Raw genomic sequence first — 57,671 nt, 5'->3', positions numbered from 1 at the left:
TACTGCTTGACAATAAAACCTGGGCATAATCACCTTCTTCAATCCATCCTTCGACTACAATTTTAGATTCAATACTTTTTTCGCTAAAATCATCTTTAGAACAACTTACAGCAACGAGAGTAAAAAGAAATAATATATATTTTTTCATTGTTTAAAATTTAAACCTCCAGCTTATTGAAGGCAGAATGCGGTACAAGACCTTTTTTTCCTGTTTTACAATTACAGTATTTTTATCATTATTGACTTTAACATCTAAAATCACATAAATTGGATTATCAATATTGAAAGTATTGTAAATCGAGAAATTCAAGGCGCTCTCTTTTTTATTTGTTTTTACGAAGAAATAATTAACAGAAAGATCTGTCCTGATATAATTAGGCATTTGTGCATTATTATATTCTGAATATTCTTTGACGGGATTATTGTTGATAAAATACCAGGAAGTGGGCATCGTAAATCGATTTCCTGAACTGAATATCTGAGTAATACCAAAATTCCATTTTGGATTTAAATCATACATCCCAACCACTGAAAGATTATGACGTCTGTCGTATTTTGCAAAATAAGTTTTCCCATTGTTGAGTTCATCAAAGTTTCGATCAGACCAACTCAGCGTATAACTTAACCAACCTGTAAATTTTCCGTTGTTTTTGCGCAACATCATTTCTAATCCGTACGCTTTCCCTTTTCCAACTAATAGATCATTCTTTAAAGTTGTGATTTCGTTAAACTGCGTTATTCCATACGGATATTCAAGTAAATTTTTCATCGAACGATAAAACCCTCCTAAAGATGAAGAAATATTCTTCGAAATATTTTGATTTGAACCAATCGAAAACTCATCTGAAGATTGCGGTTTTATTCCCTCTGAACTGGCAATCCAGAAATCAGTCGGAATCCCGACGCTCGAAGTAGTTATTAAACTCAAATATTGATATTGCCTGTTGTAAGATCCGTAAAAAGAATACTTTTCGTTTGCGATATAATTTAGTAAAACACGTGGCTGAAAATGTAAATACGAATCATTAGAACCTGAAGTATAGTAATTAATCCTAAGCCCTAACTCAGCATTTAAACGATTCGTAAGTTTTGGTTTTATGGTAGTAAAAACCGCAGCTTCATCAGCATTTATTATATTATTTTGAGTTGTATTATTATCGGTCAGATTTTCAATATTTACTTTTTGAGGCTGTAAATTATGATGTACATACTGCACTCCCGATTCTACAGGAACGCTTTTTATCGAGTAACGAAAGGCATTATTAAATCCAAAATCTTTGACATACGATGAAACACCAAATTCGATTGTGGCTTGTTCCATATTCAATTCATTAGAATATTTACTAAAATAAACAGAGTTACTCATACTTATTTTAGGCGAAAATGTAGTTGCTAATGTTGGGGAAACCGTAAAATTACTCCATTTTAAATCTGTTTTCAAAGCCAGATTACTGTCCTTTATTCTTAATACGTCTCCGCTAATAAAGGCATCTACAGAAAGTAAATTATTTTTAGAAATCTGAGAAATAAAGGTCATATTCCCATCAGAAAAACCATATTTCATATCCTGAACATCTTTATTATTTGAACCCGAATTTAATAATGGCGCTACAACTTCATCGATATAAGTTTTTCTTCCGGAGATATAAAAACCCGTTTTATCATTTACAGGAATAGCAAGGGTAAGTTGCGAAGCTAAAATCCCAATATTTCCCTGAATACCCAATTCAGACGGTATTTTTTTGTTGGGAACTAAAAGTGTTGTTGAACTTAAACGTCCGCCATATTTAGCATTCGAACTTGATTTATCAAATTCTACACCTCTAATATGGTCTGTATTGTAAAAAGGAAAAATACCTAATAAATGTGACATACCATATATAGGAGTGCCGTCGTATAATATGGCATTATGTCCGGGATCTCCACCTCGTACATACAAATATCCGTTTGCATCTCCTGAATTCTGAACCCCTGGCGTGAGTTGTAAAAGTTTAATGATATCTGTGGTTCCTAAAACTGTGGGAACAGAGGACAATTCTTTTAAATTGAACGATAGTCTTCCTCCTGACAAATTAGTAAAACCGCTTTTTTTATCATTGGATATTATGACTTCTTTTAAAAGTGAAATGTCTTTTTCCAGTACAATTGAAATTAAAGTGTCTTTTACAAAATCAAGATGAATTGATTTTGTAAGATACCCAATTTGATTAATCGTTATTTTGACCTGACCTAAAGGGATGTTTTCTGAGAAGCTACCCAGAATATCAGATATTGCGTAGTAGTGTTGATTGTTCACATCTAAAGAAATACTGGCACCAAGAAGGTTTTCGTTTTCAGAAGATTGTATGTTTCCTGTTATAGTGGCTTTAGATTGCGCAAATACAGTAGAAAAACAGAATAAAAAAAAGAATAAAATTGGTTTTGACACTTGATTTTAATAAGAAAAGTGCGAAAGTAAACAATTAAAAATCAATTCTTAGAGGAAGTAAATATTTTTATTTATTGTTTAAAATTCATGCCCCGAAAACTCATTATTATTACCTGAATGCCGCATGAGGTATAGAAGGCAATGTTATTAAGTTAAGCTTTTTTTAAGGACAATTATGGCTAAAAAAATTCGCACAAAGTCGCAGAGTCGCAAAGAAAACAGATGTAAACTTGGCGGCTCTGCGACTCCGCGCGAGATCCATTCGGCAAAAGCATTATAGATTTTCCTTAACTTAATGACATTGAGCTTCGGGACTGCGGGTCATGCCCTATTCATTTTTATTTTTACTTCAGCTTATTCAAATACATATTCACCACATTATCCAAACCAAGATAAAGTGCTTCTGCAATTAATGCATGACCAATAGAAACCTCCAGCAATCCTGGAATATTTTGTTTAAAAAACTGAATATTATCTAAACTCAAATCATGTCCGGCATTAATTCCTAACTCTAATTCATTAGCCAATTCTGCAGCTTTCACATACGGATCGATTCCATTTTTATTTCCTAAATCATATTGATGTGCAAAAGCCTCCGTATACAATTCGATACGATCTGTTCCTGTTTTTTTAGCGCCTTCGATAATATCTAAAACCGGATCAACAAAAATTGAAGTTCTGATTCCGTTACGTTGAAATTCCTGAATCACTTCGGTCAGATAAGACTGATTTTTTATAGTATCCCAACCAGCAGAAGAAGTAATAGCCCCAATTGCATCCGGAACTAATGTTACTTGGGTTGGCTTGCATTCTAAAACCAAATCAATAAAATTATGTTGTGGATTTCCTTCAATATTATATTCGGTATAAACAATTGCTTTTAGATCGCGTGCATCCTGATAACGAATATGACGCTCATCCGGACGTGGATGAATTGTGATTCCTTGTCCCCCAAATTTCTGAATATCGGCCGCCACTTTTAGTAAATCCGGAACATTTCCTCCTCGTGCATTTCTAAGGGTTGCAATTTTATTGATATTTACACTTAACTTTGTCATATAAATAGATAATTAATTCTAGTAACACTATATTTGTTACGACAAAAATACAAAGTAAAACGTAGCAGTTTTTGCTATTTTTTGATTATTTTGCATCAAATATCCTTAAGAGATTTATGACAGAAATTACAAACTATATCACCAATGATTTCAGAGCGATAGATAGCCAGGAAACGATAGCATCGGTTCAGGACTTTTTTGCCGATTTGAATTTTTCGCATTTTCCGGTTTTGGAAAACGGAATTTTCATTGGAAGCATTGCTTCAGATGATGTTGAAACTTTTGACACTGACAAAAAAGTTATTGATTACAAATATACTCTCGAACGTTTTTTTGCCCGAAAATCAATGATGTGGCTAGATGTTTTAGAAGTTTTTGCTAAGAACCATACCAATGTAGTTTCGGTTCTTGACGAAAACAATGCTTACATTGGATATTATGAAATGGAAGATATCATGAAGTTTTTTCAGGAAACTCCATTTTTGAAAGAACAAGGCGGCATAATTATCGTTAAGAAAGGTCTTTTAGATTATTCGATGGGTCAGGTAACTCAGATTGTAGAAAGTAACAACGGAAAAATCCTTGGCTGTTTTGTTTCTGAAGCTGATCTTGAAAATGTTCAGATCACCATAAAGATCGGTATTGGACCAATGAATGAAATTATCCAGACTTATAGAAGATATGGTTATGAGATTATTTCAGAACATCAGGAAGATGCTTATATCAACAGCTTAAAAGAGCGTTCAGATTATTTAGACAAATACCTTAATATATAATACAATTAGAAAATATGCCAATTAGAAAATTAGATAATTTCTTAATTTTATCTAATTTACACATTTTGTAATTTTCTAATTGAAACATTGACACATTATCTAATTGACACATTATCTAATTTTAAAAAATGAAAGTAGCCATTTACGGACAATATTATCAAAATAGTACCGAGCCTATTATTAAAGATATTTTTATATTTTTCAATTCAAATAATGTTGAAATGGTTATTGAAGAGAACTTTTTAAAAATGCTTTATGAAAGGCAACTTATCACAAAGGAATACAAAACTTTTTCAGCAAGTACTTCTTTAGATGATAGTTTTGAAATGTTGATTAGTATTGGTGGTGACGGAACTATTTTAAGAGCTGCTACTTTAGTCCGAAATTCCGGAGTACCAATTTTAGGAATCAACGCTGGAAGATTAGGATTTCTGGCAACTGTACCTAAAGAAAGTATTGATAATTTTTTGCAGTTTGTAATTGATAAAAACTACACTATTTCTGAAAGAACCTTACTCAGTTTAAGTTGCGATCCTAAAAATGACGCTATCGAAGAAGATCTTAATTTTGCCATGAACGAAGTTACAGTAAGCAGAAAAGATACTACTTCGATGATTACGGTAGACACTTATTTGAATAATGAATATTTGAATTCGTACTGGGCAGATGGATTGATAATCTCTACACCAACTGGCTCAACAGGATATTCTTTAAGCTGTGGCGGACCAATATTAACCCCAAATGTAGAAAGTTTGGTTATTACGCCCATTGCACCACATAATCTAAACGCACGTCCGCTTGTTATTCCGGATAATACCGAGATAAAGCTTCGTGTTTCAGGAAGAGAAGATCAATATTTAGTTTCGCTGGATTCCAGAATTGCTTCGGTAAGAAATGAATCTGTATTAACAATTACCAAAACAAATTTTAAAATAAAGATGATAGAAATTCCAGGTGAAACTTTCTTGAAAACGTTACGAAACAAATTACTTTGGGGAGAAGATAAGAGAAATTAAGTCCTTTTATGATTCCTTACTATACGATAATACTACTTTTTCCCGTTCTGCATGTATCGAATCATCATTAAATGTCTCAAAATCATATTACAAATTGAAAAAAAAGCACATTTAACTAAAGGAACGTTGATTCGTATTGATAATTATTATATTTGCACGCAATTTTTAATTAAATGAAGAAAATTTTTAATTTATTGTTATGCTTTTTTCCCTTTATTACACTAAACGCTCAGATTAATGAGATTGGTGTTTTTTTAGGCGGAAGCAACTTTGTTGGTGACGTAGGAAATACAACTTATATTGCTCCTGAAAAACTAGCCTTTGGTATCTTGTATAAATGGAATAAAAGCCCGCGTCATTCGTATCGCTTCTCTTATACACAATCAACTCTTACAGGAAACGATCTCGATTCAGATGAATCGGGAAGAAACCAACGAGGTTATAGTTTTAAAAATACCGTAAAAGAGCTTTCTGCGGGTTTAGAGTTTAATTTCTTTGATTTTAATCTTCATGATTATCATCCAAAAATTACTCCTTATATATATTCAGGTTTGAGCTACTTTATGTACGATGAATTATATGTAACAGGAGGACAAACAAAAAAAGACAAAAGTTCAGGATCATTTGCCATACCAATGATATTGGGAATCAAATCGAATATAGCACCTAGTTGGGTTTTAGCTGCCGAAGTTGGTCTTCGCTATACTTTTACAGATAATATTGACGGAAGTAATCCGAGTAATGGCAATTATAAGCAATTGCATTTTGGAAATTTAAATAATAATGACTGGTATGTGTTTTCAGGAATCACTTTAACCTATACCTTTGGAGAAAAACCTTGCTATTGCGCAGAATAATAAAATGAATTTACTAGACTCTATAGATCAAACAAACTTACCCAAACATCTGGCCATTATTATGGACGGAAATGGACGTTGGGCAAAACAACAAGGTTTTTTAAGAGCATTTGGTCACGAGAACGGAACAAAATCTGTAAAAAAAACAATTACTACTTGTGCTAAACTTGGCATCGAGTATTTAACGCTATATGCTTTTTCTACAGAAAACTGGAATCGTCCAAAACTTGAAGTCGAAGCATTAATGAGAATTTTAATCAATTCATTAAAAAAAGAGCTTGGTACTTTACAAGAAAACAACATCAAACTTAATGCAATTGGAAACCTTGACAAATTACCAAAATCAGCTCAAAAAGAGCTGCTGGATGTAATTGACAAAACAAAAAATAACACACGTCTTACGCTAACTCTTGCTTTAAGTTACGGATCAAGAGAAGAATTGGTAAATGCCGTGAGAATCATCAGTGATAAAGTTAAAAATAATATAATTTCAATAGACAGTATTGACGATTCAATTATAAATGAGCATCTTTACACGCAAAATTTACCTGACGTAGATTTATTAATACGAACAAGTGGAGAACATAGAATAAGTAATTTTTTGCTGTGGCAAATTGCCTATGCAGAATTATATTTTACTAATGTCTTGTGGCCAGACTTTAAAGATCAAGATTTATATGAGGCTATTATTAGTTATCAAAAAAGAGAACGTAGATTTGGAAAAACCAGTGAACAAATTAAATAATATTTTAGTGTTACAAAAAAGAGTACAAATAGTCCTTACCCTACTTCTTTTGGGTAGTTTTTCACAAATAAAAGCACAAGAAAGAGTTCCTTTTGATCAGGGAAAAAAATATATTCTTGCTAAAGTTTCTGTTGTTGGTAAAATAAGCTTCAATGAACAAACCGTAGTTACCTTTTCAGGCCTTCAAAAAGGACAGGAAATAACTGTACCCGGAGAAGAAATAAGTGGTGCTATCAAAAAATTAGGTAAACTTGGCCTATTTGATGAAATATCCTTTTATGTAAATAAAATAGACAATGACAGTATCTATCTGGATCTGAATATTGTTGAACTTCCTAAACTAAATGAAGTAAAATTTGTTGGTATTAAGAAAAACAAAATCGAAGGATTAATTAAGGACAACAATTTGACCAAAAACAAAATTGTAAACGAAAACTTAGTTACGACTACCAAAAATTACATAGAAAACAAATACAAAAAAGACGGTTTTTATAACACCAAAGTTACTATTACAAATACTCCTGACACCATTAATGGGCATCATGTAAATATGCTTGTTCGGGTAGACAAAGGTGATAAAGTAAAAATTAGCAGCATCGACTTCATTGGCAACAAGCAACTTAGCAGTAACCAATTAAGATCTGCTATGAAAGATACTAAGCAAAAAAATGTACTCCGCATTTTAAAATCTTCAAAATTTATTCCTGAAAAATACAAAACTGACTTAGAGAAGGTTGTAGCTTCTTATAAAGAAAAAGGATATCGTGATGCACGTATTATTTATGATTCTGTTACTTACAACAAGAAGAAGAATATGCTTGCCATCAAAATTAAAATGGAAGAAGGAAACAAATACTACTTTGGTAATATTAAATTCTTAGGAAATACTGTTTATTCTGATCAGCTGTTAAATCGTTATTTAGGAATCAAAAAAGGGGAAACTTATAATGGTGTTTTACTTGAAAAACGTATTGCTGACAAAACAAAACCTGACGCAGAAGACATTACAAACTTATACCAAAACAATGGTTATTTGTTCTCTAACATCAATGCTGTAGAGGTAAAAACGGTAAACGATACTATCGATTTTGAAATTAGAGTTACAGAAGGTCCTATCGCTTACTTCAACAAAATATCTGTAGTAGGAAACGATAAAACTAATGACCACGTTATATACCGTGAACTTAGAACTAAACCGGGAGAAAAGTACAGTAAAGAACAATTGGTTAGAACTATTCGTGAAATTGGACAATTAGGATTCTTTGATCCTGAAGCTATTGATCCAAAATTCAAAAATGTTGATGCTGCAGCAGGAACTGTTGATATTGAATATCACGTTGTAGAAAAAGGATCAAGCCAGGTTGAACTTCAAGGAGGTTACGGTGGTGGAGGTTTCATTGGAACCTTAGGATTATCTTTCAACAACTTCTCGGCAAGAAACATATTCAACAAGGAATCTTATAAACCATTACCAATGGGAGATGGTCAAAAAGTAGCACTTCGTTTACAAGGAAGTACTTATTTCCAGACGTATAGTTTATCATTCTCAGAACCATGGTTTGGAGGAAAAAAACCAGTACAATTTAGTTCATCTATCTCGTATAGTAAGCAGTTCTTAAACAACTACGCTACAAGAACTGTAGATAAAAGCAAGAGTTTTAACATCCTGACATTACAAGTTGGTTTAGCAAAACGTCTTACTGTGCCGGATGATTATTTTGTATTATCACAATCTGTGAGTTACCAACATTATGATTTAAATAACTATAATACAGGTTTATTTACCTTTGGTAACGGAGCGTCAAGAAACTTAGCGTATACAATTGGACTTTCAAGAAGTAATAAAGGGGTTAACCCAATATTCCCGACATACGGTTCTGATTTTAGTGTTTCTGCAAAACTTACACCTCCATATTCATTATTTAATGGAGTTAAATACGGAGACTTACAAAATCAAAAAGAATACAAATCACAATATACGGGAGCTCCAACTTCAGGAGTAGATGGTAAACCACTTAACACTGGAGACTACGTTAAAACGGAAACTATCAACGGACAATCAGGTACTGTAAGTGTTGGATCTGATTATGCAAGTGCAGATACTGATCAGGGGAAAGTCGATCAAAAGAAATACAATTGGTTAGAATATTATAAAATTAAATTTAAAGCAGACTGGTATACTAAACTATATGGTAAATTAGTTCTAAGAACATTAACTGAATTTGGTTTCTTAGGTGCTTATGACCAGGCAAGAGGTGATGTACCATTTGAGCGTTTCTATTTAGGAGGAGACGGAATGGCTATGTACTCAATGGATGGTAGAGAAACTATTGGATTAAGAGGTTATGAAAATAATTCACTAACTCCTGTAAATTCAAGAAATGAGCAAATTGGAGCAACTATTTATAATAAGTTCTCTATGGAATTACGTTACCCAATTACATTAAAATCATCTGCATCTATTTATGCGTTGGCTTTCTTAGAAGCTGGATCATCATATCCAACCTTTAAAGATTATAACCCTTTTGACCTTTACCGCTCTGCTGGTGTTGGTTTACGTGTATTCATGCCTGCATTTGGATTATTAGGTATTGACTGGGGTTACGGTTTCGATCCTCAACCAGGAGAAACAAAAGCACACGGTAAAGAAATTCACTTTATCATTGGACAACAATTTTAGTAGAATTTTTAATACATTTGTTTAAAAATTTAAAATATACTAATGTTATGAGAAAGCAATTTTTATTTATGTTTTTGGCCGTGATTGTTGTAAATACAAGTAACGCTCAGACTAGAACGACAAGGATTGGTTACATTGACATGGAGTATATTTTAGAGAATGTCTCTGATTATAAAGAAGCAAAATCTCAGTTGGAGCTTAAAGCCCAAAAGTGGAAACAAGAAATAGAAGCTAAAAAACTAGACATTACAACTCTTAAAGAAGGTCTTAAAGCAGAAAGAGCTTTACTTACTAAAGAGCTTATTGATGAAAGGGAAACAGAGATTAAATTTCTTGAAGATGAAATGTTGACTTATCAGGAAAAGCAATTTGGAGCTAATGGGAATTTAATGCATCAAAAAGCTTCGTTGGCAAAACCAATACAAGATCAGGTTTTTACTGCTGTTCAGGATATTGCTGAAGCTAAAAATTATGATTTTATCTTTGACAAATCATCTGATCTGACAATGCTTTTCAGTAACAAAAGATTTGACATAAGCGATCAGGTAATACGTGTTTTAAACAGAACTGATAAGAGAGAGCAACTGACTAAAAAACAATTGAAAGATCAGGAAGCTAAAGAAAGTATCGAAAATGCCATTGATGAAAATCCGGCATTGCAGGACAGACAAAAAGCACTAGAAGAGAAAAGAACGGCCAGAGAGAAATTAATTGAGGACAGACGATTAGAACAGGAAGCCAAGAAAAAAGAATACGACGACAGAAGGAAAGCAATTGCAGCAGAAAGGGAAGCTAAAAAAAATGGCACGGTTTCTGAACCAGCCAAAACAGATGCAACTAAAACTGACGCAACAGCAAAACCTGCAGCCACATCTACTGAAACAACAACCGCTGATCCGGCAGTAAATAAAGCTGAAGAAAGACAAAAACTTTACGAACAGCGTAAAAAAGAATTAGAAGAAAGAAGAAAGAAAATTTTAGAAGAACGCGAAGCGGCTAAAAAAGCAAAAGAGGCCGAAACACAAAAAGCAAATACGACCAATAATTAATTAATATTTTAAAAATGATGAAACAAATCAAAACTTTACTAATTGCTGCAATACTAATTTTAGGAGCAAGTAACACAATGAACGCACAAGCTAAGGTAGCTCATGTTGATGTTAGCGAGATCATGTCGAAAATGCCTGCAATGCTGGATGCACAAAATCAACTACAAAAATTAAGTGGTACATACGATGCTGAATACAAAAAAATGGTTGACGAATACCAAGTAAAAATCAAAAAGTATGAAGGTGAAGCTGCAACTGTAACTGATGCTGTAAACGGAGAACGTTCTAAAGAAGTTCAGGACATGCAAAAAAGAATCGTTGATTACAGAGACAACGCTCAAAAAGAATTACAACAAAAAGAAACTGACATCGTAAAACCATTAATGGAAAAAGTGAGAGCTTCTATCTCAAAAGTTGGAAAAGCTAAAGGTTTCCAATATGTATTAGATGGTTCTACTCTTTTATTAGCTGATGGTCCAAACATTACTGCTGATGTAAAAAAAGATTTAGGATTCTAAAAAACAGTTTCCTTAAAATAAAAAAAACTGCTTAAACTTTCAAAAGTTTTAAGCAGTTTTTTTTTACATTAAATTAAAACCGAAAAACCGAAAAATTCGCACATTTCACGTAAATTGGAATATAGATTTATTTCAAAAAACACTAAATTTGCATTATGACGAATAACAATCCTATAGGCGTTTTTGATTCCGGTATTGGAGGAACTTCCATTTGGAATGCCATTCATAACTTACTTCCAAACGAAAAAACTATTTACCTTGCCGATAGTAAAAATGCTCCTTACGGTCAGAGAACCAAAGAAGAGATTGTTGCGTTAAGCAAAAAGAATGTTGATTTTTTACTGGACATGAATTGCAAACTGATTGTTATCGCCTGTAATACTGCCACAACAAATGCAATTCTGGAACTTCGTGCTGATTATGATATTCCGTTTATAGGAATTGAACCTGCAATAAAGCCTGCCGCTAATAATTCGAAAACACAAGTTATTGGCATTTTAGCCACAAAAGGAACACTGAATAGTGAGCTATTTAATAAGACAGCAGAAATGTTTCAAAACACCAAAATAATTGAACAAGTTGGCTATGGACTTGTTCAGCTTATTGAAGATGGTAATCTGAATTCGCCAGAAATGACGCAATTATTAGAATCCTATTTGCAACCCATGATCGATGCTAATATTGATTATCTTGTTTTAGGGTGCAGCCACTACCCCTACTTAATCCCTCAGATTAAAAAAATCCTGCCGGAGCATATTCATATTATAGATTCCGGAGAGGCTGTAGCAAGACAGACTCAGAATATTTTGCGTGAAAAAGTTGGTTTTACAGACCAGCAAAAAAGTGATCCTGTATTTTATGTCAATTCGAATCCTGAAGTTTTAAAATCAATCTTAGGTTATAAATATCCTGTAATCGAAAAAGACTTTTAGATATTAGGTGTCCTAGTCTATTTTTCGTTTGATGAACCAAATCCCATCCAATGATAAATTAAGTGATATTTTATGATAATTTTCTTTGATCAAATTATCTGAAACCCTTCCTTTTTGTCCGTATGAATATGAAATATGCAAAGCCGAATACGTATTATCTATTGGCAAGGTAAGTCCAACAGAAATCGCTGCGTTATTCACCCTTTTTCCGTCAACCTCAAGATAGCCGGTATCAAAATTCACACCTGTGGCATATTGAACCCTATCCCAATATTTTCGAATATTCTTTTTACTACTATATGTAAATCCAAGTGCAAATCGATCCTGGTTCACAAAATTTCCATATAATTCAGATTGATTACTATCACTCCATAAACTCTTCTCATAATCCAGTGTCATATTCAAATTGTTTTTAAAGCGCTTACTAATCCCAACACCCATTTCTAAAGGCATATAATAATCATCTGTATCAGAAGCCACATTAGACTCTACGGTTGTTACGACCTCATCAGTAATTGTTTGAACCGTTTGAACTTTAGCCGCTTTAATTTGAGTTGGAAGCTTAAATGTTGTCGCAATAGTAAATGTAGAATCAATTTTATACTGTGCTCCTAATGTCGCTCTTACACCATTATAAGTTGTCTTTTTTTGAATACTGGTAATAGAATTCATTATCAAAAAATGTCTATCATCAGTGGTATTTCCAAACAACACAGCTGCGGATGCTCCTACAGCTAATTTTTTCCCGAATCGGTATCCGTATGAAAAATCAAAATTATTTAATCCTCCTGAACCTACGGCAGTTAAATAATAAAAATCCTGACTATTTTCTATTGGTAATTTTAAATTAGAAATTTTGAATGCAGCACTTGAATATGGTCGAAGCGAAACACTAAATCCGGAATTTTTAGTAACCGGAAAAGCAAGAGCAATATGCGAGAATTGAAAGTTATTACGGCTTTCACTTTTTGAACCACTTTCGTAAGTTGTTGAAATCGCTTTTCCACCAATATCAAACATAAAGTGATTTTGGGGCAAATAGCCCAAAGATGCCGGATTTAGATTATTTATAAAAGTATCTGACGGTAAAGCCATTCCTGAGGAACCAATTGAAGGAATTACTCCAAAATCAGCATCATAGACACTACCAACTCCGTATAATGAATAAGGAGAACTTGAAATACTTTGAGAAAATGAAGTTAGCGACATCAAAATGGCGCCACCTAAATATGCTATTTTACTTTTCATTTAATAGGAGATGTAATAAATTTTAATTTGGATTTTATTGTTCTCATGTTTCTGATCTCCCAAAACAACGCGGTTTACGGATTTAGAAAGCCCCGGTAATGTTAGAATGAGAGAAGATCTGGAATCAGATTGCTTCAGCATTTCTTTCTGTAAAAAAGCACCAATTGGAATTGTATAACCAACATTCTCATTAAACTCATCACTTTTTTTATTCAGAGTACCAAAAATCGTTTTGCCCGCAGAATTTACTAATGAGGCACTAATTCTATTTAAATTATCGCCTACATAAACCTGTAGGGAATCTGCCAGAGGATATTTTTGCGAATAGGTATTATTAACGGCTCTCAGGAATATCTGAGCATCTACAATTGCTCCGTTTGCTGAAATATGTTTGAGCTGTTTAATATTGGGGAAATCAATCCTGCAGGCTACTCCTGTTCCTGACTGAATAAATCCCTGCCGGTTTGTTAATGAGCTTGACAACTTACCAGTCGAAATAGGTAAGTTTTCAAGTAAGGTTCCGGTTTTATCTGATGAAATTGAATTGAATTGCTTTCCGGCATCCAGAATCGTAAAATCTATAATAAAAGGAACTTCTTCTGCCCCTGCCTGATACTTTGAATAATACATTCGTATCTTACTTGTTGCAACATGAAAACCCGTAACGCTGGATGAATTAGATGTTGATGGCACCAAAACCAAACCCTTTAGATACTCAGTAAAAGTATCAAAGTCTGTAATTTCTTTTTTCTTTAATTTCTGAAAAAGTGCCGCACCAAACACATCACTCATTTTAATATTAATAGAGTCTTTTTCGGTTGGCCTTGGCTTGTATGAAATTGTTCCGAGGCTTTCATCACTATAACTTAAAGTCGAATTATTATAAAAACTATAATCATCAGTATTGGGTCTTACCCGTTGAGTCACTCGATGAATATCGAACGTTTGCACCTTTGTAGTATCACCATAATAATAGTTATCATATTTTAGAATCATTGCAATCGAATCAAAAACATAATTGGTCGTTTCTGTATCAGATCCACTACTTTTTAACAGATATGATTCTCCTGATAATTGAAAATAGCTGTTCGATTTTACCTTCCCATAAATTGGATCTTCATAATTCCCAATCAAAATTCGGTTTTGATTCGAAGTAACAAGAGAATCAAAATTAATCGTAGACATTTCGACTGTCAGGGTATCAATTAAAATAACTTTATTACCAACAGCCAGATAATCAGATCCAACAACAAATTCGCCGGCATCAGCATCTGTTCCGCATGAAATTGCGGTCACAGCCAAAAACATCATCAATATAAACTTGTGCATAATCAATTTTTTGAACAAATATAAAATGCACTCTTCTGCACTACACTATAACATATACAGTCACGCCTTTTTACCCTATAAACAGCAAAAAACGATCTACAATAGATAAATGCTCGCTAATAATTCATTCAACCTTAAAAAAGGCTGTTTAGTCTATCAAAAAGTGGCATACATATATCTTCTTTTTTTTAAAACCATTACCCTCCTACTTTTGAACCAATAAACAAGTAATGAAAACAAGGTTTTTAATTTGGTCGATTTTTTTGATTTCAATTTTCAACATGAAAGCTCAGGAGAGCTTTTCAGTTAACATGAATGTAAAAACAGAACCAACTGACAAAATTGATTTTAACGAAACCAATATCGGTATATCGTTTAACAAGAAAATAGGCGTAAAAAACAAGATAACAAACACACTAGAGTATTCGAATCTGAAAGTGAATTATGAAATAGACCATTATAATAATCCGTATGAGAATTTGGATCGATTTAATCAGATTAAAAACAAGGTTGAATTTTCTCATGAAATTTCAAATGCAACAAGTCTGAATTTTTCAATTACCCCGACAGTAAATTTTCAAAGCAATTTAGACATGGATGCATTTTCAGTTTTGGGAAGTTTTGAGATTAAGCAGCGTTTAAATTCAAATACAATTATCAACATTGGGGCAGCCAGAACAACTGTTTTTGGATCTCCTAAATTCATGCCTGTTTTGTCTCTAAACTATCAAATAAGCAATGCAAGTTCTTTGATGATTGGATTTCCGGATTCAAAGATTTCATATTCTAATAATATCCGAAATAAGTTCAGTCTGAGCAATAGCTTCAATGGTAATTTTTATCATTTAGATTCTCAAAGCGATCTAAATACGAACGCCACAAAAGTTAGCTTATCACAAATGACGTCAGCGCTTGAATACGAAAGAAATGTCGACAAAAACTGGTTTCTAAATTTTAAGGCTGGGTATGATTTTAATAAAAAATACAATCTGATCGATAATGACAATCATAAAGTATATGATTTTAATACCGGTAATGGTTGTGTTTTAGGAATTGGCATCAAATACAAACAATAAATAAATTTAATACACTATGAATAATTTTAAAAAAGGAATATTATTCTCGGCATTGTTTTCCGGTCTTTTTTTTATAGGCTGCAGTAACGACAATGATGATGATGATTTAATGGGGAACTGGGTAAAAAAATCAGCATTTGACGGACCTGCCAGATCTAGTGCAACCAGTTTTGTTATTGGGGATTATGCTTATGTAGCGACAGGTTACACGGGAGATGTATATTTAAAAGATTTATGGTCATATAATTCTTCTGGAGACTATTGGGAACAAAAGGCAGATTTTTCAGGAGTTGGAAGAAGTTCTGCATCTAGTTTTACGCTTAACGAGAAAGGTTATGTTGGTCTTGGATATGATGGAACAAATAGATTGAAAGATTTTTATCAATACGATCCTACCAGTAATAGCTGGACTCAAAAAACTGATTTTGCCGGAACAGGCCGCTTTGGTGCGGTAGGTTTTCAAGCGGGAGGAAAAGCTTATTTTGGAACTGGATATGATGGGAATTACCTAAAAGATTTCTATCAATACAATGACCTGACAAACTCATGGACATTGGTAAATGGATTTGGAGGAAACAAAAGACGTAATGCTACCACTTTTGTAATTGGTGATAAAGCTTATTTAGTAACAGGAAGCAACAATGCTGTTTATCAGGAAGATTTCTGGGAATTTGATCCCGCTACTGAAGTATGGACCAGAAAACGCGACATCAATAAAAATACTGATGACGACTACACTTACAATGACGATTATGCAATCGTTCGTTCGAATGCCTCTGGTTTTTCAATGAACGGATTAGGTTATGTTGTGGGTGGAGAAAGCATAAAAACAATCTGGGAATACAATCCTGCAACGGATTTATGGGTAGAAAGAACTCCTATGGAAGGTGCTACCAGAACAGATGCTGTTGGGTTTGCAATCAATAATCGTGGTTTTTATATGCTGGGCAGAGTGGGTTCTACTTACTTTGATGATACCTGGGAATTTAAACCTCTAGAAGAGCAAAATGACAATGACAATTAACATTCAAAAACAATTCTTCTGGGGTAAAATCCAGAAGAATGTATTGCTTGCGATACTTATTTTACAATTTTTAGCCTGTGCGAAAAATGAAACTTTTAAAATCGAAGCCTTCAAAACTACGTCAGGTTGGGGTTATTCGATCGCTACAAAGAACAAAATCATCATCAAGCAGGCTATTATTCCAGTCATAAACGATAACAAAAGTTTTTCGACAGAAAGTGATGCTTTAAAAGTAGGTCATTTAGTTGTAGAAAAACTCAACAACAACATATCACCAACCATAACCAAAAATGATTTAATTTTATTAAAAATTAAATTATAAATGACACTAGACATTATCAAAAATACAAGCTCAAATAAAATTCTATTCCATAGTATCATCTGGTTATTCTTTATCCTGACTTCATTAATTGAATTTTATGAAAGTCCGTTTGCGATCAACAATGATTTTTATGTACAATGGACTACTGGAATTATTTTGTTTTATCTGAACTATTTTTATTTGGTACCTGTCTTGCTTTTAGAGAAAAAATACTGGCTTTATTTTACTTTTGTTTTTGCTGTGATCCTGCTGTTTATGATTATCAGAATTAATTATTTTATTCCTGAAATTAAGTTTGCAAGGACACGAATGATGCCACCTCCGGAAGAACTTAAACTGTTTTTAAAAAACAAAAGATTCAAACCTATGTCGTTGGCAACAAGGCCGCCTTTATTCTTTAAAATTGGCCCTTCATTTTTCTATATTTTAATTATTACCATAAGTGCCGTTATTAGAACGCTTACAGAATTTTATAACAATCAGCAAAACAAGTTAATTGCCGAAACACATCGAACAAATACTGAATTGATCTATTTACGCAAACAAACTAATCCGCATTTTTTATTCAATTCATTAAATAGTATCTATTCTCTGGCACACAAAAAATCTGATTTGGTCCCTGATGCCATTGTTACATTATCAGAATTGATGCGCTATATGCTGTATGAAACTGACAATAAAACGGTGGCTTTAGAAAAAGAAGTCAATTATATCCAGAATTATATAGAATTACAAAAACTCAGACTTAACAATATCGAAGATATCTTTATCAATGTTCATGGCGATACCAGGAACAAGTTTATCGAACCCTTGTTATTGATTTCGTTTGTTGAAAATGCTTTTAAATATGGAACGGATTACAAAGGTGCCGCCCATGTAAAAATCAAAATTTTTATTCTCGAAAACACGCTTGATTTCTGGATCGAAAATACGATCGAAAATTATGTTAAAGATCCTGAAAACTCGGGAATTGGACTTGTTAATATTCAAAATCGACTGGACTTGCTTTATCCAAACGCTCACGAACTTAGCATGACACAGGACAATCAATATTACCGTGTACATCTGAATTTAAAATTAGATAAAATTCAAACTGCAATAAATTAATTAAGCTGACTATGGACAGAAAAAAATTTATCCGAAATAGTATTTTAGGAATTGCTTCGTTAGCAACAGCTTCTAAACTATTAGAATCCTGTTCTAAAAACGATCATGATGATAGCGGCTCCAGCTCTTCAGAAGACGGAAGCTGCACTGTTTCCCCATCAGAAACAAAAGGCCCATTCCCTATCAAAACCCCAAGTCAGTTGGTTCTAGAAAATATAAAATCAGACCGAATTGGAGTTGCTTTACTTATAAACTTAGTAATCGAGAATAAAAATAATAACTGTTCACCACTATCAGGTGTTTTAGTTGATGTTTGGCATTGTGATAAAGATGGATTCTGAATATGGCGGAACATCAATGCAGCCAAAAGATTATACATCGGTTCATTTTTTAAGAGGAAGACAAACCACTAATTCAAAAGGAGAAGTTTCGTTTATTTCGATTTTCCCGGGTTGGTATCAGGGCAGGGCACCTCATGTGCATATTGAAGTTCTTAGCACTAACGGCGCATCACTTTTAGTAACACAAATTGCTTTTCCTGAAACCGTTTCGAGTACTGTTTATTCGAGCGAAAACTATGTTGCACACGGTCAGGCCGACACATCAAACACAAGAGACAATGTTTTCTCAGATAGTTTATCCGATGAATTAGCGACGCTAACAGGCAATCTTACAGACGGTTACACACTCAGCAAAACCATCACGGTAAACACATAATTAAGCCTTAGTCAGTATTTTATGATAATTTTAAAACTTAATTTACTGGTTTAAAACTACTTTTGACTGCCAAAGCAAAATTTAAATTCAAAACCTTAGCAAATGAAATGTGTAATTATAGACGATGAGCCTTTAGCAGTTGAATTATTAGAAGATTTTGTTCGAAAGGTAGATTCACTTGAACTGATAAGTACTTTTAATAATGCTATTGATGCTGTTTCCTTTATCAATCAGAACAGTGTCGATTTGATTTTTCTTGACATTGAGATGCCTCATTTTTCAGGAATTGATTTCCTGAATACAATCGAGAAAAAACCTTTAGTAATTTTTACAACAGCTTATTCTGATTATGCCGTTGAAGGTTTTAATCTTGGAGCTGTTGATTATCTGGTAAAACCAATTCCATTTCACCGCTTCTTAAAATCAGTTGTCAGAGCGCAGCAGGTTTTAAATCCGTCAACAAACATCCAAGCCATTTCTGAAAGTACTACTGCACCTGAACTGGAACAGGATTTTATGTTTGTAAGGGCTGAATACGAAAATGTAAAAATGAATTTTTCGGATATTTTATTTATCGAAGGTTTAAAAGATTACGTCAAAATTTACACCACAGATAATAAATTCACATTAACTTTAATTAGTTTAATAAAGCTGGAAAATTTACTTTCAAGCAAAGGGTTCTCCCGAATTCACAGGTCTTATATCATTAATATAAAACACGTAAAATCAATACAAAAAAATAAAGTTTTGATTAGCGACAAACGAATTCCGATAAGCGAAAGCTATAAAAATTCTTTTTTCGAAAGAATCAATTTATAAATCGTCAAATTCCAATAAACAAAAAATCCCAAATTCCAATAAGAAGTCAAACATCTTTGGAATTTGGGATTTTTTTATTTTGGAGATTTTAGCTTATTCTTCGTTTTTAAACCAACCTGAATACATGACATAATTGTTCGAAATACGTTCAATTTCGCCTGCAAAATCTGATTGATCAATGTCTTTTACTTTCTTTGCCGGAACGCCCGCATAAATAGTCCCGGAAGCTACAACTGTATTTTGTGTAACAACTGCACCGGCAGCTATAATCGAATTACTTTCTACAACACAATTATCCATTACGATGGCGCCCATTCCTATCAGAACATTGTCATGAATAGTACATCCGTGCACAATTGCATTATGTCCTATAGAAACATTATTACCAATAATCGTAGGATGTTTTTGATAGGTACAATGAATAATAGCTCCGTCCTGAATATTAACCTTATTTCCTATCGATATAAAATTAACATCTCCGCGGATAACAGCATTAAACCAAACACTGCAAGAATCCCCAAATACAACATCACCAACAATTGTGGCATTTTCAGCAACATAACAATCCTCAGGAATAGAAGGTGTTTTTCCGTTTACAGATTTAATCAGCATAATAAAAATTTTAGTTAATGGCGGGACAATTACAATCGTAACGTTCCTTTTTACAAAATAAATTGATTCCTAAAGTAATTTGATGGTATCCTCCAGTATCAAATTTCACATTGCCTGTCACTTGTGAATACGTGTAAGCAAACATAAAATTATTATAATTTAAACCTATTATAGGTGTAATGTATTGCAATTTCTGACCCGATACACCACTTGCTGTACTGTATTGTGCACCATCAAAACTTCTTCTGTAAGACAATGCTGCCCACAAACTTCCAAAATCCATATTTTTGTAAGCTTTTATGTTGAAATCAATTGTTTTCTGCTTCGTTTTATCAAATATCTGAAGCAAAATCGATGGTTCCCAGGTAATATTCTCTCTTTTACCAAAAACATATCCGGCACTAAAAAGAAACTTTCTTAAGTTATCACTTTCATAATCCGTATACAACTCTCTTCTGGTTTCCAATAATCCCTGTACAGTAGCATGGGCATAAAAATCAAGATAATTATAGGATGCTCCAAAATCAACATTGAAATAGGAATCTTTTTGAATAGAACCAAAAACGATTGGATCAAAAGTCCCTCCAAATTTGGTTTCATCCAGCTGGCTTTGAATTAATCCCCCGCTAATACCAAAAGACAGCTGATTTAAATCGAGTTCATCTCTCGAAAACATGATATGATGAGCATAAGTAAGCTTTACTCCTTTTTGCGAATGGTAACCATTTTTATCATTAAAAATAATAATTCCGGCTCCTGAGCGTTCTCCCACTTTTCCGTTAAAAGTTAAGGTTTGCAATGCAGGTGCATCATCCTGACCAAACCATTGTTTTCTGGCTGTCAATCTTATTTTTGCACAATTGGCAGCGCCCGCCATTGAGGGGTGAATCAGGTAGTAGTTATCTGACAAATAATCAGAGTAAACTGGAATTCCTTCTTGCGAATACGAATAAAATGTTGTTATGAGAAAAATAAATAAAACCCTGATTTTAAATTCCATAAAGGCAATTTTGTTTAAATATTTTTTAGACTCTCATAATTTAATACGATTTATTTGAAAAGAGTCTTAATTATTTTATTAAAAAATCAAATATAGGTATTAGTAGAAAATAACTTTACTAAATTTGTGAAAAATTACAAATCATGACAAAAATCACCATAAAAGAAACTCAAAATCCAGCTATACTAAAGTTTGAATTTGAAGATTTCATTACAAAAAATCAAAACTTCGAATTTAAAAATATTGATGAAGCCGAGGCATCACCATTAGCACAACAATTATTTTATCTTCCGTTTGTAAAAACAGTCTATATCTCAGGAAATTTTATCGCTATCGAAAGATATAGTATTGTTGAATGGGATGATGTAAAAGATGCTGTTGCTGAGCAAATTACTTCATTTGTAGATAAAGGCGGTGTTATTATAAAAGTGGATGAAAACCAACCTAAAAAACAACCTATTACTGTTTACGGGGAAACAACACCAAATCCTGCTGCATTAAAATTTGTGGTTAGCAGAATGTTGACTAAAAATGCTATTGAATATAAAAACATAGATCAGACTGCTTCTTCGCCATTGGCTAAGGAATTGTTTAAATTTCCTTATGTAAAAGAAGTTTTTATTGATGAGAACTATATTTCGGTAACGAAATATGACATCAACGACTGGGATGAAATTACATTGGAAGTAAGAACTTTTATTAAGCAATTTATCGAAAACGGAGGAACTGTTTTAGATGAAAACTTAATCGAAGTGGCAACTAAAAATGATATTACTAAAGATGAAGCATTTGACAAACTAGATACTACATCGCAGCAAATCATTAATATTCTGGAAGAATATGTAAAACCGGCAGTTGCGGCTGATGGTGGAAATATTGCTTTTGACTCTTATAATGAAGATGACAAAACGGTAAAAGTAATTCTACAAGGTGCTTGCAGCGGTTGTCCGTCTTCTATTTTTACTTTAAAAAGCGGAATCGAAAATATGCTGAAAAGTATGTTAAACGATGAGGCTATTAAAGTGGAAGCTATAAATGCATAAAAATTTATTTTAGGAAAATAGGAAAAGCGTTTGCCATTTGGCAGGCGCTTTTTTCGTTAAACGTATATCTGCCTAATTATCAATAAATTATTACCTCATTCTTATTATAAAAACAGTTAATATTGTATTCTAAACTAATCAATATAAAACCATGGGATTATCTTCATTTTTTAAGAATTTATTTGGCACGGCCAAAGATTCTGCTTCTGATTTGGCAACACAAGCCGAAACTACATTTGAACAAGTTAAGGAAGCTGCTACTCCTTACATCGAGAAGGCAGAAACTTTTGCAGAAGAAACTATCGCAAAAGTAAAAGAAGCTTCTGAACCAATTCTTGACAATGCATCAGAATATGCACATAATGCTAAAGAAATTGTAAGTGAATATGTCGAAAAAGCGTCAGATTCATTAAGTGATGTAATCGATTCTGTAAAAGAAAAGGCAAGTGAACTAACCAGTGATACTAAAGCAGTTGCTTCTGAAACGGTAGCTGATATTAGCGCAAAAACTGAAACTACAGCTGACCAAATTATTGATCCTATCCCTGCTAAGGAATAGAAGCTCATTTTTTCTTATAAAAATAAATAGTTCTATATTTGCAGTATTAATATGCCTTCTCCTTTGAGAAGGTTTTTTTTATTCGAAAAAACATGAACATGAATCCTGATCAGGTTAGCAGCTACCTCACTAAATTTATTGAAGTACTGGTGGATTATTCGCCTAAATTAATTTCGGCTTTTATTATTTTATTTGTTGGTATCTATGCCATCAGATTAATAAACAGAATTATCACGAAAGTGATGGTCAAAAGAAATTTAGATCCTACCTTAACAAGGTTTCTTTCGGACATCTTAATATGGGCACTCCGAATTTTATTATTTGTAACAGTTATTGACAAACTTGGAATCGGAACTTCCTCATTTGTTGCCATTTTAGGAGCAATGGGACTTGCCGTAGGTTTATCATTGCAGGGTTCCCTTTCTAATTTTGCCGGAGGAATGCTAATTATCGTTTTCAAACCTTTTAAAGTTGGAGATACGATCGAAGCCCAAGGTATTGCAGGAACAGTAGTAGAAATTCAGATCTTTGTTACCAAGATGCTTATGGGTAACAATCAAACCGTATTTGTGCCCAATGGCGCTTTATCAAACGGAACTATCATCAATTATTCTATGCAGGGAGAACGAAGAGCCGATTTTACATTTTCAGTTTCATACGAATCTGATATCAAAAAAGCAAAAGAAGTCCTTCTGGGTGTTTTAAACAGTAATCCTAAAGTGCTTAAAAATCCGGCACCGGAAGTTTTTGTAAAAAACCTAACGGCAAATTCTGTTGATTTTGCAGTGCGCCCGTGGGCAAAAAAAGGAGATTACGGATCTGTCTTTTCTGATACTTTAGAAAATTGCAAAATAGCTTTAGACGAGGCCGGAATTTCATTTCAGCCGTTTACAATTGAAAAATAAAATTGGATTATTGTTTTTTTGATGGAGGTGCCATCATAAAATCTTTTAAATAATAAGGTTCAAAATAAGCGACATCTACAGTGTCGCTTTTTTGGTATTTATTGTAACTGATTTTACTCATTGCAGCAGCAGAGGGATATTTGATTTCTTCTAAAAATACAAAGTTTTCTCTAGTTAAAACAGTTTTACATTTCTCAGCACAATCACCCACAAAATAGATTGTTTCGGTAAAATACTTAAAAGAATCTTCTGTAATAATTTCAGCCTCAATTGGTCTTTCAATTTCTAAATCTGCAGTAAAAATTTCACTATACACTTCCATTCTTCTTGCATCAATCATCGGAATAATTTTACCTTCGGTAACATTTGCCTGAGAAGCTAATGTCTGCAAAGTATCAATTGCGATCAAAGGAATATTTAATGCATAACATAATCCTTTTGCTGCAGATACTCCAATACGTAAACCGGTGTAAGAACCCGGTCCCTGACTTACTGCAACAGCAACCAGATCCTGAACTGTAATTTCTGCCTCTGCAATTACTTCTTCAATAAAAACATGCAATTTTTCAGCATGAGAATATCCTTCTTCGGCAATTTCTTTACATATAATTGTTTCTCCGTTTTTGGCAATGGACACGGAGCAATTTTTGGTAGCAGTTTCTATATTGAGAATAAAAGACAAAGTATTTATTTTTTTTAATTAATTATTTGTATCATCCTAAGTGTTCCATAATCTCGGAACTCTTAGGATGATACTATCTTAAAGATATTTTTTATTTATTTCTTAGGTAAATCTGCTTTTCTAAGCTTCACTTTATCGCCGGAATTCAGTTCTTTAGAAACTGTTGTATAAGGTCCGGTAATCACGACATCTCCAGGTTTTAATCCTGACATCACTTCAATATTGGTATCATCCTGAATACCTGTCTTAATGATTCTAATTTTAGCCTTATCACCTTCTTTTACAAAAACACACTCAAATTTCTTATCGCTTTTGGGTGTTACTTTTTTATCATCGCTTGGTTCTTCAATCTTAACATTCTTCACAGCGGTGGTATCAGATTTTACAACAACGGCACTAATAGGCACTGCCAGAACATTATCTTTTGTTTTTGTAATAATATCAACAGTTGCTGTCATCCCAGGCCTAAAAGGCGAATATGTATCAGGTTTACCTTCTAATAAATCCTGATATGATTCTTTTAAAATACGAACTTTAACTTTAAAATTGGTTACCTGATCTGATGTCAGGGTTGTACTTGCTGAGTTCGAAATACTGGTTACAGTACCTTTAAACTTCTTTTTTAAATAGGCATCAACTTCGACATTTGCTTCATCACCAATTTTAACTTTTACAATATCATTTTCGTTAACATCAACTTCAACTTCCATGTTGTTTAGGTTCGCTACTCTTAAAAGCTCTGTTCCTGCCATTTGTTGCGTTCCTAAAACGCGCTCTCCTAATTCTACATTTAATACTGAAATTGTTCCATCAGCAGGTGCATAAATTAAGGTACGTCCTAAATTATCTTTTGCTTCAGTAACAGATGCCGAAGCACTTTGAACATTAAAATAAGCATTTTGTTTTGTCGCTTTTGCTACTTCATAAGTAGAAATTGCTTTATCCCAATCTGATTTTGAGATTACGCCTTTATCGTATAATGTTTTATTACGCTCATAACTTGCTTTCGCTTCCTTGTAACTAGCCTCAGACTGTGTCAAACCAGCTTTGGTTCCTGATAAATTAGCAAGAGATCTGTCTAAACCTGAAGTATACAAATCCGGGTTTATTTTAACCAGCAAATCACCTTTTTTAACCACCTGGCCTTCTTTTACATTCAGGGCAATAATTTCGCCTGAAACCATAGAAGAAAGTTTTACTTCGATTTCAGGTTGAATTTTTCCTGTTGCAGAAACGGTCTCCACAATAGTTGAAGCTATTACTTTCGATACTTCTACTTCTTTCCCTTCATCTTTATTTCCTATTACACCTGCTTTCGAAAGACTAACTAATGCTATAATAAGAACTAAAGCACCACCAAGTAAGAAATAAATTGTTTTTTTTGACATAATAAATTATTTTGTGATAATTGGGACAATTGGAATTCCAAAATAGAATTCAAGTATTTTTATTTTAAACATGTAATCGTATTTTGTTCTGATAACATCTGACTGTGCATTGGTTAACAATGTCTGAGCTTGTGTAAAATCGAATGAATTCATCAAACCTACATCGTACTTTTCTTTTGCATAGTTGTAAGCTTGTTGTCTTGCTTCTAAAGTTACAGTTGATGATTCGTAAGTATTCAATGCTCCTTTTGCATCTGTAAAAGCAGTGTAAACGTTACGTTGCAAATCTAAACTTTTTTGTTCTAAATCTATTTTAGATTTATCTAAACTTACCTTGTTTCTTTCTACATTATTTCTAACTGAAAAGCCATTAAAAATAGGAACATTTAGCTGAAAACCAAAATTGTGTCCTTTGTTATCACTAAACTGATCTAAAACAGAATGTGGTCCTGCATAAACTGGGTTTCCACTCCCATCAGTTCCGATAAGTCTATCGCTGTAACTTGCACTTGTACTAAATTGATAAAAACCCCTAAGTGTTGGCTGAAAAGCACCTTTTGCAATAGCAACACTTTTCTCTGCAACTTCAAGATTCGTTTGTGCCAGCTTCAATTCTGTTCTTATTTCTTTTGCCTTATTGTAAATATCAGTTGGAGTTTGTGCCAGAATATTATTTTCATCCTTGGCAGTTGTATCATCTACAACATCAAAATCCGTAAACTCTTTTAATTGTAAAAGCTGTGCCAAACTTAATTTAGAAATTAACAAACTGTTTTCAGCAATAATTATACCTTGTTGATCAGTAGCTTCAGTAGCTTTCAAATCATATAGATCACCACGCGGAATTGTTCCTGCATTCACCATTTCCTGAGAACGTGCCAAACGTTTCTGATCAATCAATAATTGTTCTTTTTTTACTTTTAAGTTTTCTTTATTAAAAAGGATTTCCAAAAATGCATTGGCCACATTTAGCGAAATATCTTCCTGCATTTTCAGCAATTGATATTGCGATGCTATAATAGAAAGTTTTGCTCTTCTATAAGTGTTTTGATTTTGCAAACCTTTGTAAATATCAATACCTGCATTAGCTCCTAATGAAGAATATTGTGTCGTTTGAGTGGTAGCAATATTGGTCACGGGATTAACGTTCAAACCAATATTCCAGGAATGAGAAGCAGTTCCGCTTACTGCTGGAAGAAAACTTCCCAATGCTCCTTTTTTATCAATCGCAGCATTTTTAACATCTAACTCTGATAATTTTATAGTGATATTATTATCTAATGCATAACGCACACATTCCTCTAATGTCCATTTTTTCGATTGTACCTGAGCTGATAAACCAAGCCCAAACAAGAGGGCAAAAACAAGACTATTATATTTATTTATTTTCATATATTTTGAATGAAAGCATAGCAGAAGATGCTACGCAAATTTAACATTTTAAACCCCAAAAACTCTTTTATACTTTCAAATTATTTTTTCTCTCCTTCATTAATCAATCCCTGATTCCAGATCTTAATTTTATCCGAAGATGTAATTCCGCTTTTAACCTGAACATAAATTCCGTCGCTAACACCTAAAACTAAATCTCTTCGTTGAAATTTCTTCGAAGCGGTTTCAATTTCAACATATGGCTTTTGAGTTTTTTTATCAAATTGAACTAATGATTCTTTTATTGCTAAAACCTTATCCGCTTTCTCTAAAATAATAGAAGCATTTGCACTCAAACCGGCTCTGATAAAAGTTGCGTCTCTATTTTCTAATTTGGCTTTTATTTCAAACTGAATAGCACCATTTTCTACTACTCCTTTTGGGGCTATATCAGTCAAAACTGCTTCGAACTTTTTATTTTCAATCGCTCCAACTGTAATCTCAATTGGCATTTTTTCTTTGATTTTACCTACTTCAGATTCATCAATTTTTCCAATAAAAATCATTCTTCCCACATCTGCAACACTTGCAATAGTAGTTCCTTCATTAAAGTTATTACTTTCAATAACCTGATTTCCTACTTTTACAGGAACTGCTAAAACCATTCCTGTTACTGTAGAACGAATTAAGGTATTTGCATAATTTCCCAGTGAGGTTGTTGTACCTGTTTTTACGATATCTAAACTTTGTTTCGCTGCCAGATAGTTTTGTTTCGCCTGTGTATAAGACAATTGGGCTGCATCAAAATCATTTGCAGAAATTACATCTTTATCAAATAAGGTTTTTTGTCTTTTGTAGATTTTTTCCTGATTGTCTAAAGCAATTTTAGCCGTTTGTACCTGATTTTGTGTACTGCTTACATTAGACACATTAGCCACAACTCTAATTTTGGCAATCATATCGCCAGCTTTGATTTTTTCTCCTGCTTTGATATACACTTCTTCGATAATACCTGAGATATTAGGTTTGATGAGAACTTCTTCATCAGGCTGAATGTTTCCGGTTGCAATTGCCGTTTTTACGATCGTTTTAACCTCTGCTTTTTCAGTTTGAAAAACAATTGGAGATTGTTGATTTTTAGCGTACAAATAATATAGTGCGCCAAAGAAAACTATAGCAATGAAGATTAAAATGGTTACGGTTACTCCTTTTTTCATTTTGTTTTTGGTTTAATCGATTATATTTTGATTGATAATTTATTCTGTTCGTAAAGCATCTACGGGCTTTACATTAATTGCGGTCTGTGCCGGAATAAATCCTGCCAGCAAACCAGACCCTACTAATATTAATAATGCAACAAATACTACTCTTAAATCTACGCTTGGGTTAGCAAACATAGTATTATCTCCTGCAGGCATTGAATCTAAGAACATATTCAGGACAGCAACAACTCCAGTTGCTACAGCAACACCAAACATTCCTGAGATAATAGTCAAAAAAATAGATTCAGATAAAATCTGACCACGAATTGCTCCGGGGGTAGCTCCTAATGCTCTGCGAATTCCGATTTCTTTGGTACGTTCTTTAACTACAATCAGCATAATATTGGAGATTCCGATTACACCAGAAATCAAAACTAAAGATCCTACAAAATAAGCAATGAAATTTAAGATATCAAACAAACTTTGTACTTTTCCAAACTGTTCGTACATATCATAATTTCCAATAGCGCGATCATCCTTTGGATGTATGGAATGAAGCACTTTCATCTGATCTAAAATTTTTGGTTTCAAATCTGTAATCGAAACTTCATCTATGGCTGTAAGAGCCATCCAGCCTACTTTGTCTCCATAATTAAAAGCTTGCTGAAAAGTAGTAAAGGGCACAAATATATTCTTTTGCTCTTCCTCTGCATTCCCACCGGTTTGTTTAGAATTATAAACTCCCACAACCATAAAATTGATTCCGTTAATTTTTATATAAGTACCAACAGCTTCTTCTTCTTTTCCATAAAGGTCACTGATAACCCCTTTTCCAATCACCGCTACTTTTCGTCTTTCGAGAATATCCTGTTGATTTACAAAACGTCCCTTTATAATATCCATTGGCTGTTGCTTGATCAGTTCAGGGTAATCCCCATAAACAGCAAAGGCAGATGTTTTTGTACCACGTACCACATTATTGGTTCCGCTATTAGAATTTCCCAATTGGTTTCTTGGCGAAACATATAATAAATCCGGAAAAGCAGCTCTTAAGGCCGCAACATCACTATTTCTAAAATCATAACGGCGTGTTTTAGGCAAACCTTTATATGCTTTTGATGTGGTCTGACTCCACATAAACATTGTATTAGTCGCTATTCCGTCAAAATCTTTTTTCACTCCATTCTCAAGCCCTTTTCCCACAGCAAGTAATATTACCAGAATAAAAATTCCCCAAAATACTCCAAATGCAGTTAGGACCGTTCTGAATACGTTGGCTGTTAAAGCCTCTAAAATCTCGTCCCAATTATCTTTCTTAAACATAATTATTCGTCTCTAAGTGCTACAATAGGTTTTATTTTGGCCGCTCTGTATGCTGGAAAAAATCCAGCAAGTGCCCCTGCAAAGACAAGTAATGCCAATGTAGTTAATGCAACACCGAAATCTACCGAAGGATTTACAAAATATTCACTTTTAATCATTGGGCCTACAAATTCTAACAATAACAAACTTGCCAATAATCCAACAAAACCAGCAATAGTCGTAATAAAAATAGATTCGTGAAGTATCATCGAAATAATAGAAATCGGCGAAGCTCCCAACGCTTTTCTGATTCCAATTTCCTTCGTTCTTTCTTTTACTATAATAAGCATTATATTACTTACTCCTACAACTCCGGCAATAATAGTACAAATACCAACCCACCAGAAAAATAATCTAATATAAAGATTTAAATCATAAAACTTTTTTCCTTCTTCTACAGAGTTGTAAACACCAACTCCACCATCATCAGTGGGAGCAACTGTGTTTCTACTCTTAAGTAAGTCCTTTAAATCCTGGGTGAATTTTTGAGATTGTGCTAATGCCGCATCATAGTTATCTGTCTTTTTTAAAGTAAAAAACAGATTACTTATCTTATCTCCTACTCCAAAAGCTCTTTGCACGGTCGTTTTAGGTAAATAAGCTCTTGCTTCCTCTCTTTCTCCGCCGGGATCTGTAAAAACCCCTACTACTTTGAAATTAACATTATTAATTAAAATCTCTTTTCCTAAAGGGTCAGCATCTTTAAACAAATCTGTTTTCACTTTCATCCCAATAGCAGCTACTTTCTCATTATTAGCAAGATCTTTACTATTGACAAACCTTCCCTGAACAATAGTAATATTTTCTACACCTGCAAAATCAGGATCAACTCCTCTGAACTGATAACTTCCAGATTCTTTACCATAAGAAAACGCACCACCCCAAAAGTTATAGGTCGCGGCTCTCAAATCTAATTTATCTTCAAATTTTTGTACAGATTCTTTATAATCACCATCTCTAAACTGAACTTGTCTCCCCGGATTTAATCCTTTGTATGCTTTTGTTGTAGTACCGGACCAAACGATAATAATCCCAACAGCATCCTGTTCGAATTGTTTTTGAATTCCGTTTTGAAGTCCCTGACCTGCACCAAGCAAGATTACCAAAATAAATATACCTGAAGCTACAGAAACTCCGGTAAGAAATGTTCTTAACCTGTTTTTGGAGATTGCCTCAAATATTTCCTGCCAACGCTCAATATTAAACATAAGATGAAGCTCTAACTTGTTCTACCATTTTATCATCGATAATCAATCCGTCTTTCAGGACTACATTTCTTTTGCACATTGCAGCAATATCCGGTTCATGGGTAACAATCAAAATTGTTTTGCCCTCATCATTAATTCCCTGGATAAGCTCCATAACTTCATACGAAGTTTTAGTATCCAAAGCTCCTGTTGGCTCATCTGCCAATAAAACTTTGGGGTTCGATGCTAAAGCTCTTGCGATTGCAACACGTTGTTTTTGACCTCCGGAAAGTTCATTTGGTAAATGATGAGAATGTGTTCCCAGACCCACTTTTTCTAGATATTTCATCGCAATATCATAACGTTCTTTTCTCTTTACACCTTGATAATACAAGGGCATAGCAACGTTATCAAGGGCAGTTTTATAATTTATTAAGTTGAACGATTGAAATACAAATCCTAAAAATTTATTTCTATATCTCGAAGCTATCGTTTCATTTAGATTTTTAATTGGTGTATTATCTAAAATATAACTACCAGAATCTGCTTCATCGAGAATTCCTAAAATATTTAAAAGTGTCGATTTCCCAGATCCTGAAGATCCCATAATCGCAACTAATTCACCTTCTGCGATATTAAAGTTAATCCCTTTTAAGACATGCAATTTTGAATTTCCCATTTTATAGGACTTATGTAAATCTTTTATTTCGATCATGGTATTGTTAAATTTTAAAACAATAATAACATTTTTATTAAGTAAAATATGATAAGAAAACGTTAATAATTTCGTTTAGTTATTACAATAAGACTCAATTATTTATCAAATGTTACACTTTTTTAAGATAATATAATTGTTTTCTTAATTTTGCATCACTAAAAAAAATCTTAACAATGAAGTTTTTTTCAATTATCTCTTTATTCACGGTACTTACTGCTATAAGCAGCTGTTCTACATCTCAAAAATTAGAAACCTTAAAACCGGAACCGGACGACGCAAGTCCTTTAGTATACGAAGCAAATCCTTCGTTTATCAATTTACCCATAACAATAAAACTCAGGGATATTGAAAACCAAACCAATTCTTTACTGAATGGTTTGATATATGAAGATAACAACATCGAGGACGATGATATCGAAATGAAGATCTGGAAACAAGCACCTATAAAAATTCTAAATGACCCAGCGAATCCGGATAAAAAAATAAAAACAATTTTGCCATTAAAAGCAACAATCAAATATAGAATTGGTACTAAACAATTGGGCGTTGAACTTTATGATGTCAGAGAATTTAACCTGAATGGAGTAATTACTTTATCAAGCGATGTAGCGCTGACGAACTGGAAATTAAATACTAAAACTGCTTTCAAATCATTAGACTGGAGCGAAAGCCCGACAATGCTAGTCTTTGGAAAAAGTATGCCAATAACTTATCTTGTTAATCCGGCAATTTCTATTTTTAAATCTAAGATTGAAAAGAAAATAGATGAAGCGATCGAAAAATCGATGGATTTTAAACCGAATGTTTTAACGGCTTTAGAAAAAATCTGTACTCCTTTTCAGATGAGCGATACGTATGAAAGCTGGTTACGAATTGTTCCTGTTGAAATCTATTCTACAAACGCAAAGCTTAAAAATGATTCGTTTTTATTGGATATGGGAATGAAATGCAATATGGAAACTATTGTAGGCAAACAACCGGAATCCAAATTCAGCGCCAGTAAAATTATTTTGAAACCTGTTACTAAAATCCCTAATCAGATTTCGGCTAATATTGCTGCAATTTCAACTTATATTGATGCTTCGAAAATTATGACCAAAAATTTTGCCGGACAGGAATTTGGATCAGGAACCAAAAAAATAACGGTCAAAAATGTATCTATCTGGCATAAAAACGGAAAAATGGTAATTGCGCTTGATGTTTTGGGCTCTATAAACGGAACTCTTTATTTAAACGGATTTCCACAATACAATCCTCAGACTAAAGAAATTTATTTCGAAAAACTTGATTACGTTTTAGATACAAAAAGCAGATTAATGAGAACTGCAAGCTGGCTTGGACAAGGTTACATACTAAGAAAAATGGAAGAAAGCTGTCGTTACTCGATACAGCCTAATTTAGAGGAAGGTAAAAAAAGCATGGCAACTTATCTTAAAAACTACTCTCCAATGCCTGGTGTTTTTGTAAATGGAAAAATGGAAGACATTCAGTTTGATAAGATCCAACTAACCAATCAGGCGATTATCGCTTTTATAAAAATAAACGGAACTGTGAATGTTTCCGTAGATGGATTGAAATAAAACAAAACAAAAAGCAGAATAAAATTATTCTGCTTTTTTCTTTTTTGACTGGTACATTCTATAAATCAAATAACCAATTACTGCTACAAGCAAATAAGGGACGACCATCAAATAAACTATACCGTTATTTACTGCTTCTGCTTTTTTTATGTTTGAATCTCCTCCAAGCGCTGCACGACACATGGCGCATTGAGCATTTGCTGCAAGAGAACAGAAAATAGTCAAAAGAACGTAGAAGCATTTTGTTGAGAAAAAATTCACTATTCTGCTTCTATCTTCCATCTTATTTTCCAATCTATTTTCTATATTCTTCATTCTGTTTTCTAATTTAAGCATAATAAGGAGAAATCATTAAGTAAACTACAACGCCTGTAACCGCAACGTACAACCAAAGCGGAAAAGTTATTTTAGCTATTTTTTTATGTCTGTCGAAACGTTTTGCAAGTGCTCTTACATACGTTATTAATACTAATGGAATTATAGCAATCGATAATAAAATATGTGTTACTAAAATAAAGAAATAAACATATCGTATCGCGCCTTCTCCACCAAATTTAGTAGAATCTGCAGTCATATGATACGCCACATACATTACTAAAAAAGCAACTGACAATGCAATAGCAAAAGTCATCAAACGTTCGTGAAGCTTTAATTTTCCATTTTTAACAACAATTACCGCCCAAACTAAAACTATAGCTGTAATACCATTTGTTGTAGCATAAATTGGCGGCAGGAACGAAAGTGGTTCTACATTAATACCAAAATCTTTTAATTTGATTCCGAATAAGATTGCTACTACAACCGGAATAATAATTGAAACCGCAACAATAAGCTTGCTGTATTTTTTTTCTAATGAATGATCTTCCATTTCTATTCTGCTAATAATATTTTAATATCTTCCTGAATATCCCTAACTCCTTTTTTGTCAAGTCCGTCATAATAAATATTCGGATTTCCAAATTCATCTTTTCTGCAACGAATGTTTCCGTCTTTATCAATTAAGGCAAATAAACCTGAATGCTCAAAACCTCCACTTACTTTATCATTTTCACCGGCATAAAGATTAAATCCTTTGTTAGACAAATCCATAATAGTTGCTTTATCGCCTGTTAGAAAATTCCAGTTAGAGGATTTCACACCCAATAATTTAGCATGATCTTTTAAAACCTGTGGAGTATCATGTTTAGGATCGATCGTAATAGAAACAAGACCGAAATTTGGATTACCAAAAAAAGTTTTCTCAATCTCCAACATGCTTAAATTCATCTTAGGACAAATTGACGGACAAGTTGTAAAGAAAAATTCCAAAACATACACTTTTCCTTTATAGGTTTCATTAGAAACTTTAATGTTATCCTGATTTGTCAATTCAAATTTAGGAGCCGGACCAATTGTTATTAGTTTCGCATCTGCTGTAGAATTTTTTAATCCAACATTATCCAAGCGATTTCCTTTAACGACATCTCCATTTTTTATTCTGTCTACAATTTTAGGCACTGCATAAATTCCGAAGATTAAAATAATAAACGAAATTCCGATATATGATTTATTTTTAAACATAATATATAAAGATTAAAGTTCTTTTGTTGCGTTGTGATTCTTTTTCAAAGCTGCGCGATATTCATATAAAATGATTTTAAAATCATCTAACATTTCGTTGCTTAATTCTGACGGATGAAAAGTATTGTATCCTTCCTTGTATTCATCTTTATCTTTTCGTCCTCTTAAATTTCTTTCTTTATCAACGATGTAAACATTCGAAGTTCCAAGATTCTTATCTAATTTTTCTCTAAGATGCAATTGATCATAAAACACGCTGATTTCTTCCGGAGAAGCAAAAACAAAATGCCAACCTGAAACATCTGTAAAAGCACCTAATGATTCTAAAATTTTCTCAGCATCTTTTTCAGTTCCTAAAGGGCAAACCACTACAAATTGCAAATCTGTAAAACCATTATAACGCTGATAGATTTTCTCATTTAGATTGAAAAAATTTCCTCTGTTTTTTAAAATCTCAGTTCCTGAAAAACCAAGAATAGTAATTTTATTATTTAAAGTTACTTTTTCTCCTTTAAGGGATTTCCAATTACCAAAGTCGGCAATTTTAGGAGTGATTGTTGGAAGTTTAGTAAAACTATTTACACCTGAAGCAAAAAACAAATAGGCTACAATTGGCAAAACAAAAAGTACAAAGAGAACTATATTTTTTTTCATTGTATTAACGGAAATTATTGAGGTACAAAAATAAAAAAAGCTCCGTTAAACGGAGCCTCTTTTCGAATTAATATCATGTTAAAAATTCCATTTAATAGTAGAATCTTTAAAAACCCCATAAATATAATGTCCTTCTGTTAGCAGAATAAACAATAAATATAAAACTAGGAAAATAACTGGTGAAACAACTGACCATCTAAGGCTGCTTTTTTCACCTTCCATGTGCATAAATGCCCATACTATATAATATGCTTTGAATATTGTTAAGATATAAAATATCCAGTTCAACAAATTCAAACCTACAAAATGATTGAATTCAAGAAATCCAGGTTTAATAATACCCAAAATAACTTCTACTGTAGTTACTGCTGATAATAGAGCAAAAACAAACCAGATTCTTTTTGTATTTGATACGTATTCGTGATCGTGTGACATAATGATAAATCTTAAAAATTAAACTAAGTAGAAAACTGTAAATACAAATACCCAAACTAAATCGACAAAGTGCCAGTATAAACCAACTTTCTCTACCATTTCGTAGCTTCTTCTTTTTTCGTAAGTACCTAATAATACATTAAAGAAAATAATGATATTAATGATAATTCCTGAAATTACGTGAAATCCGTGGAATCCTGTAATAAAGAAAAAGAAATCAGCAAACAATTTACTTCCGTATTCGTTTCTTGTCAGGTTTGCACCTTCTACAACATATTTTGCTGTACTTAAACGAGCTTCAGATTCTTCTCTTGACAAAACTGTTTTTTTCTTTTCAGCTGTAAGATGCTCTGTTCTTATCAATAATTCAGGGTGTGCTTTAAAACCAGCCTGAATATCAGCTACTGAATATGTTGGCACTGTTTCAGCACTTTCCATAAACCATTTTCCTTTTGCTCTTGTAAGTTCTTCCGGTTGGTTTGGCAGTGTTACAGCAAAATCTGCAAGCGCTACTCTTTTACCATCCTTATCAACAAACTGCAATAAGCTCCCACCTACTGTTTCAATAGCTCCATATTCACCTTTAATGAAGTTTTTCCATTCCCATGCCTGAGAACCAACGAAAATCATACCTCCAATAATTGTTAAGAACATATAGATTGCAACCTTTGTTTTCTTTAATTGATGACCAGCATCAACAGCTAAAACCATTGTTACAGATGAGAAAATCAAAATAAAAGTCATTAAGGCTACATAATACATCGGAGCCGAAACACCGTGCATAAATGGGAAGTGAGTAAACACTTCATCAGCCAAAGGCCAGGTTTCGATAAATTTAAATCTAGAAAAACCATAAGCTGCCAGAAATCCAGAGAATGTCAGGGCATCTGATACGATAAAAAACCACATCATCATTTTACCATAACTTGCTCCTAATGGCTCATTGCCGCCTCCCCAAGTTTTTTCGTTGTTTGCAGTAGTAACTGTCGCTTCCATAAAAGATATTCGTTAAAAAGTTCCCAAATTTACGTTTTTTTCTTATTTAAAGAAATATAAAAATAAAAATAAATATACCCATAATAAATCCAAAAAGTGCCAATACATCGCACCTAGTTCTATACCAAGAGTTTGAGTCGAATTGTATTTTTGTTTAAAATGATTATAAATTATAATTAAAAGTGAAATCAACCCTCCAGCCAAGTGTAATAAGTGAGTTACGGTAACTACATAAAGAAAAGTTGTAGTAATTGAACTACCTTCTCCTGTAAAATAATAACCGCTTTTTACAATTTGTCCAAAACCTACAAACTGTAAAACGATAAACAAAACACCTAAAGCCAATGTTCCTAAAAGAAACGCTGTTGTTGCAGTTCTATTGTCTTTTTGAATGGCTTTTTTTGCCAGATAAAAAGTAACACTACAACCAATAATTACTGCTGTACTGTAATAAAAAGCAGTTGGTAATTCAAAATTCTTCAACCAATCGGCCCTGGATTTACTCACTACAAATGCGCTTGTAAGTCCGGCAAACATCATTGTCATGCTTACCATTGCAAATAACAAAATCAATTTAGCCGATTTTGCTTTTCTTAATTGCTCTTCACCTTGTGTCATTGTCATTGTCATTTCCATAACTATCTTAAAAATTTATCTACTATAAATACTATTTGCAGTAACGAAATATACGAAACACTTACCAGCATCAATGTTCTTGCTGCTTTTGCTGTTCGTAATTTGTACAAACGCACTGCATAAAACAACATCCACAATCCTAACAAAAACACAATAATCGCTGCAATTGGCGTAATAAACAATTGCCCTGTAAATCCTAAAGAAGGCAATAATGACGCTATGATAAGCCAAACCGTATATAAAATAATCTGCAAAGCAGTCTTTCTGTCTTTTTTTCCTGTTGGCAGCATAAAGATTCCTGCTTTTGCATAATCGTCATATAAAAACCAACCGATTGCCCAAAAATGAGGAAATTGCCAGAAAAACTGAATTAAAAAAAGTGTTCCCGCTTCGATACCAAATTCTCCTGTTGCCGCAACCCAACCTAACATAAACGGAATTGCTCCCGGAAAAGCTCCTACAAAAACTGACAACGAAGTTACTGTTTTTAAAGGTGTATAAATACTCGTGTATAAAAATATTGAAATCGCCGCAAACATTGCTGATTTAGCATTGATAGTATACAATAATGCAATACCTATAATAGTAAGCAAACTTGCTACTGACAAAGCTACTTTTGGAGACATTCGCCCTGAAGGAACGGGACGATTTTTAGTACGATCCATCAATAAATCGATATCTTTTTCGATTACCTGATTGAAGGCATTTGAAGCCCCTACCATACAATATCCACCAATCATCAAAACAGCCAAAACACTCCATTTAAAAGGATTTTCAGCATTTACACCTAACAAGTAACCAGCAATTGAAGAAAACAATACACTGATCGCTAAACCAGCCTTTGTAATCTCTTTGAAATCGTTGAATATTGATTTTAGTGAAAATGTATGTTTAGTAGCGTTCAATACGGTATTTGTTTGTATGTTTTTTTTGAGTGGTGCAAATGTACAAATTAGATTGTAGAATACTGACCTATAAAATTAGATTTTTTTCAATAAAACCTTTATAAATCGAGGTGTTGCAAATCTTTAACACAATTATTTCGAAAAATCTTATTAAAACAAGTACACAAAGACAGGAATATTCAATTGATTATCAAATCCAGGTTTATTACACTTTTTAGGTACAAACGCAGATTTACACTTAATATTGATTTGCAGTATTTTCTCCGTTTGCTATGGCTTTTGCAGCCGACGTTCCGATGCGCTTAACGCCTAAACGAATCATCTCAACTGCGTCTTCATAAGAGCGAACTCCTCCTGCAGCTTTTACCGGTAATGGCGATGCATTTTCTAACATCATTATTATGGTTGGGATGGTAGCTCCGTTTGGTAAATCATTTTCGGTTTTATAAAAACCTGTCGATGATTTTACAAAAACAGAAGCATAATCTTCTTCTTTAAAATTTGAGATCACAACATTTTTTATTAATGCCGAAAGCTGGATAATTTCTTTATCAGTAAGAGCCGCTACTTCAATAATCCATTTTACCGTTTTATTGTTTGCGAGACCAATTTGGGTTCCAATTAAAATTTCCTGCTTTACTAAAGCAATATCTCCGTTTTTGAAAGCTTCATAATTGCAAACAAAATCCAAATCGTCTGCACCATCTTCGATTGCTTTATTTGCTTCTTTGATTTTATTCTCTAAACTCGATTTGCCTTCCGGAAAATCTATTACGGTACCAACAAGCACGCCCGAATTTGCATTCGAAATCATTTCTTTAGCCAAAGCTACATGTTCCGGTCGGATCATGATTAGCTTAAAACTTTCAAGAATTGCTTCTTCGATTGCATTTTTGACTACAATATCATTTTCTGCTTCTGAAAGTCCGGCTTGCGAGGCAGTTTTTAAATAGGTCGAATCTAAATATTGTTTAACGTTCATGATTATATAGAATTGAAACAAAAATACATTTTAAATACATAAGAAAATACACTTTTCAAACCTTGATTTTCAGACAATAAAAAACCCACCGAAGTGGGTCATTATTTTTTTTATATTTTATCGATTTGCTTCTTAAAAGCTATTGCTGCAAAAACACCAAATAAAGCTCCAAGCGCATTTGCTAAAATATCCGTCACATCAGCAGCTCTTGTAGTTGTCAGCACACTTTGTAAAATTTCGATTGTAATTCCGAAAAAAACAGAAAATATAAACGAAATCAAATAGGCTTTATAATCATCAGGCGCTTTTCCTTTAAGTTCTTTTTTGAAAAACAAAATCCATGAAATTGTAAATCCAAAATGAAAACAAAAATGTACAATTTTATCTATGCTCGGAAAATTTACAGCAGGAATATTACTTGCATCTGTTAAACAAAAATAAGTAATAACACCTGAGCAAATCAGAGCCCAGAGTAATAATAATTGTTTAGGCACCGATAAGTTGTTTGTAAGCTTCATCAGATAACAAACCATCTATTTCTGATGCATCTGCAATTTTTATTTTGATCATCCATCCAGCTCCGTAAGGATCAGAATTTACTGTTTCAGGTGCACTTTCCAAGCTCTCATTAAAAGCAATAATTTCTCCTGTTAAAGGCAAAAATAAATCAGATACTGTTTTTACAGCTTCAACTGTTCCAAAAACTTCATCTTTATCAAGTGTCTGATCTAAAGTTTCTACTTCAACATACACGATATCTCCTAACTCTTTTTGTGCAAAATGAGTAATTCCTACAGTTGCAACATCTCCTTCGATGCTAACCCATTCGTGATCTTTTGTGTACTTTAAATTTGCTGGTATGCTCATAATACTATGTTTGTAAATTGATAATTTAATAATTAAGCCACAAATGTAACAATCTTCTAATGAAATCCTGTTTAGAAACTAAAAAAATTAATTTCCGAAATTATATCGAAGTGTAAATCCTGACCTGATGTTCGTTAAAGGAAATGATGTCGAAATTACAGCTTTAGAGAACGAATGATCGTAATAGAATATAGCCGTTAGGTTTTTACTAAACGAATAATCAGCAGTTAATTTTAATGCCCATATATTCTGACCCGCCGCCAGTTGATTGTTATCATAATCTAAATAACGTACGAGTGTTTCATTCTTTCTAAGAGAAAAGTCAGCTTTAATATTGATATCACTTTTTATAATTCCGGTTGGACTATCTGCCAGTCTTGATGAGAAAATAACATCCTTAAAACGATATCCCATACCTACTATATACTCCATGCCTTTTACTTCTGTCAATAGATTATTATCAAAACTCATTGATAATGCCCTGTCTTTTTTGATTTCTGTAAGTATTCTTAAAGAACCTTTTAATTCAAAATCTACACGGATAAGCGGACTAAACTGCTCTACCAAATTGACATTGGACATAATAGTCTTATTATAGAAATTGGTATTTACATCTTGACCGTTTGGTTTTTCAGTAAAATCAAAATTCGACCTAAATTGATTTATCGTATAAGATGCTCTGTAATTATGCTGCAATGAGAAACGCTTGAATTTATCCTTGAAAAATTTATAGCGCATCAGACCATTGTATTTTATACTCCAGTTTGGAATAGGAAAACTTTTAAAAATATCCGTCGAACTGCTTGAAGCATTTCCTCCTGAATAAGCTGCCAAAAATGCTGGCAATAAAACAGCCTGATTGCTTTTTGTAAATCCTATTGGATATCCTTGATTCGCTACATATACTTTATAATTAGGATCTGTTTCTGCCGGAATAGGATTATTTACATCTCCATATCTCGGAATATCCGCTCCTCCATAATGCTCTCCTGCCAGACGATCTGCAATAATCAAACGATTGTTTCTAAAATCATCAAATGCCGCTGACTCAGTTGCGCTGCTGGTAGAGAATGCCGTTTTGATTAAAACTGTCGAAATCGAGAACATTCCATAAGTATAAGGAGACAAAGGCAAATATTCTCCGTTTACAACACTAAACTGCTCTGATGAATTTTCAGAATACGCACGATCCATCGCTAAATCAATCTTTAAATCAGGCAATAAGTCAATATTTGCCGTAACTTTCAAAAGCTTGTTAGTTACCTGAGTAAAGCTTTGATTAAAATCCTGATAATCTGTCAACCATCCTCTTTTAGCCGCTTCGTAACGTACATCATCCTGACTTCCAAAAATAAATCCTAAAGTTGGTCTTGATGTTCCAAAGAAACCAACACTTGGCGTATAACCCGGTAAAACGGTTCCGCTATTTTTAGTATAATTAACCTGAATGTTTTTTACACTGGTTAAGATTCCAATCATACCATCATAAAACGGACTACTGCTTGTAACAGGTTTCGCTGTATTTACAATTTTTTCTCCTGGTTTAGGCGGCGCCGTTAGTTTAGGCTTGGCTCCTGATTTTGCACCAGGTGTTAATCCTAAATATTTATACAGCGTATTCATACTAAAAGTTGTAGTCAGCGTATTCGAATTCGCATTCTGAATGGTATTTCCTAAATCGAACTGATTACCACTAGGGTCAACATACTCAGAGAATGCTGTTGATGAACGCTGCCAGCTATAATCTGCAGTATAAGAATACGATGCTTTTACGAATCCAAAAACAGGAATCTTATTGATTGGAATATCATAATTCAAAACCAATTGCTGTAAGTGTTGATTTGGCGTTCCTATATCTAAATAATCATCCCAGATATTAAAATCCTGCTTTGGCGAATTATCATCATTCAAAAAGTTTCGAACGATATTATTTGATGCTGCCGTGTAATTTAATTTTAATGATTTTGTCAAATTATAACCGAAACCATATTGATAATTAAATGCAAAATTTCTTCTGTATAAAGGATCCAGACCAATTCCCTGAACTTCAACTTCTCTAAATTGCTGACGGTTACTTTGTCTTAAAATATTAGTATTAAAAGAGATATTAGACGGTAAGTAATTAAAATTAAAGTCACTCAACATCTTCCAATAATCACTTTTTTTCATGAATTTGGTCTGCTTAAAAGGAACTATTTCTTTTGGCTGAAAAGTATAGGCATAATTCACTGCTGTATTCGATTGTTCATCCAGATAACTTTCGACCTCATAATCATGTCGTTCTACCTGATTATACGATTGTGAAAATGTTAAATTTTCGACATCATACACGTGTGGTTTTTGCTCGGGCGCTCTGTCTTTTCTTACTCCGATAAAGTTAATACTTCTTCGTTTTGTATAATCGACAGCACGTGTTCTGATATTTTCTTTTTCTGCCGGATCTGTAGTTTCTCTTAATAACTGATCTAATTTGATATCCTGATTAAAAGGATCATATTCCGGTGTAATTACTTCTTCACCAATCGCATAATTAAAAGGTAAGTTGATTCCCCATTTTGGAGGTAATAATTTACCCAAATTAAGATTGGTCACAATATTATATTGCTGAATATCTTCACGATCTCTCTCGTTTGCGCCTTGCTCTAAAGACCCAAAACCAATTGTACTTTTTCTACCGGTAGCAGAAACTGTAGCAAAATCTGCCATATTGGTATCAATATTCAATATTGCCGCCATTCCGCCTTTATTCTCTAAATCTGCCAAACGAAGCTCATTGAACCAAACCTCTCCTTTAATGCTTTTGTGATCTGCCCTGCTTTTTACCCCAACCATTAGATTTCGAACTAAACCAAAATTAGGATTTCCTTTTATACCTAATCTTAATTTACTATCGCCATCGCCTCCGCCTATACTTAAATCATCGTCCGGATAATAGATTCCGTTAATGTCTCGCTTATTAGAGTTGATATCAATACTCATGGCTTTAATTTTCATTCTGGTCAATAATTCCAGAACCAAATCGATATTATTATCTTCCATCCAGACCTGATCAGGACTTATTGCACAAGACCCTCCTGTTCTGGTTACTTTTAATGGAATTTCGACCTGATAAAAGTTTTGTGTAAAGTCATTTCCAAAACGAATAAAACCAATCATTTCATCATCTTGCAAACTATTTTCGTTAGGCAAAGATTCTGCGTGCAGGTACATTTTTAATTTTTTGTACTGACGCATATCAACACTTACATTTTTAAAAACTGCTCTTGAATCCTGATACTGTAAACCTGCCCCACCAATACGCACTGCTAATGCTTGCTCATTTTGATTGATGATGGTATTGTTGTTGTACAATTGTTCTCTTTGAACTCCCGGAGGCATTACATAATTTACAGGACATTTTGTACTGTTTTCCTGAATATTAACCGCCGAAACATCAAACTCAGTACCATCGTCATCCGGATTTGTATCATTTGCATCCAACGTTCCTGTATACCTTCTCCACTCTCCTCGTACTAAATCCAGCGCTCCAAAACGAACTGTCATTTGGTTATTAAAACCGGTCATGAACATACGCATGAATCGAATCGATCTGAAATCTGTAATATTACCAATTGTATTTTGAGGTTGTGAAACCGGAATTTTAAACTGAATCCATCTGGCTGTTGTTGTTCCCCCATTAGGCAATTCGACATTACTTACCTCGCGGATATCTGTAATGAAATTTTGACCAACCTGCATTCCAGGTTTTACATCGATACTATATTCATAATAAGCATTGATTGTGCTCATTGTATTATCACGGTTAATATCTTCTACATCCGGCAAAGTTGTCGAACCACGATTAGGATCATCGATACTTACAGCTGAGTTGTTTTCTGTACCATTATAGTTTTTATAACGATCTAATACTCCTCCATCGGTATTTAAATAATAGATGTAATCATCTGCTGCAGGATCTTTTTCTCCGGCATAATTAGTATATACCGAACCTTCTTTTGAACTTGGCAAACCATCTAAACCAACATCTTGGTTTCTACGGTTTTCCGGGTTTGTATCAAAAGCATAAATCAGGGATTGCGATGCCGGAACATCTCCCCAAAGTGGTTGCGGATTTACCATTATCTGTCCTGGCCCTAATCCGTTTTCGTATTGTTTTCTTCCGTCTTTTAATACATCTTCAGAAATTTCACCTAAATTGAAATATATTTTTCCTGTATTACCCGTTGGTGCCTGCGAATTACCAACATAAGGATCTAAAACCCAAAACTGAATATATTCGACATTTCCCTGCTCAAAATTTGTTGAATTTAAAGCTCTCATGATTCCCCCAAAATTAGAATTTGCAGGGTTCGTACCAAAATTTGGATTATTATTATATGGTCCTCTATCAGATGGATAATAAGTTAAATCAAGTGTATTGATTACCTGAATTTGTCCTTGGGCAATATCTGTATTAGGATATAACTCTCTACTATAAATTCTTCTGGTTGTATTTAATGACAAATCATCATTTGAAATTCCGGATGGTTTCGAAGAATAAAATATTGGGTCAATAGTATACCAGGATAATTTTGCTCGTTTATAACCATACTCTAATGTATTTGAATTTGCATTAAAAGTATTGTCATTTATAGAATTCACAAATGGCGTAGAAGCTAAACTCCAAGCATAAGCAGAGCGCATATCGATTGTCGATTGTGATCCCTCGAAATCATCTACATATATGGTTGCTTCTCCTTCAAAATCACTTGCTTTTGGTGCATCAGGTCTTAAAAACGCTACTTCTCCTCGAATAGAAAGATTCGACGGAACATCTGTATCAATATTAGGTAACTTATTTACTAATCTGGTAAAAAATGGAACTTCTGTAGAGTAATTTCCATTAAAACCAAAGATTGTATTGTTTACTGATTCCTGTCCATAACTCGATTTTTGAGTAAATGGTTTTTCTGTCATTTTTAGATAAGTACCACCAATAACAAAATTATCAGAAATTTTATGTTCAATATTGAAACCCATAAATCTACGGGTTTGCTGACCAAAAATGGAGTTGTTTTCTAACGAAACTTCAATTGGTGTATTCGATGCCTGAAGCGAAGGATCTAAAATCTGAACACGGCCTAATTGATAATCGACACTATAATCGATACCTTCTACCAATCTTCGTCCGGCAGCCATAACCACAACAGAACCCTGCGGCACATTGAATGCCCCAATTGGAATACCGTTGCTACCTGATGATTTGTATTTACCTCTTAATAAGAATTTATTTTTATCACTATCCTGCAATGCTCCAGATTGCGTGTTGCGATACATGTTTCTAAAAACATATTTTTGCTGATTGGCATTGTATGAATTGGCGTCGTCATAGTTTTCGCCTGAACCTGTATTTTGTAATTTTTTAAATAAAAGCTCTCCAAAAGGTTCTTTGGTGGTAAAAATAATTCGGCCATTTTGAACATCTACCGTTATACCGGGAATATAATCAAAGAAACCATCTCCGCCAGTTTGCGGATCATTATTATAATTGAGTCGATCTAAATTGAATACATTTAATAATGGTGTCTGATCGACTTTATTGTCCGGCGTTGGGTTCGTGGGGAAGGTAGTTCCCTGAACGGGCGTAATATAATTTATTGGCGAAGGATCTGTATAAAGTATGTTTAATCTAAAGTCATCTTGTTTGATTTGATATGCCTGAGGAATTTGATAAACGTTTTTCATCATCAGGTTCCAAACCGGATTTTGAACATTTGTCAAATTACTTTTCAGCATTTTCAGAACTAAACTTTGTGTAATAATAGCCTGATTTGCATTATTATTTCCGGTAACCACGGTACCGTCAACTCCATCACTACCAAATTCTCCTACCTGATACACTTTACCCCCAACGGTATACTCGAAAGCTACTGCCAGAATCTCATCATTTGCTAAACGCTGCTGCAACGAGATATATCCTAATTGTGCATTAAAAGTAAATTCGTTTGCCGTTAATTTTCTTGCATTCTCAAGTACGGAATAATCTGTGGCTTCGCTCGTATTAGGATTATTAAATCCTGATTTTGCAGTTACAATTTCTCTAATGTTTGAATTTAAGAAAGCTCCTGCCTGACCAATTGTAGCCGGATCGTATTTATTATTCTTATTATCTGTTGGTGAATCGATAGGATTATTAAAAAAACCTGCAGTAGAACTAATAACTACAACCTGATTATCAGGAATACCTGTAACTTGTCCTTCACCTAAATCCTGAAGTGCAATAATATTTCTAAGATTATTATTGTTTGTGCTTACTCTGTTTTGTTTATTGGTTACCCAAACTTCTATTCTTGTTATCTGAACACGGCTATCAATAAATGGATATTTAGTTAACGAAGCATCATATTTATTTCTAAAATATTGTGATAAGAAAAAGTGCCTGTCATTATCATAGTCTAAAGCATACAAATCAAAGTTTTGAACTGTTCCTCCACCTTCTGCAACTATACTCTTGGTTTGCGACTTCTGTTCTGAGAAAACTCCGGTAACTGTTGTCTTACCAAACTGGAGTTGTGTCTTGACCCCAAACAAACTTTGAGCACCACGAATAAGCGTACTATTTAATGGCATGCTGACGTTACCAACTTCTACTTTTTGAATAATATCATCTTCTGAAGGGGTGTATGCCAGTTTAAATAAATTCTGAAAAGCAAATGTAGACTGGGTATCATAATTAGCATTTACCTCTAATCTGGTTCCTACTTTTCCCATAAGACTCATACTGATTCGCTGATCAAAATCGAAGGTCATACTTGACCTGTTTCTTGGAGAGAAAGAAGGATTATCTTGTTTGGTATATCGAACTCCCAAATCCATCTCTACTGATCCTGTGGGCTTTACATCGATTGTATTACTCCCGAAAATACTTTCAAAAAGACCTGAATTAATATAATATCGAGGTAATAAATCTTTTTTTGCGGCTTCGCTTCCTATTTTTTTACCATCGATTGCGTCTGATTTCTTTCTGAAGTAATCTCTTCTGGATTCTTTCAGGACTAAATCTTCGTATTCTTTAGGGGTTAATATAATAGGATAATTGATTGAGAAGCCATTAACAGAACTGGTATAAATATATCGATCTGTAATGGGATCATATCTGTAAGCAGAAAGTATACTTGGCGGATTGTCTATCTCTACTTTACCAACTGAGAATTGAGTCTTAGTTGTATCTTTAACTGTCGGATTTACTTGCGCACGCAAAACATTACCGCAAAATAAAAACAGTAAAAAAATACAAATTTTACGCATACAATTCTTGATATAAAATTGAGTTTATAGGCTTTTTAACGCTTTTTTGATGATTGTTTCAACAGTAGCTTCCGGATCTTCTTTTACTATTTTTTCTACTACTTTTTCTGAAGTTTTTCTAACAAAACCTAAAACTTCCAAAGCAGATAACGCTTCATCTCGATTTGTATTGTTTTGAACTACCGAAACTTCATCTAAATCGTACAACTTTAACACTTTTTCCTTCAAATCGAGTATAACTCTTTGTGCTGTTTTGTTTCCAATTCCTTTAATTGACTGTATAACACCAACATCTCCGGATGCAATCGCATTAATAATTTGTCTGGGTTCTATTGAAGATAACATTGTTCTGGCAATATTGGCTCCAATTCCTGAAACAGATAATAACATTCTGAATATTTCGCGTTCTGATTTCTCAGCAAAACCAAATAAAGTATGCGCATCTTCCTTGATTAGAAGATGCGTATACAGTTTTATATTTTCAGCATTAGGGATTAATGAAAAGGTATGTAAAGATATATTTACCTGATAACCAACTCCTCCACAGTCAATTATGACGTCTGTAGGATTTTTTTCAACTAATTTCCCTTGCAAATGTGCTATCATAGTATATTTTATAAAGGCCAAATATAACAAAAATGCAATAAAAATACGACATTATTATTTGCCTCTTAATGATTTATACTATTTCGCCAGTTTATTTTTTTTATTTTCTTTTGCCTGAGCGTCAATTACTGCAATTGCTGCCATATTAACCATTTCCTCAACACTTGCTCCTAATTGAAAAATGTGAACCGGTTTACCCATTCCCATCATAATTGGACCAATAGAATTTACTTTATACAACTCTTTCAATAGTTTATAAGTAATATTAGCTGAATCTAAATTAGGGAATATCAGGGTATTTACTTTTTTACCGGCTAATTTAGAGAAAGGAAATTTCTCTGCAAGCATTTCTTGATTTAAAGCAAAATCTGCCTGAATTTCTCCATCAACAATTAATTCCGGGTGATTTTTATGCAAGAAAGCAACTGCTTCTCTCACTTTTGACGCACTAGGACTTGTAGATGAACCAAAGTTCGAGAATGAAACCATTGCAATAACCGGCTCAACGCCAAACATTTTTGCCGTTTTTGCTGTCATGATCGCAATATTCACAAGATCTTCGGCTGATGGATTGATATTAATTGCCGTATCTGACAAGAACATTGGTCCACGAGAAGTCATCATCATGTTTGCTGTTGCAACAAGTGAAGCTCCGGGAGCTTTCTCTATTAATTGTAACATTGGTTTTACAACCGTTGGATAACTTCTTGTATGTCCTGTAACCAAAGCGTCTGCTTCGCCTTCGTTGACCATCATTGCTGCGAAATAGTTTCTTTCGCGCATGTATTTTTGTGCATCAAGTAATGAAACTCCTCTGCGTTCTCTTGTGTCCCAATATGAAGCAGCAAATCTATTACGTCTTGCTTCTTCTTCGTTTGTTTTAGGATCAATAATTTCTAAATCAGCATCAAAACCTAATTCAGCTTTTAATTCTAAAATTACTTCTTTATTACCTAATAAAATTGGAAAACCAATTCCGTCTTCATGAACAATTTGTGCTGCTTTTAATACATTTAACTGATCTGCCTCAGCAAAAACGATTCTTTTAGGATCCATTTTTGCACGATTCGTAATCAAACGCACCATTTTATTATCGTTACCCATACGTTCGCGAAGTGCATCTTCATAAGCTGCCCAGTCTGTAATAGGATTTTTTGCAACACCAGATTCCATAGCTGCTCTTGCAACTGCCGGCGCTACTACTGTAATTAATCTTGGATCGAATGGTTTAGGGATAATATATTCTTGCCCAAAACCTAGTTTCATTGCTCCGTAAGCGACATTAACCTGTTCTGGAACTGGCTCTTTTGCCAAAATAGCCAAAGCTTTTACGGCAGCCATTTTCATCGCTTCGTTAATTTTTGTAGCTCGTACGTCTAATGCTCCTCTAAAAATATATGGAAAACCAAGAACGTTATTTACCTGATTAGGAAAGTCTGAACGCCCTGTAGCCATAATAACATCTTTACGAGTTTCTGTAGCTAAATTATAATCGATTTCCGGATTTGGATTTGCCATTGCAAAAACAATCGGGTTTTCTTTCATTGTCAATAACATTTCAGCAGACAAAATATCTCCTGATGATAATCCTATAAAAACATCTGCACCTTTTACGGCTTCGGCCAAATCAATTTTAGGACCATCTATAGCATATTTCAATTGTAGTTCTGATAATGAAGGATTGTCTTTTGTTAAAAGTCCTTTACTATTAAACATTAAAATATTTTCTACTTTAACACCTAACAAAACATATAAATCAGTACAAGCTATTGCTGCAGATCCTGCACCTGAAACTACTACTTTTACATTTTCTGCTTTTTTTCCTGCTAATTCAAGCGCATTAATCAAAGCTGCCGAAGAAATAATTGCCGTACCATGCTGATCATCATGCATTACCGGGATATCCAATTCTTCTACCAATCTTCTTTCGATTTCGAAAGATTCCGGTGCTTTAATATCTTCTAAGTTAATTCCTCCAAAGGTTGGAGCAATATTTTTTACGGTCTGAATAAATTCTTCAATATCCTTAGTTCCAATTTCAATATCAAAAACATCGATATCAGAGAATATTTTAAACAATAAACCTTTTCCTTCCATTACTGGTTTAGAAGCTTCCGGGCCAATATCCCCAAGTCCTAAAACAGCTGTACCGTTTGAGATAACGGCAACTAAATTTCCTTTTGCTGTATATTTGTAAACGTCATCTACGTTTGCTGCAATTTCTAAACACGGTTCTGCAACTCCTGGCGAATAAGCCAAAGATAAGTCTCTTTGGGTTGCATATTTTTTTGTTGGAACTACCTGAATTTTTCCTGGAGTTGGTTCTGAATGGTACAGTAACGCTTCTCTTCTTTTACTCTCTTTGTTCATTTATTTTAGCTTTTATTCTAGCTTACAAAGATATAAGTCTTGGTTTAAATTGGGGTATTTTTATTATTTTCTTTTATCAAAATAGCATTTATTACCCCCAAAAAAAATAGCCCGCTATTATTTGGACTATTTTATCAAGCTTATTTTATTAATTTCTTTTATTGTGAAATATAAGAGTTTAAATGATTTATTGTGTCTTTTTGAATTTCTATAATCGCTTTTACAACATCGCTTATAGAAATTATTCCTACTACAATTCCGTCCTCCAGAACCGGTAGATGTCTGATTCTTTTGGTACTCATGAGCTCCATACAATCCTCGATATTGTTTGAAAGGTTTACCGAAAAAACATTGCTTTCCATAATTTCATGAACAAAAGTTTCTTTTGAAGATTTGTCTTTTAAAACAATTTTTCGGGCATAATCCCTTTCAGATAATATTCCTTTTAAATCGCTATTATCAATAACAAGAATAGCTCCTATGTTTTTCTCTCCCATCACTTTTAAGGCTTCATAAACCGTTGTTGTTGAAAGAACCGAATAAACATTTTTTCCTTTTGCGTTTAGTATTTGATTTACAGTCATATCTGAAAAAATTTAGATCTATAAAGTTAGAAAAAAATGAATACACACCACAACGAAATCGATTTTTTAGAACTTAATCAATTCATTTTAAACATAATAACCAATATTTTATATTTCAGAAATATTACCTCAAAAAAATGAATGAATTTTATAATGTTATTACGAAAAATGCAGGGTTTTGATTGTCAGAAGATTTATTCTAAATAAAATGAGGGTTTTGTGAAAATCATAATGATATTGAATAAAGTTCCAGCGGAGCGATATATTTATAACAAATCATAACGATGCAAAGTAAAGCTCCAGAGGAGCGACATATTTATAGCAAATTATAACGATATAGAATAAAGCTCCAGGGGAGCGATATATATAATCAATTAAATATGCCACCCTGATGGGGTTCAATTTTGTATTTTTTTTTATTTTTCTATAAATATGTCGTCCCGATGGGACTTTTTTTAATTTCAAAAAATAAATTATTGTAGGATTTTTACAAAAAAAAATCATCAACATATTATAGTATGTGAAAAATAATAAATAAAAGACAGTAATTGCATGAATTAAAAATACACGATCATGGAAACAACTGAAACTACAAAATTAGAGAATCTCAGAAAATTAATTGCCCCGTATTGCAATACTGCAAAATCGGATGACAATCAATCAGAAGCTCAAAAAGCACAAACTCATTATTATGAGCTTGGTTGTGTGATTACAAATCTCCTAAAAATGTGTGTTTTGGCATTAGATCATGAAGAACATAAGATTTCGGAAACAAATAAATCTCCTATAAATGTTTCGCTTATTTTAGAAACCGTGCTGGAAATGTTACCTTTGGATGAATTTGAATTGTTAGATGAAATTAATCAAATCGTTGTTGGGAATAATTAAAATATTGGGGTGTTTTTGTAAACTGGACTAAAGTCCAGCCCTACAATATAAATCGAGCCGATGGCTCTTTATGAGTGGTGTTTTATAAAACGAACCTGAAATATACTTTGTTCTTTTGGAACTTTCTGGATAGTGTTTTATAAAAACAAAACTGAAATATAGCATAAGTTCCAGAGGAACAAAATATATTGTAGAGCTGGACTTTAGTCCAGCAGAAATATAAATCAAACCGATGGATATTTATGAATGGTGTTTTATAAAACAAGCCTAAAATACAGCACAAGTTCCGGAGGAACAAAATATATTGTAGAGCTGGACTTTAGTCCAGCAGAAATATAAACCAAACCGATGGATATTTATGAATGGTGTTTTATAAAACAAGCCTAAAATACAGCATAAGTTCCGGAGGAACAAAATATATTGTAGAGCTGGACTTTAGTCCAGCAGAAATATAAATCAAACCGATGAATATTTATGAATGGTGTTTTATAAAAACTAGTACCAAATACAGCACAAGTTCCGGAGGAACAAAACATATTTTAGAGCTGGACTTTAGTCCAGCAGAAATATAAATCAAACCAATGGATATTTATGAATGTCCAGCCAAAATATAGGATTGCAATACGAAAATTACAAATTGGTAATCACAAACTCACTTCTTCTGTTTTGCTGATGTTCTTCTTCTGAACATTTTACGCCATCAAAACATTGATTTACAAGTTGTGATTCTCCATAGCCTTTCGATGTTAATCTATTAGGATTAATTCCTTTGTCTACTAACCATTTCATTGTTGCCTTTGCTCTTTTATCAGATAAAATCTGATTGTATTTTGCTGTTTGTCGGCTATCTGTATGCGAACGAATATCGAGTTTTAGGTCTGGATATTGTTTTAATATTTCGATGATTTTCTCTAATTGAAAAACTGATTCTTTCTTTATAACAGCTTTATCCAAATCGAAATAAATAATAGGAATATCTAGTGTTTTTGCCAAATCTGTTCCTACCGTTATTGTTTTAAATCTTTTTTCTAACTGAATTGGCAAGGTTGTTTTTCCAGATAATTTTTTAATTGTTATTGGAGTTTCTTTACTTTCATAATCAGTCTTTGATGTTCTGACAAAATAATTTTTACCACAATTTACATTAGCAAAAACATAATTTCCTTTTTCGTCCGAAACAACTTCTGCTACAGGATTAAAACTTTCATCTAACAAAGTTACTTTAGTATCTGAAAGAATTGTGTTTGTTTCAGCATCTGTAATTGTTCCCGTTAATTCTTGTTCGCAACTAAGTTTTCGTTTTTCGGTAAAACGGTAAATATCATCAAGTCCCAATCCGTTATCTCTGTTGGAAGAGAAAAAACCATTTCTTTTTTTACTGTCAATTATAAAAGCAAAATCGTCTTGTTTACTATTTATGGGTTCACCAACATTTTGTATTTGTTCGAAAGAACCGTCATTATTTATTTTAGAAACAAAAATATCAAGTCCGCCTAATCCTGGTCTTCCGTCAGTGGCAAAATAAAGTTCGTTATCGCCGGAAATAAAAGGAAATGTTTCTCTTCCTTCGGTATTTATTGTTGCGCCTAAATTTTCGGGTTTCCCAAAGGTTCCGTCCTCATTTATTTTTACTTTAAACAAATCTGATTGTCCTAACGTTCCCGGCATATCTGATGCAAAATACAATGTTTTTTCATCGACGCTTAATGTAGGATGTGCCACACTATACTGATCACTACTGAACGGAAGTTCTTCAATGTTTTTCCATTCGCCATTAACCAAATTAGCTTTATATAATTTTAATAAAGTAACTTTATTTTTGTCTCTTCCTCTTTTTCCGCCTAAAAAGTTGTTTCTGGTAAAATACATGGTTCGCCCATCTTTTGTAAAAACAGGTGTTGACTCATTGAACTTTGTATTTACTTTTTTCTGAAAACGCTGTGGAATTCCAATACTTCCATCAGATGCTAATTCGGCTGTATATAAGTTGGTAAAAGACTTATTTGTCCATTTAAAGTTTTTCTTTACGATTCCACCTGTATCACGTGCAGAAGTAAATACTAATTTATTATCATAAATTGTGCTTCCGTAATCAGAAAGTTTCGAATTAATTCCTGCATCGGCAATTTCGAATCTTCCGGAATTAGATTTTATTTCTTCTAAATAATTTTTATTGGCTTCAAATAAAACTCCTCTTTTATCAGTGGTTATTTTTTGATTGAATTTTTCTAAAATCGTATCTGCTTTAGCATAATTTCCGTCAGATTTTAAACATTGTGCATATCTATATAAATATTCAGGATCCTGCTGCTCATTGATGGCAAACAATTCATTGTACCATTTTAAGGCTTTTAGCAATTCGCCATTAAAATAATAGGAATTACCAAGACGCTGAAACATCTTTTCATCTTTATATCCTTTATTTGCAACACTTTCGTAAACTTTTATTGCATCTATATAAGCGTATTTCTCGTATTGATCATTGGCATACTTTATACCACTTGTTTGTGCTATTGTATTAAGGAAAAAGAGTAAAAATAAAGCGGTATAATTCAGGTTTTTGATTTTCATGTATCATTTTTTAGAAGAATCTTGGAGATGTAATTCTGTTATAATTATTAAAAAATTCAAAACGCAGGAAAATTTCATGCGATCCGGAATTGTATTTTCTTAATTTGGTTGTTTCATGATCATAACCATACCCTATATATAAACCATCTGATACCTGAAAACCTGCCAGCGCACTTACCGATGCACTCCAACGGTAGGCAAGTCCTAATACAAATTTATCATTGAACATAAAATTACCCGAAAGATCGACTTGTAAAGGAGCTCCTTGTACCATTTTTGTCAATACTGCCGGTTTGAATTTGACGTAATAATCGATATCAAAAACATAACCTGCCATGAAATAGTAGTTTATTTTATCTTTGAAAATAGCATTATCATTATTACTATATCTGTTTGTTTCGATAAAATTAGGAATAGACAATCCTACATAAGCTTTATCTGAATGCCAGTAAACACCTGCCCCGATGTTGGGTGAAATTTTATTTCTTAAATCTTGAAATTGGGGATCGCCCTGATCTTCAAAAGTTAATTTATTTACATCTAGATTAAAAAGATTCGCTGTTGCTTTAATTCCGAAGGAAAGTTTAAAGGTCTCGGAAGTTGGAACAGTATATGATAAATCCGTAGATAACGTGTTTTCGTTTGTTGGCCCAATTTTATCGTTTACTAAAGAAACCCCAAGTCCTAAATCGCTATTATTTAAAGGTGTATTTACCGAGAACGTACTGGTTTCCGGCGCACCATCAAGTCCAACCCATTGTGTACGATATAACCCAAAAACACTTAATGCACCACGTGAACCCGCATAAGCCGGATTGATCGTAATGGTATTGTACATATATTGTGTGTATTGAGAATCTTGCTGCGCTGAACACACAACGGTAAAAAACATGAAAATTAAAACTATCTTTTTCATTAAAAGGGCTTTTAAAAAGCGGCTTAGCTAATAACTAAGCCGCTTGTATTTTTTTATTTGTTGATATATAAATAACCTGAAAGCTGGTGCGAGCCTGAACTGCTGTCTTTGTATTTTAGAATATAGAAATAAGTTCCTTCCGGCAATCCTTCAGACTGTTTTACTGTTGTACGTCCTTGAGAGTAACCTACAAAAGCACGGTCTTCGTTGTTGTAATTGTCTACATCGTAAACTAAAATACCCCAACGGTTGTAAATTTCTACCGTATTATCAGGATAACATTCTAATCCCTGGATATAGAATCTCTTATTCTTTTCGTCTCCGTTTGGAGAGAATGCATTAAAGACTTTTATCACACAACCATGTAAGTCTAAGACTGTAGGTTTATCTCCTGTATTACTGCCATCATCTGACAAGTCATCTACAACAACTCCTTTATTGCTTCGTGCCTGAACACTTGCCTGATTGCTTACGCTACCTTTATTAATATCATTTTGCGTAATCTTGTAAGTAGCTGTAAAGTTGTATTCATCTGATTCGTTTACACCTAAATTTATCGCTAGTCCTGAAACTACAACACCTGGTAAAGGATCTGAAATCATAACTCCCGTCAATGAAACATTTCCTGTGTTTGTTACTTTAAATTTATATGTAATTGTCTCACCTGCATTTGCAACTCCGTTATTGTTTTCATCATTAAACACTGCTGTTTTGATAATCGCAATGGCAGGGAATTCTACAAAAACACTTAACGTTGCCATTCCACAATTAGTTGGATTTGCTTTTTCACAAACCTGGTAGGTTAATGTGTAATTTCCTCCCGGAGTATTTGGTTTCACATTTACAGTTCCGTCCTGATTTAATTCGAAGTATGCACTTTGCGACATACTTAAATTCACATCTGCAGGATTTATTGGTAAACCTTTTAATAAATCATTGTCTAAAACATTGATAAACTCAAGTGAACCATTTATTCCGTCAACATTTACTAATCCATCATTATTAATGATAAGCTGTATCAATGGCGTGATTGGCGGAGTATTTATTACCGAAATCTTCGCAACTGCCTGACTACAATTAGATGGATTTAAGACTTCACAAATCTGATACGTCAATTCATAATTTCCAGTTGGCGTTCCAGACTTTATTTCGATTGTTCCGTCTGCCTTTAAAGTTAAGTTAGGATTCGAAACAACAGTAGTCAAAATAACATCTGCAAGATTAATTACTGATCCGTTTATACTATCATTATCAAATATACTTGTTGTTGAACTGTGTCCTTTATTAGTATCTACAGTTCCTGCATTATCATTATTCGCCTGTAAAACTGCTCCCGTTACAGGAACATAACTTTTTACAGTAACACAATTTGCAGGATTTAAATATTCGCAAATAGTATATTCAATCTCATAGTTTCCTATTGGAGTTCCTGGTTTTACTGTTACCGTTCCGTCCGGATTTAAAGTTAATCCTGTTGGAACTTTTACAACTGTCAGGACTATTCCTCCATTACTATTCTTAATAACAGCTGAATTTCCGTTTAATGTAACATTATTTATTAATGGTAATGTTGTTCCTCCAATGCTTCCATTAATAGGAAGAGTGTTCTCTGTTAGAGCTTTGATTGCTGACTGCCCCACTACAATTACTGAAGTTACCTGATCACAATTTGTTGGATTGGTTACTTCACAAATACTATAAGTCAGGTTATAATTACCTACCGGTATATTTGGAGCTATCGTTACTGTTCCGTCTGCATTTAAGGTGAAACCTGCTGGTACGGTTACTCCTGTAAGGATTATGTTTCCAGGATTCGTTCCTATTACTACAGCAACTCCGTTTAAGGTGTCATTCGATGTTAAGGCTGGGGTTTTACCGCCAACATTTCCATTGATTTCTATTGTAGTTTCAGCTACCGCTTTTATTTCTGCAGCACTAACTACGATAATTGAAGTTACCTGATCGCAATTGTCCGGATTGGTTACTTCGCATATTTTGTATGTTAAATTGTATTCGCCTGCCGGGGTGTTTGGTGCTACTGTTACGGTTCCGTCTGTGTTAAGGGTTAAACCTGTTGGTACGGTTACCGGTGTTAGTGTCACTT

At 33.4% G+C, this 57,671-nt stretch carries 52 protein-coding genes (1 of these 52 cut by a window edge); 20 read left to right on the top strand and 32 right to left on the bottom strand.

Annotation, left to right across the window (positions count from 1 at the left end; genetic code table 11):
• From ACQKCJ_RS09815 to ACQKCJ_RS09805, 3 genes are all read right to left on the bottom strand, one after another.
• Positions 1–148 carry the 5' portion of a DUF4249 domain-containing protein gene (locus ACQKCJ_RS09815; RefSeq protein WP_427401940.1) on the bottom strand. 704 nt of this gene lie to the left of the window's left edge, so only the first 148 of its 852 coding nucleotides appear in the window; the start codon lies at positions 146–148; the stop codon falls past the left edge of the window.
• Between the two features lie 3 nt (positions 149–151).
• The gene (locus ACQKCJ_RS09810; protein ID WP_427401939.1) at positions 152–2,428 is read right to left on the bottom strand and encodes a TonB-dependent receptor plug domain-containing protein; all 2,277 of its coding nucleotides are present in this window, start codon (positions 2,426–2,428) and stop codon (positions 152–154) included.
• A 344-nt stretch (positions 2,429–2,772) separates the two neighbouring features.
• Entirely contained in the window at positions 2,773–3,486 is a 714-nt protein-coding gene (locus ACQKCJ_RS09805; protein WP_271336768.1) for a pyridoxine 5'-phosphate synthase, read from the bottom strand.
• A gap of 116 nt (positions 3,487–3,602) precedes the next feature.
• Between ACQKCJ_RS09805 and ACQKCJ_RS09800 the strand changes: the two genes are divergently transcribed.
• The 8 genes from ACQKCJ_RS09800 (at position 3,603) to murI (ending at position 12,059) form a co-directional block, all read left to right on the top strand.
• A complete protein-coding gene (locus ACQKCJ_RS09800) occupies positions 3,603–4,262 on the top strand; it encodes an acetoin utilization protein acuB (RefSeq protein WP_427401938.1) in 660 nt (219 codons plus the stop codon).
• Positions 4,263–4,390: 128 nt separating this feature from the next.
• On the top strand, positions 4,391–5,278 hold the full coding sequence (locus ACQKCJ_RS09795; RefSeq protein ID WP_427401937.1) for an NAD kinase: 888 nt from the start codon (positions 4,391–4,393) through the stop codon (positions 5,276–5,278).
• A 173-nt stretch (positions 5,279–5,451) separates the two neighbouring features.
• Complete coding sequence (locus ACQKCJ_RS09790) at positions 5,452–6,135, top strand: DUF6089 family protein (protein WP_271336771.1); 684 nt, start codon at positions 5,452–5,454, stop codon at positions 6,133–6,135.
• A 4-nt stretch (positions 6,136–6,139) separates the two neighbouring features.
• Positions 6,140–6,880 (top strand): isoprenyl transferase, encoded by a 741-nt coding sequence (locus ACQKCJ_RS09785; RefSeq protein WP_271336772.1) that lies wholly within the window; start codon positions 6,140–6,142, stop codon positions 6,878–6,880.
• On the top strand, positions 6,813–9,560 hold the full coding sequence (locus tag ACQKCJ_RS09780; RefSeq protein ID WP_271336773.1) for a BamA/OMP85 family outer membrane protein: 2,748 nt from the start codon (positions 6,813–6,815) through the stop codon (positions 9,558–9,560). Before ACQKCJ_RS09785 ends, ACQKCJ_RS09780 begins: the two co-directional genes overlap by 68 nt.
• A gap of 47 nt (positions 9,561–9,607) precedes the next feature.
• The gene (locus tag ACQKCJ_RS09775) at positions 9,608–10,609 is read left to right on the top strand and encodes an OmpH family outer membrane protein (protein ID WP_271336774.1); all 1,002 of its coding nucleotides are present in this window, start codon (positions 9,608–9,610) and stop codon (positions 10,607–10,609) included.
• A gap of 14 nt (positions 10,610–10,623) precedes the next feature.
• A complete protein-coding gene (locus ACQKCJ_RS09770) occupies positions 10,624–11,127 on the top strand; it encodes an OmpH family outer membrane protein (protein WP_394773828.1) in 504 nt (167 codons plus the stop codon).
• Between the two features lie 155 nt (positions 11,128–11,282).
• A complete protein-coding gene (gene murI / locus ACQKCJ_RS09765; RefSeq protein ID WP_271336776.1) occupies positions 11,283–12,059 on the top strand; it encodes a glutamate racemase in 777 nt (258 codons plus the stop codon).
• A 12-nt stretch (positions 12,060–12,071) separates the two neighbouring features.
• Here murI and ACQKCJ_RS09760 read toward each other — a convergent pair whose 3' ends face one another.
• Positions 12,072–13,307 carry an aromatic hydrocarbon degradation protein gene (locus ACQKCJ_RS09760; protein ID WP_271336778.1) on the bottom strand — a complete coding sequence of 412 codons (1,236 nt, stop codon included), beginning with the start codon at positions 13,305–13,307 and terminating at the stop codon, positions 12,072–12,074.
• Positions 13,308–14,636 carry a DUF4270 family protein gene (locus ACQKCJ_RS09755; protein WP_271336779.1) on the bottom strand — a complete coding sequence of 443 codons (1,329 nt, stop codon included), beginning with the start codon at positions 14,634–14,636 and terminating at the stop codon, positions 13,308–13,310.
• A 230-nt stretch (positions 14,637–14,866) separates the two neighbouring features.
• On the opposite strand from ACQKCJ_RS09755, the gene ACQKCJ_RS09750 reads away from it, so the two are divergent.
• The 7 genes from ACQKCJ_RS09750 (at position 14,867) to ACQKCJ_RS09720 (ending at position 19,701) form a co-directional block, all read left to right on the top strand.
• Complete coding sequence (locus ACQKCJ_RS09750; protein ID WP_427401936.1) at positions 14,867–15,712, top strand: DUF6268 family outer membrane beta-barrel protein; 846 nt, start codon at positions 14,867–14,869, stop codon at positions 15,710–15,712.
• Between the two features lie 16 nt (positions 15,713–15,728).
• Positions 15,729–16,736, top strand: coding sequence for a Kelch repeat-containing protein (locus ACQKCJ_RS09745; protein WP_271336781.1), 1,008 nt, complete (start codon positions 15,729–15,731; stop codon positions 16,734–16,736).
• The gene (locus ACQKCJ_RS09740) at positions 16,726–17,058 is read left to right on the top strand and encodes a DUF4907 domain-containing protein (RefSeq protein WP_271336782.1); all 333 of its coding nucleotides are present in this window, start codon (positions 16,726–16,728) and stop codon (positions 17,056–17,058) included. The genes ACQKCJ_RS09745 and ACQKCJ_RS09740 overlap by 11 nt, the downstream gene beginning before the upstream one ends.
• Positions 17,059–18,165 carry a sensor histidine kinase gene (locus ACQKCJ_RS09735; protein WP_427401935.1) on the top strand — a complete coding sequence of 369 codons (1,107 nt, stop codon included), beginning with the start codon at positions 17,059–17,061 and terminating at the stop codon, positions 18,163–18,165. It abuts the gene before it with no gap.
• 11 nt (positions 18,166–18,176) lie between these two features.
• Positions 18,177–18,506: a hypothetical protein gene (locus ACQKCJ_RS09730; RefSeq protein WP_427401934.1), complete on the top strand. Its 330-nt coding sequence runs from the start codon at positions 18,177–18,179 to the stop codon at positions 18,504–18,506.
• Complete coding sequence (locus ACQKCJ_RS09725; RefSeq protein WP_427401933.1) at positions 18,496–18,882, top strand: protocatechuate 3,4-dioxygenase; 387 nt, start codon at positions 18,496–18,498, stop codon at positions 18,880–18,882. Before ACQKCJ_RS09730 ends, ACQKCJ_RS09725 begins: the two co-directional genes overlap by 11 nt.
• Before the next feature lie 102 nt (positions 18,883–18,984).
• Positions 18,985–19,701: a LytR/AlgR family response regulator transcription factor gene (locus ACQKCJ_RS09720; protein ID WP_271336785.1), complete on the top strand. Its 717-nt coding sequence runs from the start codon at positions 18,985–18,987 to the stop codon at positions 19,699–19,701.
• A gap of 93 nt (positions 19,702–19,794) precedes the next feature.
• Here the strand turns inward: ACQKCJ_RS09720 and ACQKCJ_RS09715 are convergent, their stop codons facing one another.
• Both ACQKCJ_RS09715 and ACQKCJ_RS09710 read right to left on the bottom strand, forming a co-directional pair.
• Complete coding sequence (locus tag ACQKCJ_RS09715) at positions 19,795–20,313, bottom strand: gamma carbonic anhydrase family protein (protein ID WP_271336786.1); 519 nt, start codon at positions 20,311–20,313, stop codon at positions 19,795–19,797.
• A gap of 10 nt (positions 20,314–20,323) precedes the next feature.
• Complete coding sequence (locus ACQKCJ_RS09710; protein ID WP_427401932.1) at positions 20,324–21,313, bottom strand: PorP/SprF family type IX secretion system membrane protein; 990 nt, start codon at positions 21,311–21,313, stop codon at positions 20,324–20,326.
• 143 nt (positions 21,314–21,456) lie between these two features.
• Here ACQKCJ_RS09710 and ACQKCJ_RS09705 point away from each other — a divergent pair, with 143 nt between their 5' ends.
• From ACQKCJ_RS09705 to ACQKCJ_RS09695, 3 genes are all read left to right on the top strand, one after another.
• On the top strand, positions 21,457–22,356 hold the full coding sequence (locus ACQKCJ_RS09705) for a NifU family protein (protein ID WP_427401931.1): 900 nt from the start codon (positions 21,457–21,459) through the stop codon (positions 22,354–22,356).
• A 151-nt stretch (positions 22,357–22,507) separates the two neighbouring features.
• Positions 22,508–22,915 (top strand): YtxH domain-containing protein, encoded by a 408-nt coding sequence (locus ACQKCJ_RS09700; protein WP_427401930.1) that lies wholly within the window; start codon positions 22,508–22,510, stop codon positions 22,913–22,915.
• Positions 22,916–23,007: 92 nt separating this feature from the next.
• Entirely contained in the window at positions 23,008–23,820 is an 813-nt protein-coding gene (locus tag ACQKCJ_RS09695; protein ID WP_427401929.1) for a mechanosensitive ion channel family protein, read from the top strand.
• Between the two features lie 7 nt (positions 23,821–23,827).
• On the opposite strand, the gene tsaB is transcribed toward ACQKCJ_RS09695, so the two are convergent.
• The 7 genes from tsaB to ACQKCJ_RS09660 form a co-directional block, all read right to left on the bottom strand.
• Complete coding sequence (tsaB, locus tag ACQKCJ_RS09690; protein WP_427401928.1) at positions 23,828–24,502, bottom strand: tRNA (adenosine(37)-N6)-threonylcarbamoyltransferase complex dimerization subunit type 1 TsaB; 675 nt, start codon at positions 24,500–24,502, stop codon at positions 23,828–23,830.
• Between the two features lie 95 nt (positions 24,503–24,597).
• Complete coding sequence (locus ACQKCJ_RS09685) at positions 24,598–25,890, bottom strand: efflux RND transporter periplasmic adaptor subunit (protein WP_271336792.1); 1,293 nt, start codon at positions 25,888–25,890, stop codon at positions 24,598–24,600.
• Positions 25,891–25,896: 6 nt separating this feature from the next.
• Positions 25,897–27,282, bottom strand: coding sequence for a TolC family protein (locus tag ACQKCJ_RS09680; protein WP_427401927.1), 1,386 nt, complete (start codon positions 27,280–27,282; stop codon positions 25,897–25,899).
• An 80-nt stretch (positions 27,283–27,362) separates the two neighbouring features.
• Positions 27,363–28,478 carry an efflux RND transporter periplasmic adaptor subunit gene (locus ACQKCJ_RS09675; protein WP_271336794.1) on the bottom strand — a complete coding sequence of 372 codons (1,116 nt, stop codon included), beginning with the start codon at positions 28,476–28,478 and terminating at the stop codon, positions 27,363–27,365.
• A gap of 39 nt (positions 28,479–28,517) precedes the next feature.
• Complete coding sequence (locus tag ACQKCJ_RS09670) at positions 28,518–29,786, bottom strand: ABC transporter permease (RefSeq protein WP_427401926.1); 1,269 nt, start codon at positions 29,784–29,786, stop codon at positions 28,518–28,520.
• A gap of 2 nt (positions 29,787–29,788) precedes the next feature.
• Positions 29,789–31,033, bottom strand: a complete 1,245-nt coding sequence (locus ACQKCJ_RS09665) for an ABC transporter permease (protein ID WP_271336796.1) — start codon at positions 31,031–31,033, stop codon at positions 29,789–29,791.
• Positions 31,026–31,727 (bottom strand): ABC transporter ATP-binding protein, encoded by a 702-nt coding sequence (locus ACQKCJ_RS09660; RefSeq protein ID WP_271336797.1) that lies wholly within the window; start codon positions 31,725–31,727, stop codon positions 31,026–31,028. The genes ACQKCJ_RS09665 and ACQKCJ_RS09660 overlap by 8 nt, the downstream gene beginning before the upstream one ends.
• 176 nt (positions 31,728–31,903) lie before the next feature.
• Between ACQKCJ_RS09660 and ACQKCJ_RS09655 the strand changes: the two genes are divergently transcribed.
• The gene (locus ACQKCJ_RS09655) at positions 31,904–33,310 is read left to right on the top strand and encodes a DUF4403 family protein (RefSeq protein WP_271336798.1); all 1,407 of its coding nucleotides are present in this window, start codon (positions 31,904–31,906) and stop codon (positions 33,308–33,310) included.
• A gap of 24 nt (positions 33,311–33,334) precedes the next feature.
• On the opposite strand, the gene ACQKCJ_RS09650 is transcribed toward ACQKCJ_RS09655, so the two are convergent.
• From ACQKCJ_RS09650 to ACQKCJ_RS09580, 15 genes are all read right to left on the bottom strand, one after another.
• The gene (locus ACQKCJ_RS09650; RefSeq protein WP_427401925.1) at positions 33,335–33,625 is read right to left on the bottom strand and encodes a hypothetical protein; all 291 of its coding nucleotides are present in this window, start codon (positions 33,623–33,625) and stop codon (positions 33,335–33,337) included.
• Positions 33,626–33,638: 13 nt separating this feature from the next.
• Entirely contained in the window at positions 33,639–34,178 is a 540-nt protein-coding gene (locus ACQKCJ_RS09645; protein WP_427401924.1) for a DUF420 domain-containing protein, read from the bottom strand.
• A 2-nt stretch (positions 34,179–34,180) separates the two neighbouring features.
• Entirely contained in the window at positions 34,181–34,870 is a 690-nt protein-coding gene (locus ACQKCJ_RS09640; protein ID WP_271336801.1) for an SCO family protein, read from the bottom strand.
• A gap of 12 nt (positions 34,871–34,882) precedes the next feature.
• On the bottom strand, positions 34,883–35,524 hold the full coding sequence (locus ACQKCJ_RS09635; RefSeq protein WP_271336802.1) for a hypothetical protein: 642 nt from the start codon (positions 35,522–35,524) through the stop codon (positions 34,883–34,885).
• A gap of 78 nt (positions 35,525–35,602) precedes the next feature.
• Positions 35,603–35,959, bottom strand: coding sequence for a cytochrome C oxidase subunit IV family protein (locus ACQKCJ_RS09630; protein ID WP_271336803.1), 357 nt, complete (start codon positions 35,957–35,959; stop codon positions 35,603–35,605).
• 18 nt (positions 35,960–35,977) lie between these two features.
• The gene (locus ACQKCJ_RS09625; protein WP_427401923.1) at positions 35,978–36,955 is read right to left on the bottom strand and encodes a cytochrome c oxidase subunit 3; all 978 of its coding nucleotides are present in this window, start codon (positions 36,953–36,955) and stop codon (positions 35,978–35,980) included.
• A 42-nt stretch (positions 36,956–36,997) separates the two neighbouring features.
• Positions 36,998–37,585 (bottom strand): cytochrome c oxidase subunit 3, encoded by a 588-nt coding sequence (locus ACQKCJ_RS09620; protein WP_271336817.1) that lies wholly within the window; start codon positions 37,583–37,585, stop codon positions 36,998–37,000.
• 8 nt (positions 37,586–37,593) lie between these two features.
• Positions 37,594–38,496: a heme o synthase gene (gene cyoE / locus ACQKCJ_RS09615; RefSeq protein WP_427401922.1), complete on the bottom strand. Its 903-nt coding sequence runs from the start codon at positions 38,494–38,496 to the stop codon at positions 37,594–37,596.
• Positions 38,497–38,734: 238 nt separating this feature from the next.
• A complete protein-coding gene (deoC, locus tag ACQKCJ_RS09610) occupies positions 38,735–39,478 on the bottom strand; it encodes a deoxyribose-phosphate aldolase (RefSeq protein WP_427401921.1) in 744 nt (247 codons plus the stop codon).
• Positions 39,479–39,588: 110 nt separating this feature from the next.
• Complete coding sequence (locus tag ACQKCJ_RS09605; protein ID WP_271336807.1) at positions 39,589–39,972, bottom strand: VanZ family protein; 384 nt, start codon at positions 39,970–39,972, stop codon at positions 39,589–39,591.
• A complete protein-coding gene (gene gcvH, locus ACQKCJ_RS09600; RefSeq protein WP_271336808.1) occupies positions 39,965–40,345 on the bottom strand; it encodes a glycine cleavage system protein GcvH in 381 nt (126 codons plus the stop codon). Before gcvH ends, ACQKCJ_RS09605 begins: the two co-directional genes overlap by 8 nt.
• An 87-nt stretch (positions 40,346–40,432) precedes the next feature.
• The gene (gene sprA / locus ACQKCJ_RS09595) at positions 40,433–47,632 is read right to left on the bottom strand and encodes a cell surface protein SprA (RefSeq protein ID WP_427401920.1); all 7,200 of its coding nucleotides are present in this window, start codon (positions 47,630–47,632) and stop codon (positions 40,433–40,435) included.
• A 24-nt stretch (positions 47,633–47,656) separates the two neighbouring features.
• Positions 47,657–48,238 carry a Holliday junction branch migration protein RuvA gene (ruvA, locus tag ACQKCJ_RS09590; RefSeq protein ID WP_271336810.1) on the bottom strand — a complete coding sequence of 194 codons (582 nt, stop codon included), beginning with the start codon at positions 48,236–48,238 and terminating at the stop codon, positions 47,657–47,659.
• Between the two features lie 78 nt (positions 48,239–48,316).
• Entirely contained in the window at positions 48,317–50,608 is a 2,292-nt protein-coding gene (locus ACQKCJ_RS09585) for an NADP-dependent malic enzyme (RefSeq protein ID WP_427401919.1), read from the bottom strand.
• Between the two features lie 158 nt (positions 50,609–50,766).
• Complete coding sequence (locus tag ACQKCJ_RS09580; RefSeq protein ID WP_271336812.1) at positions 50,767–51,192, bottom strand: CBS domain-containing protein; 426 nt, start codon at positions 51,190–51,192, stop codon at positions 50,767–50,769.
• 573 nt (positions 51,193–51,765) lie between these two features.
• Here ACQKCJ_RS09580 and ACQKCJ_RS09575 point away from each other — a divergent pair.
• Positions 51,766–52,080: a hypothetical protein gene (locus tag ACQKCJ_RS09575; RefSeq protein WP_427401918.1), complete on the top strand. Its 315-nt coding sequence runs from the start codon at positions 51,766–51,768 to the stop codon at positions 52,078–52,080.
• A gap of 630 nt (positions 52,081–52,710) precedes the next feature.
• Here ACQKCJ_RS09575 and ACQKCJ_RS09570 read toward each other — a convergent pair.
• The 3 genes from ACQKCJ_RS09570 to ACQKCJ_RS09560 form a co-directional block, all read right to left on the bottom strand.
• On the bottom strand, positions 52,711–54,651 hold the full coding sequence (locus ACQKCJ_RS09570; protein ID WP_427401917.1) for an OmpA family protein: 1,941 nt from the start codon (positions 54,649–54,651) through the stop codon (positions 52,711–52,713).
• A gap of 10 nt (positions 54,652–54,661) precedes the next feature.
• Positions 54,662–55,567 carry a PorP/SprF family type IX secretion system membrane protein gene (locus ACQKCJ_RS09565; RefSeq protein ID WP_271336815.1) on the bottom strand — a complete coding sequence of 302 codons (906 nt, stop codon included), beginning with the start codon at positions 55,565–55,567 and terminating at the stop codon, positions 54,662–54,664.
• A gap of 53 nt (positions 55,568–55,620) precedes the next feature.
• On the bottom strand, positions 55,621–57,671 hold a 2,051-nt coding region (locus ACQKCJ_RS09560), incomplete at its 5' end, for a gliding motility-associated C-terminal domain-containing protein (protein ID WP_427401916.1).

Source organism: Flavobacterium sp. NPDC079362 (assembly GCF_050267765.1).
GTDB classification, from domain to species: Bacteria; Bacteroidota; Bacteroidia; order Flavobacteriales; family Flavobacteriaceae; genus Flavobacterium; species Flavobacterium azizsancarii.
Note: the sequence above shows the minus strand (reverse complement) of the source record. Positions and strands in the feature narration are given on the sequence as shown.

Excerpts from the sequence above, each read along its gene's own strand:
- ACQKCJ_RS09680 (WP_427401927.1), bottom strand. The coding sequence starts at position 27,282 with ATGAAAATAAATAAATATAATAGTCTTGTTTTTGCCCTCTTGTTTGGG.
- ACQKCJ_RS09665 (WP_271336796.1), bottom strand. The coding sequence starts at position 31,033 with ATGTTTAATATTGAGCGTTGGCAGGAAATATTTGAGGCAATCTCCAAA.
- ruvA (WP_271336810.1), bottom strand. The coding sequence starts at position 48,238 with ATGATAGCACATTTGCAAGGGAAATTAGTTGAAAAAAATCCTACAGAC.
- murI (WP_271336776.1), top strand. The coding sequence starts at position 11,283 with ATGACGAATAACAATCCTATAGGCGTTTTTGATTCCGGTATTGGAGGA.
- ACQKCJ_RS09625 (WP_427401923.1), bottom strand. The coding sequence starts at position 36,955 with ATGGAAGCGACAGTTACTACTGCAAACAACGAAAAAACTTGGGGAGGC.
- ACQKCJ_RS09800 (WP_427401938.1), top strand. The coding sequence starts at position 3,603 with ATGACAGAAATTACAAACTATATCACCAATGATTTCAGAGCGATAGAT.
- deoC (WP_427401921.1), bottom strand. The coding sequence starts at position 39,478 with ATGAACGTTAAACAATATTTAGATTCGACCTATTTAAAAACTGCCTCG.
- ACQKCJ_RS09700 (WP_427401930.1), top strand. The coding sequence starts at position 22,508 with ATGGGATTATCTTCATTTTTTAAGAATTTATTTGGCACGGCCAAAGAT.
- ACQKCJ_RS09735 (WP_427401935.1), top strand. The coding sequence starts at position 17,059 with ATGACACTAGACATTATCAAAAATACAAGCTCAAATAAAATTCTATTC.
- ACQKCJ_RS09670 (WP_427401926.1), bottom strand. The coding sequence starts at position 29,786 with ATGTTTAAGAAAGATAATTGGGACGAGATTTTAGAGGCTTTAACAGCC.
- ACQKCJ_RS09585 (WP_427401919.1), bottom strand. The coding sequence starts at position 50,608 with ATGAACAAAGAGAGTAAAAGAAGAGAAGCGTTACTGTACCATTCAGAA.
- ACQKCJ_RS09685 (WP_271336792.1), bottom strand. The coding sequence starts at position 25,890 with ATGTCAAAAAAAACAATTTATTTCTTACTTGGTGGTGCTTTAGTTCTT.
- ACQKCJ_RS09635 (WP_271336802.1), bottom strand. The coding sequence starts at position 35,524 with ATGAAAAAAAATATAGTTCTCTTTGTACTTTTTGTTTTGCCAATTGTA.
- ACQKCJ_RS09715 (WP_271336786.1), bottom strand. The coding sequence starts at position 20,313 with ATGCTGATTAAATCTGTAAACGGAAAAACACCTTCTATTCCTGAGGAT.
- ACQKCJ_RS09655 (WP_271336798.1), top strand. The coding sequence starts at position 31,904 with ATGAAGTTTTTTTCAATTATCTCTTTATTCACGGTACTTACTGCTATA.
- ACQKCJ_RS09790 (WP_271336771.1), top strand. The coding sequence starts at position 5,452 with ATGAAGAAAATTTTTAATTTATTGTTATGCTTTTTTCCCTTTATTACA.
- ACQKCJ_RS09785 (WP_271336772.1), top strand. The coding sequence starts at position 6,140 with ATGAATTTACTAGACTCTATAGATCAAACAAACTTACCCAAACATCTG.
- ACQKCJ_RS09705 (WP_427401931.1), top strand. The coding sequence starts at position 21,457 with ATGACAAAAATCACCATAAAAGAAACTCAAAATCCAGCTATACTAAAG.
- ACQKCJ_RS09630 (WP_271336803.1), bottom strand. The coding sequence starts at position 35,959 with ATGTCACACGATCACGAATACGTATCAAATACAAAAAGAATCTGGTTT.
- ACQKCJ_RS09620 (WP_271336817.1), bottom strand. The coding sequence starts at position 37,585 with ATGACAATGACAATGACACAAGGTGAAGAGCAATTAAGAAAAGCAAAA.
- sprA (WP_427401920.1), bottom strand. The coding sequence starts at position 47,632 with ATGCGTAAAATTTGTATTTTTTTACTGTTTTTATTTTGCGGTAATGTT.
- ACQKCJ_RS09725 (WP_427401933.1), top strand. The coding sequence starts at position 18,496 with ATGGATTCTGAATATGGCGGAACATCAATGCAGCCAAAAGATTATACA.
- ACQKCJ_RS09710 (WP_427401932.1), bottom strand. The coding sequence starts at position 21,313 with ATGGAATTTAAAATCAGGGTTTTATTTATTTTTCTCATAACAACATTT.
- ACQKCJ_RS09675 (WP_271336794.1), bottom strand. The coding sequence starts at position 28,478 with ATGAAAAAAGGAGTAACCGTAACCATTTTAATCTTCATTGCTATAGTT.
- ACQKCJ_RS09720 (WP_271336785.1), top strand. The coding sequence starts at position 18,985 with ATGAAATGTGTAATTATAGACGATGAGCCTTTAGCAGTTGAATTATTA.
- ACQKCJ_RS09565 (WP_271336815.1), bottom strand. The coding sequence starts at position 55,567 with ATGAAAAAGATAGTTTTAATTTTCATGTTTTTTACCGTTGTGTGTTCA.
- ACQKCJ_RS09780 (WP_271336773.1), top strand. The coding sequence starts at position 6,813 with ATGAGGCTATTATTAGTTATCAAAAAAGAGAACGTAGATTTGGAAAAA.
- ACQKCJ_RS09730 (WP_427401934.1), top strand. The coding sequence starts at position 18,177 with ATGGACAGAAAAAAATTTATCCGAAATAGTATTTTAGGAATTGCTTCG.
- ACQKCJ_RS09750 (WP_427401936.1), top strand. The coding sequence starts at position 14,867 with ATGAAAACAAGGTTTTTAATTTGGTCGATTTTTTTGATTTCAATTTTC.
- ACQKCJ_RS09575 (WP_427401918.1), top strand. The coding sequence starts at position 51,766 with ATGGAAACAACTGAAACTACAAAATTAGAGAATCTCAGAAAATTAATT.
- ACQKCJ_RS09660 (WP_271336797.1), bottom strand. The coding sequence starts at position 31,727 with ATGATCGAAATAAAAGATTTACATAAGTCCTATAAAATGGGAAATTCA.
- ACQKCJ_RS09650 (WP_427401925.1), bottom strand. The coding sequence starts at position 33,625 with ATGAAGAATATAGAAAATAGATTGGAAAATAAGATGGAAGATAGAAGC.
- ACQKCJ_RS09805 (WP_271336768.1), bottom strand. The coding sequence starts at position 3,486 with ATGACAAAGTTAAGTGTAAATATCAATAAAATTGCAACCCTTAGAAAT.
- ACQKCJ_RS09570 (WP_427401917.1), bottom strand. The coding sequence starts at position 54,651 with ATGAAAATCAAAAACCTGAATTATACCGCTTTATTTTTACTCTTTTTC.
- ACQKCJ_RS09760 (WP_271336778.1), bottom strand. The coding sequence starts at position 13,307 with ATGAAAAGTAAAATAGCATATTTAGGTGGCGCCATTTTGATGTCGCTA.
- ACQKCJ_RS09580 (WP_271336812.1), bottom strand. The coding sequence starts at position 51,192 with ATGACTGTAAATCAAATACTAAACGCAAAAGGAAAAAATGTTTATTCG.
- ACQKCJ_RS09645 (WP_427401924.1), bottom strand. The coding sequence starts at position 34,178 with ATGGAAGATCATTCATTAGAAAAAAAATACAGCAAGCTTATTGTTGCG.
- gcvH (WP_271336808.1), bottom strand. The coding sequence starts at position 40,345 with ATGAGCATACCAGCAAATTTAAAGTACACAAAAGATCACGAATGGGTT.
- ACQKCJ_RS09795 (WP_427401937.1), top strand. The coding sequence starts at position 4,391 with ATGAAAGTAGCCATTTACGGACAATATTATCAAAATAGTACCGAGCCT.
- ACQKCJ_RS09640 (WP_271336801.1), bottom strand. The coding sequence starts at position 34,870 with ATGTTTAAAAATAAATCATATATCGGAATTTCGTTTATTATTTTAATC.
- ACQKCJ_RS09745 (WP_271336781.1), top strand. The coding sequence starts at position 15,729 with ATGAATAATTTTAAAAAAGGAATATTATTCTCGGCATTGTTTTCCGGT.
- ACQKCJ_RS09695 (WP_427401929.1), top strand. The coding sequence starts at position 23,008 with ATGAACATGAATCCTGATCAGGTTAGCAGCTACCTCACTAAATTTATT.
- ACQKCJ_RS09775 (WP_271336774.1), top strand. The coding sequence starts at position 9,608 with ATGAGAAAGCAATTTTTATTTATGTTTTTGGCCGTGATTGTTGTAAAT.
- ACQKCJ_RS09755 (WP_271336779.1), bottom strand. The coding sequence starts at position 14,636 with ATGCACAAGTTTATATTGATGATGTTTTTGGCTGTGACCGCAATTTCA.
- ACQKCJ_RS09770 (WP_394773828.1), top strand. The coding sequence starts at position 10,624 with ATGATGAAACAAATCAAAACTTTACTAATTGCTGCAATACTAATTTTA.
- ACQKCJ_RS09740 (WP_271336782.1), top strand. The coding sequence starts at position 16,726 with ATGACAATTAACATTCAAAAACAATTCTTCTGGGGTAAAATCCAGAAG.